Origin of the sequence: Selenomonas sp. GACV-9 (assembly GCA_900116485.1) — a bacterium.
GTDB lineage: Bacteria > Bacillota > Negativicutes > Selenomonadales > Selenomonadaceae > Selenomonas_A > Selenomonas_A ruminantium_G.
Window position 1 is genome coordinate 1 of the sequence record FPAX01000018.1, and the last position, 44298, is coordinate 44298.

43 protein-coding genes, 1 rRNA gene, 1 pseudogene and 1 other annotated feature are annotated in these 44298 nt (G+C 52.9%); of the genes and pseudogenes, 39 read left to right on the forward strand and 6 right to left on the reverse strand.

The features are described from left to right. Window positions 1-343, forward strand: a 23S ribosomal RNA gene (locus BM322_RS11420); the annotation flags it as partial. 267 nt (window positions 344-610) lie between these two features. Here BM322_RS11420 and speD read toward each other — a convergent pair. The 4 genes from speD to lgt all read right to left on the reverse strand — a co-directional run bounded on the left by speD (window position 611) and on the right by lgt (window position 4827). Continuing rightward, complete coding sequence (gene speD, locus BM322_RS11425; RefSeq protein ID WP_075430584.1) at window positions 611-1069, reverse strand: adenosylmethionine decarboxylase; 459 nt, start codon at window positions 1067-1069, stop codon at window positions 611-613. Window positions 1070-1174: 105 nt separating this feature from the next. Next, a complete protein-coding gene (locus tag BM322_RS11430; RefSeq protein WP_075430587.1) occupies window positions 1175-2512 on the reverse strand; it encodes a DHHW family protein in 1338 nt (445 codons plus the stop codon). Window positions 2513-2521: 9 nt separating this feature from the next. Continuing rightward, entirely contained in the window at window positions 2522-3916 is a 1395-nt protein-coding gene (locus BM322_RS11435) for an MBOAT family protein (RefSeq protein ID WP_075430589.1), read from the reverse strand. 128 nt (window positions 3917-4044) lie between these two features. Continuing rightward, window positions 4045-4827, reverse strand: a complete 783-nt coding sequence (gene lgt, locus BM322_RS11440) for a prolipoprotein diacylglyceryl transferase (protein WP_075430591.1) — start codon at window positions 4825-4827, stop codon at window positions 4045-4047. A 419-nt stretch (window positions 4828-5246) separates the two neighbouring features. On the opposite strand from lgt, the gene ileS reads away from it, so the two are divergent. The 20 genes and pseudogenes from ileS to BM322_RS11540 all read left to right on the forward strand — a co-directional run bounded on the left by ileS (window position 5247) and on the right by BM322_RS11540 (window position 27180). Further along, window positions 5247-8381, forward strand: coding sequence for an isoleucine--tRNA ligase (gene ileS / locus BM322_RS11445; protein WP_075430593.1), 3135 nt, complete (start codon window positions 5247-5249; stop codon window positions 8379-8381). Window positions 8382-8509: 128 nt separating this feature from the next. Next, entirely contained in the window at window positions 8510-8890 is a 381-nt protein-coding gene (locus BM322_RS11450) for a metal-sensing transcriptional repressor (RefSeq protein ID WP_177220876.1), read from the forward strand. A 24-nt stretch (window positions 8891-8914) separates the two neighbouring features. Beyond that, window positions 8915-9283, forward strand: a complete 369-nt coding sequence (locus BM322_RS11455; RefSeq protein WP_075430595.1) for an Hpt domain-containing protein — start codon at window positions 8915-8917, stop codon at window positions 9281-9283. Window positions 9284-9484: 201 nt separating this feature from the next. After that, window positions 9485-10015: an acyl-CoA thioesterase gene (locus BM322_RS11460; RefSeq protein ID WP_075430597.1), complete on the forward strand. Its 531-nt coding sequence runs from the start codon at window positions 9485-9487 to the stop codon at window positions 10013-10015. Window positions 10016-10087: 72 nt separating this feature from the next. Further along, window positions 10088-10325: a binding site (T-box leader), on the forward strand. Between the two features lie 39 nt (window positions 10326-10364). Beyond that, window positions 10365-12032: a 2-isopropylmalate synthase gene (locus BM322_RS11465; RefSeq protein ID WP_075430659.1), complete on the forward strand. Its 1668-nt coding sequence runs from the start codon at window positions 10365-10367 to the stop codon at window positions 12030-12032. A gap of 83 nt (window positions 12033-12115) precedes the next feature. Continuing rightward, the gene (locus BM322_RS11470; protein WP_075430599.1) at window positions 12116-13078 is read left to right on the forward strand and encodes an alpha/beta hydrolase; all 963 of its coding nucleotides are present in this window, start codon (window positions 12116-12118) and stop codon (window positions 13076-13078) included. 11 nt (window positions 13079-13089) lie between these two features. After that, window positions 13090-13533, forward strand: coding sequence for a D-aminoacyl-tRNA deacylase (gene dtd / locus BM322_RS11475; RefSeq protein WP_075430601.1), 444 nt, complete (start codon window positions 13090-13092; stop codon window positions 13531-13533). A gap of 2 nt (window positions 13534-13535) precedes the next feature. Beyond that, window positions 13536-14768, forward strand: a complete 1233-nt coding sequence (locus BM322_RS11480; protein WP_075430603.1) for an aminopeptidase — start codon at window positions 13536-13538, stop codon at window positions 14766-14768. A 24-nt stretch (window positions 14769-14792) separates the two neighbouring features. Beyond that, complete coding sequence (locus BM322_RS11485; RefSeq protein ID WP_075430605.1) at window positions 14793-15452, forward strand: hypothetical protein; 660 nt, start codon at window positions 14793-14795, stop codon at window positions 15450-15452. Further along, the gene (locus BM322_RS11490; protein ID WP_075430607.1) at window positions 15449-16348 is read left to right on the forward strand and encodes a YitT family protein; all 900 of its coding nucleotides are present in this window, start codon (window positions 15449-15451) and stop codon (window positions 16346-16348) included. The genes BM322_RS11485 and BM322_RS11490 overlap by 4 nt, the downstream gene beginning before the upstream one ends. Continuing rightward, a complete protein-coding gene (locus tag BM322_RS11495; protein WP_075430609.1) occupies window positions 16348-17070 on the forward strand; it encodes an MBL fold metallo-hydrolase in 723 nt (240 codons plus the stop codon). The genes BM322_RS11490 and BM322_RS11495 overlap by 1 nt, the downstream gene beginning before the upstream one ends. 39 nt (window positions 17071-17109) lie before the next feature. Next, window positions 17110-17682: a peptidylprolyl isomerase gene (locus BM322_RS11500; RefSeq protein ID WP_075430611.1), complete on the forward strand. Its 573-nt coding sequence runs from the start codon at window positions 17110-17112 to the stop codon at window positions 17680-17682. Continuing rightward, complete coding sequence (locus tag BM322_RS11505) at window positions 17682-17966, forward strand: GIY-YIG nuclease family protein (protein ID WP_075430613.1); 285 nt, start codon at window positions 17682-17684, stop codon at window positions 17964-17966. The genes BM322_RS11500 and BM322_RS11505 overlap by 1 nt, the downstream gene beginning before the upstream one ends. Before the next feature lie 30 nt (window positions 17967-17996). Continuing rightward, window positions 17997-18473, forward strand: coding sequence for a transcription elongation factor GreA (gene greA / locus BM322_RS11510; RefSeq protein ID WP_075430615.1), 477 nt, complete (start codon window positions 17997-17999; stop codon window positions 18471-18473). A gap of 33 nt (window positions 18474-18506) precedes the next feature. Further along, a complete protein-coding gene (gene lysS / locus BM322_RS11515; protein WP_075430617.1) occupies window positions 18507-20435 on the forward strand; it encodes a lysine--tRNA ligase in 1929 nt (642 codons plus the stop codon). A gap of 159 nt (window positions 20436-20594) precedes the next feature. After that, entirely contained in the window at window positions 20595-23735 is a 3141-nt protein-coding gene (locus BM322_RS11520; RefSeq protein ID WP_075430619.1) for a type I restriction endonuclease subunit R, read from the forward strand. Window positions 23736-23744: 9 nt separating this feature from the next. After that, window positions 23745-25388: a class I SAM-dependent DNA methyltransferase gene (locus BM322_RS11525; RefSeq protein ID WP_075430621.1), complete on the forward strand. Its 1644-nt coding sequence runs from the start codon at window positions 23745-23747 to the stop codon at window positions 25386-25388. Beyond that, window positions 25381-26625, forward strand: a complete 1245-nt coding sequence (locus BM322_RS11530) for a restriction endonuclease subunit S (protein WP_075430623.1) — start codon at window positions 25381-25383, stop codon at window positions 26623-26625. Before BM322_RS11525 ends, BM322_RS11530 begins: the two co-directional genes overlap by 8 nt. A gap of 100 nt (window positions 26626-26725) precedes the next feature. Beyond that, a pseudogene (locus BM322_RS11535) lies at window positions 26726-26953 on the forward strand (nucleotidyltransferase family protein); the annotation flags it as partial. Beyond that, window positions 26950-27180, forward strand: a complete 231-nt coding sequence (locus BM322_RS11540) for a hypothetical protein (RefSeq protein ID WP_075430625.1) — start codon at window positions 26950-26952, stop codon at window positions 27178-27180. The pseudogene BM322_RS11535 and the gene BM322_RS11540, both read left to right, overlap by 4 nt. Before the next feature lie 429 nt (window positions 27181-27609). On the opposite strand, the gene thiT is transcribed toward BM322_RS11540, so the two are convergent. Then, a complete protein-coding gene (thiT, locus tag BM322_RS11545; RefSeq protein WP_075430627.1) occupies window positions 27610-28137 on the reverse strand; it encodes an energy-coupled thiamine transporter ThiT in 528 nt (175 codons plus the stop codon). Window positions 28138-28311: 174 nt separating this feature from the next. Between thiT and cbiT the strand changes: the two genes are divergently transcribed. The 17 genes from cbiT (at window position 28312) to rpsI (ending at window position 42829) form a co-directional block, all read left to right on the forward strand. Beyond that, window positions 28312-28890: a precorrin-6Y C5,15-methyltransferase (decarboxylating) subunit CbiT gene (gene cbiT, locus BM322_RS11550; RefSeq protein WP_075430629.1), complete on the forward strand. Its 579-nt coding sequence runs from the start codon at window positions 28312-28314 to the stop codon at window positions 28888-28890. Window positions 28891-28925: 35 nt separating this feature from the next. Beyond that, window positions 28926-29681, forward strand: a complete 756-nt coding sequence (gene cobM, locus BM322_RS11555) for a precorrin-4 C(11)-methyltransferase (RefSeq protein WP_075430631.1) — start codon at window positions 28926-28928, stop codon at window positions 29679-29681. Beyond that, complete coding sequence (locus BM322_RS11560) at window positions 29678-30787, forward strand: cobalt-precorrin 5A hydrolase (protein WP_075430633.1); 1110 nt, start codon at window positions 29678-29680, stop codon at window positions 30785-30787. The genes cobM and BM322_RS11560 overlap by 4 nt, the downstream gene beginning before the upstream one ends. Further along, entirely contained in the window at window positions 30775-31530 is a 756-nt protein-coding gene (cobJ, locus tag BM322_RS11565) for a precorrin-3B C(17)-methyltransferase (RefSeq protein WP_075430635.1), read from the forward strand. Before BM322_RS11560 ends, cobJ begins: the two co-directional genes overlap by 13 nt. Then, complete coding sequence (gene cobK, locus BM322_RS11570) at window positions 31527-32294, forward strand: precorrin-6A reductase (RefSeq protein ID WP_075430637.1); 768 nt, start codon at window positions 31527-31529, stop codon at window positions 32292-32294. Before cobJ ends, cobK begins: the two co-directional genes overlap by 4 nt. 1 nt (window position 32295) lies before the next feature. Further along, on the forward strand, window positions 32296-32931 hold the full coding sequence (locus BM322_RS11575; RefSeq protein ID WP_075430639.1) for a precorrin-8X methylmutase: 636 nt from the start codon (window positions 32296-32298) through the stop codon (window positions 32929-32931). Window positions 32932-32934: 3 nt separating this feature from the next. After that, the gene (cobU, locus tag BM322_RS11580; protein ID WP_075430641.1) at window positions 32935-33513 is read left to right on the forward strand and encodes a bifunctional adenosylcobinamide kinase/adenosylcobinamide-phosphate guanylyltransferase; all 579 of its coding nucleotides are present in this window, start codon (window positions 32935-32937) and stop codon (window positions 33511-33513) included. A 12-nt stretch (window positions 33514-33525) separates the two neighbouring features. Next, complete coding sequence (locus tag BM322_RS11585) at window positions 33526-35061, forward strand: cobyric acid synthase (RefSeq protein ID WP_075430643.1); 1536 nt, start codon at window positions 33526-33528, stop codon at window positions 35059-35061. Next, window positions 35055-35996, forward strand: a complete 942-nt coding sequence (gene cbiB, locus BM322_RS11590; RefSeq protein WP_075430645.1) for an adenosylcobinamide-phosphate synthase CbiB — start codon at window positions 35055-35057, stop codon at window positions 35994-35996. Before BM322_RS11585 ends, cbiB begins: the two co-directional genes overlap by 7 nt. A gap of 42 nt (window positions 35997-36038) precedes the next feature. After that, the gene (gene cobS / locus BM322_RS11595; protein ID WP_075430647.1) at window positions 36039-36806 is read left to right on the forward strand and encodes an adenosylcobinamide-GDP ribazoletransferase; all 768 of its coding nucleotides are present in this window, start codon (window positions 36039-36041) and stop codon (window positions 36804-36806) included. A 30-nt stretch (window positions 36807-36836) separates the two neighbouring features. Beyond that, a complete protein-coding gene (locus BM322_RS11600; protein WP_075430649.1) occupies window positions 36837-37727 on the forward strand; it encodes a hypothetical protein in 891 nt (296 codons plus the stop codon). A gap of 34 nt (window positions 37728-37761) precedes the next feature. After that, entirely contained in the window at window positions 37762-39126 is a 1365-nt protein-coding gene (locus BM322_RS11605; RefSeq protein WP_075430660.1) for a cobyrinate a,c-diamide synthase, read from the forward strand. A gap of 11 nt (window positions 39127-39137) precedes the next feature. Further along, the gene (gene cobD / locus BM322_RS11610) at window positions 39138-40205 is read left to right on the forward strand and encodes a threonine-phosphate decarboxylase CobD (RefSeq protein ID WP_075430651.1); all 1068 of its coding nucleotides are present in this window, start codon (window positions 39138-39140) and stop codon (window positions 40203-40205) included. A 3-nt stretch (window positions 40206-40208) separates the two neighbouring features. Next, a complete protein-coding gene (locus BM322_RS11615; protein ID WP_075430653.1) occupies window positions 40209-40826 on the forward strand; it encodes a histidine phosphatase family protein in 618 nt (205 codons plus the stop codon). A 17-nt stretch (window positions 40827-40843) separates the two neighbouring features. Beyond that, entirely contained in the window at window positions 40844-41770 is a 927-nt protein-coding gene (locus tag BM322_RS11620) for an NAD-dependent epimerase/dehydratase family protein (RefSeq protein WP_075430654.1), read from the forward strand. Window positions 41771-41971: 201 nt separating this feature from the next. Further along, window positions 41972-42412 (forward strand): 50S ribosomal protein L13, encoded by a 441-nt coding sequence (gene rplM, locus BM322_RS11625; RefSeq protein WP_033170485.1) that lies wholly within the window; start codon window positions 41972-41974, stop codon window positions 42410-42412. 24 nt (window positions 42413-42436) lie between these two features. After that, a complete protein-coding gene (rpsI, locus tag BM322_RS11630; RefSeq protein WP_075430655.1) occupies window positions 42437-42829 on the forward strand; it encodes a 30S ribosomal protein S9 in 393 nt (130 codons plus the stop codon). Between the two features lie 121 nt (window positions 42830-42950). Here rpsI and BM322_RS11635 read toward each other — a convergent pair whose 3' ends face one another. Next, window positions 42951-43157 (reverse strand): hypothetical protein, encoded by a 207-nt coding sequence (locus tag BM322_RS11635; RefSeq protein ID WP_075430656.1) that lies wholly within the window; start codon window positions 43155-43157, stop codon window positions 42951-42953. A 235-nt stretch (window positions 43158-43392) separates the two neighbouring features. Between BM322_RS11635 and BM322_RS11640 the strand changes: the two genes are divergently transcribed. After that, window positions 43393-44136, forward strand: coding sequence for a Tat pathway signal sequence domain protein (locus BM322_RS11640; RefSeq protein WP_177220878.1), 744 nt, complete (start codon window positions 43393-43395; stop codon window positions 44134-44136). Window positions 44137-44298 lie beyond the last annotated feature (162 nt).

A 44298-nucleotide genomic window follows, 5' to 3' on the forward strand; every position in this document is an offset into this window, starting at 1 on the left:
CCCATTAAAGTGGTACGTGAGCTGGGTTCAGAACGTCGTGAGACAGTTCGGTCCATATCCATCGCGGGCGTAAGATACATGAGAGAGGCTGCTCCTAGTACGAGAGGACCGGAGTGGACGGACCGCCGGTGTACCAGTTGTTTCGCCAGAAGCATAGCTGGGTAGCTGCGTCCGGAAGGGATAAACGCTGAAAGCATCTAAGCGTGAAGCCCGTCTCGAGATGAAGTATCTCATAGAGTCAATCTAGTAAGACTCCTTGAAGAAGACAAGGTAGATAGGTTGGGAGTGGAAGTGCCGTAAGGCATGCAGCGGACCAATACTAATAAGTCGAGGGCTTAACTTAAGCAGCGAGTTAAGTTTGAAGGAACGAAGTGACGCGCAAACTTTTACGAGTCGCTTACTCCGAGCGAAACGCAAGTGGAGCGAGTGAGTTTCCTTTAAGCATAGCAAGCCAGTCCTAGAAAGTTCGTAACAAACACATCGCATTTCTTCTGTATAGTTTTGAGTATACATCGTTAAAGCGAGCCAAGTGGCTCGCTTTTTTTGTTTCTCTATTGTATTTTATTTTGCCCATGAAAAAAGCCTTCCCGCAGGAAGGCTGATCTTATTCTTATTGATGATTTCTGCGGGCCAGAGCACGGATGACTTTGGCGCCAGTATTGTGGATCTTGCGCAGCGGTGCAACCTTTGTGGTTATTTTCGGTTTGATTTCCTTGGCATTCCCGAAGTTGCCGCGCTTGAGGACGGTGGTCTTTGTCTTATCCGGTTTGAAGAAGTTGCGGATTTCTTTAGAGACCTGATCTGGTTCAGCGTCTTCATGACAGAGGAACACATCGAGAGCAACGTACTTCAGATCCGTATAGATATGAAGGGAAAGATGACCATCTTCGAGGAAGGCGATGAGGATGTAATGATCCTCATCAAGCTGCTTTACATCGAGCTTGACAATCTTGTGCCCACTCTGCTGCAGGGCATCTTTGAGGTTTTCCTGGATGAGTTCTATATCTGTGAGTTTATTGTTTTTGCAGTTGAATAGATCGGCCGTTAAATGACGGGCTAATATTTTCACTATTTCTTACGCTCCTTTTAATATGCTAGGATGACGATAAAACATATACATTACATTATAGTTGATTGCAGGGGATGGCGTCAAGAGGGCGCCTGTTTACCTGCCCTAACGGAAATCATAGTCGTCTTGATGAGAATTACGTTCCAACGGGTAATCCAGTTCGATGGTGTGAAGAACCAGTACGAAGTCAGGATGCGTCTCATTGATATATCTGCGGATACTCCCTTTGAACCAGCGGGGATCGATGATATCCATCTGCCTTACGCAGAGAGCCAGAAAGGGAGCCACACTGTTGGCAAAGGAGTCCTTAATCATGAGAATTTTAACATCTGCCACTTCAGGTGCAAAGTTCTCGATACGAATCAGGGAGCAATCGGCATAGTTGTAAGCCGCATAGGGATTGGAACCGTAAAAATCTTTATGCTCCAGTTCGTGCATGTCGTAGGTGATAGAAAAATCCCCATAAGTATCAATGCCCAGTCCGGGAATTTCGTAATGCAGGCAGGTGGGGAAAAGGGGATAAAGAAGCATAAAATCGTCGGGCTTAGCCAAAACGGTGGTCATCCGCTTACCCTGGCTGCCCAGGAAGTAAGCCGGATAATGTTCCTGCCGATAGCTGGCCAAAGACAGCCGGTCTTTGGGGAAAGGGATATCTCCTGCAGTTTCCAGCCATTGGGCGATATGCGTAGCTGCCCAGAGGCCGGTGGTGGGCAGCCAGTGATGGTCTGTCCGGAAGAATAACTGATGGTAAGGTGTGTCAGGAAAATCCTTGTGCATGTATGGATACAGGTCAAGGGCGGCGATACCGCGCGTCTGCAATCCCTGCAGCATTGCATCTTTTTTTTGCAGACTGAAATCCAGCTGGCCGATGAAAGTGCTATCTGTTGCCGTGTCTAGGGCAGGCGGATTGGGAACGAACAGAAATTTTGCGCCCTGCTGCTTACAAAAATCAGCTAAGGAAGCTGTTTCGTTAATGTACTCCTGAATGTCAAAGGGCAGGGTGGGGAAAAAGAGCCAGCCATCGGCCAGCATCTGTACGCTGCCGATGGTCAGCGGACGGATATTCCAGCCAATGAGCTGGTCATAGCGCCGGCCAGTTTCTACGATGTTCGTGTAACCGGGGAAATAAGTTTCGCTCCAGCTGGCAATGCGGGCCTGTTCTTCCCGTATTTTGTTTTCCTGCTGACGTATTTCTGTCAGTAAGGAGCGCTCCGGCTGTGGTTCAAGGAAAGGATAGAGACCAGCCCAGTCAATATCTTTTTCCCGAGGATGGATACGTTCGGGCAGACGCCAATTATCCCAAAGAACTAGCCTGGTCAGTGCGTTGTACCATTTACAGTGGTCAATCAGAACTACCACGGTAAACCAGCGGATAAATATCATGGCAAAAGCCAGCACTAAAAGCCCAGCGCAAAAACGCATCATATAGTCACGAATGCTCATAGCTATACCTCAAAAGTTAAAATAGATAAAGGGATTATAATTCCCCGCTACAGTAGCAATAAGGGAAAGCAGAAAGAGAATCGTAGCCAGACAAGGCTCGGCCACTGAGTGCCAACAGCGCCAGTGCGCAGCAAGCCAAGGATAGAGGGGAAGAGAAAAAGCCAGCCCCATAAGCCAGATCAGCCAGCCGTTGCTGAGAAAATGTACAGCCCGTTCATCAAAGAGCGGATTACCGGCCTGTCCCCACATCATGCTTAGATAAGACAGGCTTTGTCCAAGATCAGGAAACTGGAATATCACCCAGGCAGTAATGACAGCCAGCAACGTGTAGAGATGACCGAAAATACCAATGTGATCAGTAAAGCTGGTAAACTTTTCCAGAATCAGCAACAGGAAATAAATCAGTCCCCAAACTAAAAAGGTCCAATTGGCGCCATGCCAGAAGCCTGTCAGCGACCAAACGATAAAGAGGTTTAAGGCCAGACGTCCACGGTTGCACCGGCTGCCGCCGAGCGGAATATAGACATAGTCCCGGAACCAGGAGGACAGAGAGATATGCCAGCGGCGCCAAAATTCCGTTACACTGCGGGAAATATAGGGATAGTTGAAATTTTCCCGGAAATGGAAGCCAAACATTTGCCCCAGTCCGATGGCCATATCCGAGTAGCCGGAGAAGTCAAAGTAAATCTGAAGCGTGTAAGCGATAGCACCGAGCCAGGCTGCTGATACGGAAAGGGTCTCCTGTCCTGCTATGAAGCGGCTGTTCATAGCAATGACTGCCAGGTAATTGGCCAGCAGTACTTTTTTGGCTAAACCGTAACTGAAGCGTATCATGCCGGCGGTGAAATCCTGCCGGGTTTCCTGGCGGCTTACGATTTCCCGTTCAATGTCAGCATAACGCACAATCGGGCCGGCAATAAGCTGAGGAAACAAAGCAATGTAGAGGCCGACATGCAGCACATTCTGCTGGGCCTGAGCCTTCCCGTAATAGATATCGAGAAGATAGGAAAGAAGCTGGAAGGTAAAGAAAGAAATTCCAATGGGCAGGGCCAGCTGGATCGCAGAAAAATCTTTTTGCAGCAAAAGTCCCAGCTGAGTGGCCGCAAAGGTAAGATACTTAAAGACGAACAGCATGCTCAAATGAAAGGCGGCGCCAAGAGAAAGCCATAACTTGCGTTTCTTTGGCGTAGCTGCTGCTGTCATCCGGAGGCCAACCTGCCAGCCGGCGATGATGGAAATAAGCATCAACCAGATAAAGAAAGGCTCACCCCAGCCGTAAAAAAGAAGGCTGGCGATGAGCAATAATACATTGCGGAATTTCCGGCTTTGGCAAAATGGATTGTAGTAAAGCAGAAGTATCATTGGCAGGAATATAAACAAGAATATATTGGAAGAAAAAACCATGAAGCTTCCTCCTTCGCATATTACGTTGCATGAAAGAATCATTGGTTATGTTCTACAAAAAATAGAGAAAATCCTGCCCTGGTTTTGCAAGTGGAATCTCGTGCTGCTTTATGTTTGTGTCCAGTCTGTTAAATGGTTTGCTTGCGTGCTTTCCAGGCCAGAGCGATAAAGCATAGGAAGGCAAGCGTAAAGGCAACGAAGCTGGTGGTCTGTGCACTGGTCATGAAGGCAAGCGTCTTTTCGGCGTAATCGCCGCGGAGAAATTCAAGGCCAAAGCGAGCGGCACTGTAGAGCATGACATAGAGGGCGAAGCATTGCCCTTTGGCATGTTTGGTGCAGCGATACATGAGCAGTATGGCGAAGATGACGACGTCGAGCTGTCCCTCCCAGATCTCGGCGGGCCAGAGTGGCTGTGTGCCATAGGTATGGGCAGCCAGTGTCGTGGCAGGATAAACAATGCCAAAGGAGCTGCCAGTCGGTGCGCCGAAGGCATCACCGTTCAAGAGATTGGCACAGCGTCCCAAAGCCTGGCCGAGGATGATGGCTGGAGCTAATACGTCCATGAGATGAAGGGTGTCCAGTTTGTGATGACGGCAGTAAAGGATGCCGGCAATCACGCCGAGGGTAACGCCGCCTTGGATGGCCATGCCGCCCTGCCAGACGTTGAACAGTTCGGTCAGGTGATGGCTGTAGTAATTCCAGTCAAAAAAGAAAACGTCCCAGAGACGGGCACCGACCAAGCCGGCAATGCCACAGTATATCCCCATGTCGACAATGTGTTTTTCATAGCCGCAACGTTCCTGTTTCGCAAGGAAGTAGCCAACGCCGGTAGCCAGGATGATGGAAAGCGACAGCACAAGTCCGTAGGCGCGGACGGGGAAGTCGCCAACAAAGAAAAGATACTGATGCATATAGGCCTCCAAAAGATTCCCCAGCTGTCTGGCAGCTGGATAATTTGTCGTTGAAACACTGTTAATTATAGCTTACGCGATCAGAAAATTGAAGGATGGGATTTTGAAAAAAGAATTGAATTATGTCCTTTCGTATGGTACAATAAGTGCTGTTAACATGTAAATGCGTGGATGAAGAGAGTATGTCTTCGACGAAAGCAAAAGCGAGCCGGGGCAGGTGTGAGCCGGCAGTGAGTAGCGAGGGCAGAAAATCACTTCGGAGCAGCAGGCTGAAAGACGACGATTAGGCCGGGCCGGTATTCCCCGTTACGGAATAGCGTATGATGGTACGTGAAAAATAGGTGGTTTTAGTGTAGGTATTACAGCCTGCATCCTGTTTTGGGATGCAGGCTTTTTTCTATTATGAGGAGGAATCCGCTTTGTACAGTAAGGTAGACACCAACCTGAACTTCGTGGAACGGGAGAAGGAAGTCCTGAAGTTCTGGAAAGACAACAACATTGCCCAGAAAGCTATCGACCAGCGCGAAGGCTGCGATACGTTCACATTCTATGATGGCCCGCCGACGGCTAACGGCAAGCCCCATATCGGCCATGTCCTGACCCGCGTCATCAAGGATATGCTGCCGCGCTTCCAGTCCATGAAGGGCAAGAAGGTCCTGCGCAAAGCTGGTTGGGATACTCATGGGCTTCCGGTTGAGCTGGAGGTAGAGAAGGCTGTTGGCATCAATGGCAAGGAACAGATTGAAGAGTACGGCATCGAGCCCTTCATCAAGAAGTGCCGTGAGTCGGTCTGGAAGTACAAGGGCATGTGGGAAGAATTCTCCGATGTCGTCGGCTTCTGGGCGGATATGGACAATCCGTATATCACCTACGAGAACAACTTCATCGAGTCCGAGTGGTGGGCGCTCAAGGAAATCTGGAACAAGGGTCTCCTGTATAAGGGCTATAAGGTTGTACCGTACTGCCCGCGCTGCGGCACCCCGCTGTCGAGCCATGAGGTAGCTCAGGGCTATAAAGATGTCACTGAGCGTTCGGCGATGGTTACGTTCAAGGTAAAGGATGAGGAGAACACGTTCTTCCTCGCCTGGACGACGACGCCGTGGACGCTTCCGTCGAACCTCGCGCTCTGCGTAAATCCGGCCGTAGACTATGTGAAACTGCGCGTCAATGGCAAAGATTACATCCTCGCCGAGGCGCTGGTGGAAAAAGTATTTGAAGGCGTTGAGGGTGAGCGTGAAGTCCTTGAAAAATTCAAGGGCCAGGAGCTTGAAGGCCGCGCGTATGAGCCGCTTTATCCGTTTGCCAATGCTGCGGTTGCCAAACAGCCAGGCAAGAAGGCACATATTGTAACCTGTGATGATTATGTTACCACGGAAGATGGTACGGGTATCGTTCATCTGGCTCCGGCCTTCGGTGAAGACGATAACCGGGTCTGCCAGAAGTACAACATCGCTTTTGTCAACCTCGTCAACGGCAAGGGCGAACTGACGGAGGAGACGGATTGGGCCGGCGTATTCGTCAAGAAGGCTGATCCGATGATTCTCGAGGATTTGGAGAAGAAGGGCCTGCTCTTCAAGGCACCAGAATTCACCCATAGCTATCCGCATTGCTGGCGCTGCGATACGCCGCTGCTCTACTATGCGCGTTCGACCTGGTTCATCAAGATGACTGATGTCAAAGACGAACTCGTCGCCAACAACAACACGGTCAATTGGATCCCGAAATCCATCGGCAAGGGCCGCTTCGGCGACTGGCTCGAGCATGTCCAGGATTGGGGCCTTTCCCGTAACCGTTACTGGGGTACGCCGCTGCCGGTCTGGGAGTGCGAATGCGGTCATCAGCATACGATCGGTTCCATTGAGGAACTCAAGTCCATGTCGGACAACTGCCCGGAGGAAATCGAGCTGCATCGTCCGTTCATTGATAAAGTGACGATTAAATGCCCGCAGTGCGGCAAAGAAATGCATCGTGTATCCGAGGTTATCGACTGCTGGTTCGATTCGGGTTCCATGCCCTTTGCCCAGTGGCATTATCCGTTTGAGAACAAGGACATCTTTGAGAAGCGCTTCCCGGCTGACTTCATCTCCGAAGCTGTCGACCAGACTCGCGGCTGGTTCTACTCGCTGATGGCTATCTCGACGCTGCTGTTCCACAAAGCACCCTACAAGAATGTCATCGTTCTCGGCCATGTCCAGGATAAGGACGGCCGCAAGATGAGCAAGTCCAAGGGCAATGCCGTTGACCCGATGGATGCCCTGCGCCAGCACGGTGCCGACGCTATCCGCTGGTACTTCTATGAGAACAGTGCCCCGTGGCTGCCGAACCGCTTCCATGATGATGCGGTACAGGAAGGCCAGCGCAAATTCATGGGTACCCTCTGGAATACCTATGCTTTCTTCGTGCTTTATGCGAATATCGACCAGTTCGATGCAACGAAATACACGCTGGATTACGACAAGCTCAGCGTCATGGATAAATGGGTTCTTTCCCGTCTCAACACGATGGTCAAGGAAGTGGACAAAGACCTTTCAAGCTATCGCGTAACTGAGGCTGCCAAAGCCCTGCAGGAATTTGTGGACCAGCTCTCCAACTGGTATGTTCGTGGCAGCCGCAGCCGCTTCTGGGCTAAGGGCATGGAGCAGGATAAGATCAATGCCTATATGACGCTCTGGACGGCACTGGTCACCACGGCTAAGACGGCCGCGCCGATGGTTCCCTTCATCACGGAGTCCATCTACCGCAACCTCGTCTGCAGCATTGATGCGCAGGCACCGGAGTCCGTACATTTGGCTGACTTCCCAGTGGCAAACGACGCCTGGATTGACGAAGAGCTTGAGGCCAATATGGAACTTGTACTGGAAATCGTCGTCCTGGGCCGTGCATCCCGCAACGAGACGAATATCAAGAACCGCCAGCCGGTTGCTAACATGTTCGTCCATGCCGAGCGCGAGCTGCCGGATTTCTTCAAGAAGATTGTCGAAGATGAGCTCAACGTCAAGGCTGTGACCTTCAAGGAAGACATGGAGGAATATCTCTCCTACAGCTTCAAGCCCCAGTTCCGTGTCCTCGGACCGAAGGTTGGCAAGCAGATCGGCGAGATCAAGGCTGCCCTTGGCAAGCTCAACGGCTCTCAGGCTAAGGCCGAGCTCGACAGCACGGGGACCCTCAAATTGACGCTGTCCAGCGGCGAAGTCACGCTGACGCCGGAGGATGTTGAGGTTTCGATGGCCCAGAAAGAAGGCTTTAACTGCCAGCGTTACAACGGTGTGACGATTGCCCTGGATACGACGCTTACGGAAGAGCTGCTGGAAGAGGGCTTTGTGCGCGAGGTCATCAGCAAGGTGCAGACCATGCGCAAGGAAAACGGCTTTGAGGTCACGGACCATATCACGGTCAGCCTCAGCGGCAATGAAAAGCTTGCGAACATCGTCAAGAAGAACGAAGAGTACCTCAAGGAAATCACGCTGGCTGATACGGTTGTTTATGGCAGCCTTGCTGGTCAGGAAAAAGAATGGAATATCAATGGTGAAATGCTGACGATTGCTGTGAAGTGATCATCGGCTGATGTGGAAGGCCTTCCCAGAGGGAAGGCCTTCTTTATGGAAAACTTTTTATCGTTGGCAGGAAAAGCGGGCAGCAATAAAGAACAGTTATAGGGAGAAAAGTTAAAGGAGGTCCATACGTGCCAGAGAAAAAAGCAGAAGATAGCGTAGAACAACAGGAACATGGGCATATACATACACACGTCCTGGCAGATGGCACAACGATCAGCCATACACATGGTGCGCATGGCCATCAGCACAGCCATACGCAGACGAAGGCCGTGCTCAACCGCATGTCACGGCTCATCGGTCATCTGGAGGCCATCAAGCGCATGGTGGAAGAGGGCCGGGATTGCAGCGAGGTACTGGTGCAGCTTTCGGCGGTGCGCAGTGCGATAAATGGTGTCAGCAAGATCATCCTCAAAGATCATCTCGAGCATTGCGTTGTCGATGCCGTCAAGGAGAACGATAAAGAGGCAATCGCGCAGCTCAATAAGGCTATCGATCAATTCATGAAATAAGTGTAGGGACAGGAGGCGGAACTCATGGAACAGGTTCAGATAAAGGCGGCACTCGAGCAGGTTGGCGTGGATTATGATAAGGGATTGGAGCGCTTTATGGGAAATGTGGCGCTTTATCATAAGTTCCTGGTGAAGTTCCTTGCTGACGGCTCTTATAAGGCTTTCGTGAATGAGTTGGCCACAGAAGATCTGGGAGCGGCGGAAAAGAGCGTCCATACGCTCAAGGGCACAGCGGGCAATCTGAGTCTCATGCGGCTGTTTGCAGCGGCAGACGAGACGGTTCAGGCAATCCGTACGGGGAAGAGCCTGGATGAGATCAGGAAGCTCGCGGAACAGGTCGGTGAGTGTTATGATGAGGCCTGTCAGGCTATACGCCTGAGCATTGGCGAATAGATGCAAGCGGAGAAAGCCTCCTTCATTCTTGAGGGAGGCTTTTTGTATGGGCATTTGTGATACATGTTACGGTAAATATCCTGAAAATCCGTTATCCTAAGGTTTGTCGATTCAACAGGAAAACATTTGTGTTTTCTCTGGGAATAATGATAGAATTAAGTTGAGATTGCAAGACAGATTTCTCTTAGGAGGTTATATAATATGGCACAGAATAGAATCGTAATCAGCCAGGTTATGATGCCAAGCCAGACGAACCCGAACGGCAATGTGCATGGCGGTGAGATCATGAAGATGATGGACTCGACGGCTTATGCTGCTGCCCGCAGATATGCTCGCTCCAATGTAGTCACGGCACGTGTGGATGAGTTGGAATTCCATCTGCCGATCCTGATCGGTGACCTTGTGACCTGTACGGCGGAGATCGTATTTGTCGGCCATAGTTCCATGGAAGTGGCAGTCAATGTCGATGTCGAGGATCTCGATCAGGAGGGTAAGCCCCAGCGTGCCCTTACGGCTTATTTCACGATGGTCGCCTTGGATCGCAATTCGCGTCCAAAACCGGTGCCGCCCCTCATTCTCGACACCGAGGAGGCTAAGCGGGCCTTTGAAGAGGGTCGTGAGCGGTATGAGGCGCATAAAGAGCGGAAAAGAGTCCAGCGTGAGAAGGAAAAAGCGAGACTTGCGGCGAAGAATTCCCTCAGAGAGCCGGAAGACAATCCGCATAAGAAATAAAAATAGTTTACAGTTTTACAGATAAAAGCTTGCAAAATGTATTTTAATGTGATATTGTAGTATGCAACACAGGGAAATGCATAGCAGAGGAATAGTACGTATCGGAAAACTCCCAGGGAGTTGTCGGTTGGTGCAAGACAACAGTGGAACGATAGGGAACTCGCCTTGAAGCAGCCCGCTGAAAGCCTGAGGGCAAGTAAACCGGGACGGAGCCTGACCGTTAACGCAGGAGGACTTGATGGAGTCTGTATGAGGTGCCAATAGGCACGAATCAGAGTGGTAACACGTAAGCTAGCCTTTCGTCTCTTGGAGATGAAGGGCTTTTATTTTTAGGAGGGATTCGCAGATGATGAATTATCAGAAGTACAGCAAAGGTTATTTCATGCCGCCAGAGATTGACCTGGAATGGGCGAAGAAGGACGCGCCAGACCATGCGCCAATCTGGTGCAGCGTGGATATGCGTGATGGCAATCAGGCCCTTATCACGCCGATGAACCTTGAGGAAAAGCTGGAATTCTATAAGATGCTCATCAAAGTCGGATTCAAGGAAATCGAGGTGGGCTTCCCAGCAGCCTCTGAGACTGAGTACGAGTTCCTGCGCCGTCTGGTGGAGGATGACCTGATTCCTGATGATGTGACGATCCAGGTACTGACCCAGGCCCGGGAGCATATCATCCGCAAGACCTTTGAGGCTCTCAAGGGCGTCAAGAATGCCATTGTCCATGTCTACAACTCCACGTCGGTCGCTCAGCGCCAGCAGGTCTTCCGCAAGTCGAAGGAGGAGATCAAGCAGATGGCCGTCGATGGCGCTAAACTCCTCAAACAGCTGACCGAAGAGGCCGGTGCTGACTATCGCTTCGAGTATTCGCCCGAGTCTTTTACGGGAACGGAGCCTGAGTATGCCCTTGAGGTCTGCAATGCGGTGCTTGATGTCTGGCAGCCCACGGCTGACCGCAAGGCCATCATCAATCTGCCGGTAACGGTCGAGATGAGCATGCCCCATGTCTATGCCATGCAGGTGGCCTATATGAATAAGCACCTCAAATACCGTGAGAATGTGGTGCTGTCGCTGCATCCGCACAATGATCGCGGCTGTGGTGTCGCCGATACTGAGATGGGCCTTTTGGCTGGTGCAGACCGTGTCGAGGGCACCTTGTTCGGCAACGGTGAGCGCACGGGCAACGTGGATATCGTGACGGTGGGCATGAACATGTTTGCCCTGGGCGTCGATCCGGAGCTTGACTTCTCCCATATGTCTGAGCTGGTCGATACCTATGAGAGCCTTACCCGCATGCAGGTAAGCTATCGTCAGCCCTATGCCGGCAAGCTGGTCTTTGCCGCTTTCTCGGGCTCGCATCAGGATGCGATTGCCAAGGGCATGAAGTGGAAGGAAGAGAAGAATCCGGACAAGTGGACGCTGCCGTATCTCTATATCGATCCGAAGGACGTGGGCCGCGAGTACGATGGCGATGTCATCCGCATCAACAGCCAGTCCGGCAAGGGCGGCGTCGGTTTCATCATGGAGCAGAAATACGGGATCGAAATGCCGAAGAAGATGCGCGAGGACTTTGGCTACTGCGTCAAGGGCGTCTCGGATCACAAGCATAAGGAACTCATGCCGGATGAGATTTTCCAGATTTTCCAGAACGAGTACGTCAATGTCATGACGCCCTATGAGCTCGACGACTTCCTGCTCAAGAAAGAGCCGGACGGTACGCGCTCGGGTACGGTGGATCTCAAGATCGATGGCAAGAAGGTCACGTTCCTGGCCCGCGGCAATGGCCGTCTCGATGCGGTATCGAATGCCCTGCAGCAGAATCTCAACATCTCGTATAAGGATCTGACCTACAGCGAGCATGCGCTGGAGGTCGGGCAGAATTCCCGGGCTATGGCTTATATCGGCATCACGGCGGACAATGGTCATATCACCTGGGGCGCCGGCATGGATACCGATATCATCACGGCTTCGTTCCATGCGCTGATCAGCGCCATCAATCGCATGAAAGCGGGAAAATAAAATTTTAAAAGTATTCTTCAGCAAAAGATGATATAATGGAATCGCATTTTTCTAGGCAACTAGGCAGTATAAAGGGTGATTCCATGAAGAAGACTATTCTATCCTGTCTCCTGACGGCAGTCATCACCTTGACAGCCGCCACGACGATTTTCGTCATGGGGACAGGATATTTTATTGGCAATTATGTTGTGCATTTTGGCCTCGAGCGTGGAACTGAGGAGAATCCGCAGGAACCGCCGCGTGCCTATGCGCTGTTGATGCCGCCTGAGGCAAGGCAGTTCAATAAACCAGAGTATGAGAATGAAGAATGGGACTTGCAAGCAGCAGACGGCCTGCTGCTCAAGGCTACGCATTTCTCGCCTGAAGAGGACAGCGACCGTTGGGTGATTGTGGCCCATGGCTATGGCTGCACCCAGCAGAATTCGTGGTATATTGCGGAAAACTACCTGCTGATGGGCTACCATGTACTGACCCCAGATCTGCGGGCCTCAGGCAGCAGCGAGGGCAAATATCTGACCATGGGCTATAGAGAAGGCGAAGACATTGCTGCCTGGGCGCGGCTGATTGCTGAGCGTCATCCCAAGGCAAGGATTGTCCTGCATGGCGTGTCGATGGGCGCGGCCACGGTGCTGATTGCTGCTGCCCGTGATGACCTGCCGCCGCAGACGGTGGCCTGTATCGAGGACTGCGGGTATACGAGCGCCTTTGAGCTGCTGGTCCATCAGCTGACGGTTTCCTTCAATTTGCCGGCCTTTCCGGCGATGAACCTTTTGGATTGGCGCTGCCAAAAGGTAGCGGGCTTCAGCCTGCATGATGCCGAGCCCGTAGCAGCGGTGCGCCGGTCAAAACTGCCGATCCTGTTCATTCATGGCACGAAGGATACTTTAGTGCCGGTGGATATGGCCGAGAAATTGTTCAAAGAGGCAAGAGTGCCGGAGAAGAAACTGCTGCTGATCGACGGTGCTATCCATGCGGCGTCCTCACAGAAGGATCAGGAGCGTTATTTCCAGACGGTTCGCGACTTTGTCCAGCCGTATATGTATTGAGGAGGAACTATATGAAGGCGGTAGTTACCCGGGTAAGATCCGCGGCGGTAACGATTGAGGGAAAAGTAAACGGGAAAATCGGCCAGGGGTTCCTGGTGCTATTGGGCATCGGCCCGGAGGATGATGCGGACAAATGCGCGCATCTGGCCGAGAAGATTGCCAATGTGCGCGTGTTTTCCGATGAAGCCGGTAAGATGAATCTCAGCATCGACCAGGTGGGCGGCTCGTTTTTGGTCATCTCACAGTTCACGCTCTACGCTGATCTCAAGAAACGGCGGCCGGGATTCAGTCATGCGGCGAAGCCTGATTTGGCCGAGCCGCTCTATGAGCAGTTCATGCAGGAGCTGCGGGATAAGGGCTTTGTGGTGGAGCATGGGGAGTTCGGCGCGGATATGCAGGTGGAATCGGTCAACGATGGCCCGGTAACCCTATTGTTTGATACAGAGGAAGTGTGAGCATGAATAAAGAGTTGTTACAGAAATATGCGCAGCTTGTCGTGAAGGTGGGCGTCAATCTGCAACAGGAGCAGATCCTCGTCATCAATTCGCCCATCGAGTGTGCGGATTTTGCCCGCACGATAGCCGAGGAGGCCTTTGCCGCAGGTGCCCATGATGTCGTGGTAAGCTGGGGCGATGAGCTGCTGGCGCATATCCGCTATGCGGGGGGCAAGAAGGAGCTGTTCACGGAGTTTCCCGAGTGGCGGCGCAAGTTCTATACGGATTATGCCGAGCAGGGCGCGGCGTTCGTATCCATCTCGGCCCGTGATCCAGAAATCTTCAAGGATATCGATCCGGAAAAGCTCAAGCTCTCCCAGCAGGCGGCAGGGGCGGCGCTCTTAGAGTATCGTGCGCGCCTTATGAATAACCGCAATACCTGGTGCGTGGTCTCCGTGCCGACCAGGAGCTGGGCCCAGAAGGTCTTCCCCGCTGTGTCCGCTGATGAGGCAGTGGCAAAGCTGTGGCAGGCAATCTTTACGACGGTCCGCATCGAAGCGGGTGTCGATACGGTAGCCGCTTGGCAGGAGCATATCGCTTTCTTGCAGAAGGCCGCAAAGTTCATGAATGATAATGCCTTCGTATCCCTGCACTATACGAATGGCATCGGTACGGACCTAACGGTGGAGCTGCCCGAGGGGCATATCTGGGCTGGCGGAGCCGAGAATTCGGAGCTTGGCGTGCAGTTTGCGGCCAATATGCCGACGGAGGAAGTCTACACGCTGCCAAGGCGTGAGGGCGTGAACGGCACCGTAGCCGCCTCCAAGCCGCTGAACTTCAACGGAAATCTGATTGAAGGGTTCAAGCTGACCTTCAAGGATGGCAAGGTCGTGGATTACTCGGCAGAAAAAGGCGAGGAAATCCTCAAGGGGCTGCTCGAAACGGATGAAGGTGCGTGCTACTTAGGCGAAGTGGCGCTGGTGCCGTACGATTCGCCAATCTCGCAGAGCGGTATCCTGTTCTACAATACGCTGTTTGATGAGAATGCCTCGTGCCATCTGGCCCTGGGCAAGGCCTATCCGACCTGCATCGAGGGCGGCGAGGATATGGACAGCGTGACGCTCTTGCAGCATGGCGTCAATGACTCGCTGCTCCATGAGGATTTCATGATCGGTACACGGGATCTGGATATTGTCGGCACGACGAGGGATGGCCGTCAGGTACAGGTATTCAAGAACGGCAATTTTGCCTTTTGAATGTCAAGATGGAGGAAAATGATAATGAAAAATGAGCTTGTGCGCTCATCTATGCGCATACTGTTGGTGCTGCTGGCTGCTGTGGTCATGCTGGCCCAGCCGGAGGCGGAGGCGGCAAAGCCCGTAGCGGCGGATTTTGCCTGCCGTCAGGTGGCCCTGGGGGCCGACGAGGCGGCGGTCGAGAAGGTATTCGGCAAGCCTGTTTATGACCGTACGGTCCGCATCCAGGATATCCTGGTCAAGGAATGCGACTATGCCGATGATTACACGATCGGCTATGCCGTGGCGACTGGTGAGGTCATCGATATCATCGTCAAGAACAAGAAATACGAGGCACGTAATGGCATCCGCTATGGCGCCACGTCCGCGCTGATACAGAAGACTTTTGGCAAGCAGAAAGCGCAGAACATCAGTGGCAATAAGTTCTATATCTACGATAATCCGAAAAATAGATTCCAGCATATCATGCTGCAGGTGGATATGGACAATGGTTCCTTGAAGGTCATGCGCATTACGGCGCTGCCGATGGATGATGATGAGATCGAGGCGCTGATGCAGGCGCGTCCCGAGCTCTTCAACGAGCCTGAGGATAAGAGTATTTCGCTGAAGCTCGAAGAAAAAGAGATTGATGTATCTGATCTGCCGGCTGATAAACCGGTTAAGCTGGGAGGTTTGACGGAATGATTCAGCTGCGGATGCTGGAGCACCGCCTGCTGCGTTATGCAGGCATCACGCTGGGCTGTCTGATTGCCAGCTGCTCCATCAATCTGTTCCTGGTACCGTCGCACTTGCTGACAGGCGGCGCGACGGGCATTGCCATCATCGTTTACTATCTGGCGCAGCTGCCTATCGGTCTGCAGACCTTTGCCTATAACCTGCCGCTGCTGGCGGCGGCCTGGAAGACCTTGGGCCGTGGCTACACCTTTGATGTCATCATCGGCACGGCGATATTCTCGTTCTGCCTGGACTTCACGCGCTTCCTCAACGCCTATGCGCCGGTCAACGACATCATGCTGGCGGCAATCTTCGGCGGTGTGTTCAATGGCATTGGTTATGGCATCGTATTTCGTATGAATGGCAGCACCGGTGGCTTTGACATCATCGGTGCCATCGTCAAGAAGTATTATTCGCTCAACATGGGCGGCGTCATCTTCGGCTTCAACTGTGTGATCATGCTGGTGGCGGCCTTCTTGTTCGGCGTCGCACCGGCGATGTTCACGCTTATCTGCATGTATATGAATGCGATGGTCACCGATAAGGTCATCGCTGGTTTCAACAGCCGCAAGGCGGTGCTGATTGTCTCGAATCAATCGGAGCATATTGCGGAGGCCATCATGGAGGTGGGCCGCGGCGTCACGTTCCTGCATGGCCAGGGCGCTTTCACGCGCCGTGAGCGCAATGTCGTCTTCGTCGTCGTGACGCTTACCCAGGTGGCAAAAATCAAGATGATTGCCAATGCCATCGACAGCGATGCGTTCATGATCATCATGTCGGCCAACGAGGTCATGGGGCGCGGGTTCAGCTCCCCGGGAATACGGGCCGGCAATGTCATCAAGCGATATGAAGGGAAGGGTACTTAATGGATATTGCAGTCACGTATCTCTTGAACAGCGGATTTCTCGTGGAAATCGGCCGTACGCTGCTCGTCTTTGATGATTTCGAGGATCAGCAGGATATCGTGGGGCAGGCAATCCGTGTGGGCGGCCATGATGCGGTGTATATCTTTGCTTCCCATGCCCATTTCGATCATTTCGACGAGCATATCCTGCGCTATCAGCAGGATACTGCCCGCTATGTATTCGGCTATGACATAAGGCGGACGAAGCGCGGCCGGATGTTCCCGCAGGAAAAGGTCACCTATATGCGTCCCTATGAGGAATGGGAAGACGGCTGCCTCAAGGTGGAGTCCTATGATTCTACCGATGTCGGTGTGGCCTTCCGGGTCACGGAAAAGGCCACGGGCAAGAGCATCTTCCATGCGGGAGACTTCAACTGGTGGGACTGGACTGGCGAGACGGCGGAGAACCGCAAGCTGGCGGAAAATGCCTTCCGCAAGCAGCTGAAGAAGCTCGAAGGCATGCAGGCGGCACTGGCATTCTTCCCAGTCGATGGCCGCCTCGGTCCGATGCAGGACAAGGGCGCCCGGGAGTTTGTCCGCGTGACGGATATCGATGCGCTCATCACGATGCATGACCTCACCGAGTCTGGCTGGCAGCCGGCAGCGGACTTTTTCCCCGTAGGGCGCAGCTTTCCCGTCTGGTCGCCGCAGTATCCGGGGGAACAGCGGACGTTCCCCGTCTGAAGGATTTGTGGTTGAAATGGCAGGAGGTTATAAGGTAAAATGAAGAAGATATTGATTATGCTGCTCGCAGGCATCATGATGCTGACTGGCGGATGCCTAGCAGTGGGCAGTGCAGACAATGGAGGAAATAAGAAAGTGGCTAATCGCATTGCAGTAATCCAGACGAATAAGGGAACAATCGAGATTGAGCTGTTCGAGGACAAGACGCCGATCACGACGAAGAATTTCATCGATCTGGCACAGAAGGGCTTCTATGATGGCATCATTTTCCATCGCGTCATCGATGGGTTCATGATCCAGGGCGGCGATCCGACTGGCCTTGGTACGGGCGGCCCAGGCTACACGATCGAGGATGAGTTCCGCGATGATTTGACGTTTGATGGCGAGGGCATCCTGGCGATGGCCAATACGGGCATGCCACATACGGGCGGCAGCCAGTTCTTCATTACGCTGGCCAAGACGCCGTGGCTCAACAATCATCATACGATTTTCGGCAAGGTCGTAAAGGGCATGGATGTTGTCCGCGACATCGGCCATACGCAGACTGGCTTCCAGGATCGTCCGGTCCATGACGTCGTGATGGAGAAAGTCACCATCAAAGAAGCAGAATAATGGCTGCTGCCTACACCTATATCCTTGTATGTGGGGACGGCAGCCTCTATACCGGTTGGACGAATGACCTGGAAAAACGGGTAAAGACGCACAATGCCGGGCAGGGCGCGAAGTATACGCGCTCGCGCCTGCCTGTGCGTCTTGTCTATTTCGAGGCCTTTGCGGACAAACGCGAGGCGCAGAGCCGTGAGTATCAGATAAAGAAGCTTACGCGTGCACAGAAGCTGGCGCTCATTGACAAGGGTTCAAAAAATAATTATAATGAATTAGTTACCATAGAATAATCATATGAATTTGCAAAGGGGCGTTTCTACATGGCAGATAAAAAGGTCATGCTGACCGAAGACGGCTATAATAAACTGGTGGAAAAAGTAAACTATCTCAAGAGCGTACGCCGCATTGAGATTGCCGAGCGCCTGAAGGCAGCAATTGCCCTCGGTGACCTTTCGGAGAACTCCGAGTACGATGATGCGAAAAACGAGCAGGCCTTCCTCGAGGGTGAGATCCAGGAACTCGAGGCTAAGATCCGCAACTCGGACATCATCAAAGCTGGCAGCGGCGATGTCGTCCAGATGGGCTCGAAGGTTGTCGTCCTCGATGTGGAATTCGCCGAGGATGGTCCGCAGACGTTCATGATTGTCGGTTCGACGGAGGCTGATCCGGACGAGGGCAAGATTTCCAATGAGAGCCCGCTCGGTCAGGCGCTTCTGGGTCAGAAGGTCGGCACGACGGTTGACGTGCATGCGCCGGCTGGCATCATCCAGTACAAGATTGAAGAAATCAAAGGCTAAGAATCGCAGGAATAGATAGGAGAATTCGCTTTTATGGCAGAGAATAAGGAAAATCAGCAGGGCCAGGAGCAGGATCTCAACGAGATGCTCAAGGTCCGCCGCGAGAAGATGGAAGCGTTCAAGGAAATCGGTGTAGCTCCGTTCGGCCATCGCTATGAGGTCACGGACTATGCTGCCGACATCAAGGCAGAGCACGATGGACTTGAAGGCGACGAAGAGGGCCCGGAAGTCTATATCGCCGGCCGCCTTATGGCTATCCGTGGCCATGGCAAGGCTTCGTTCTGCACGCTCAACGACCGCACGGGTAACATCCAGGTCTACTTCAAGGTCGACGTGCTCGGCGAGGAGAAGTACAAGCAGCAGTTCCGCAAGCTCGATATCGGCGATATCGTCGGCATCCGTGGTGTCGTGTTCAAGACGCATCGCGGCGAGGTCACGGTACGTGTTGAAGACTTCGATCTGCTGAGCAAATCCCTGCGTCCGCTGCCGGAGAAATTCCATGGCCTGCAGGACGTCGATATCCGCTATCGCCAGCGCTATCTCGATCTCATCATGAACCAGGACGTCCGCGATACGTTCCGCAAGCGCACGCAGATCATCCGCGCTGTCCGCGAGTACCTCGATGCGCGTGATTATCTTGAGGTGGAGACGCCGGTCCTGTCGACGATTGCCGGTGGTGCAGCGGCCCGTCCGTTCATCACCCATCACAACACGCTGGGCATTGACCTCTACCTGCGCATTGCCACGGAGCTCAACCTCAAGCGCTTGATCGTCGGCGGCCTTGACCGTGTCTATGAGATCGGCCGCATCTTCCGCAACGAGGGCATGGACGTCCGTCACAATCCGGAGTTCACGTCCATCGAGTTCTATCAGGCCTTTGCTGACTATCAGGACATGATGGACCTGACTGAGGGCATCGTGGCCAATGCCGCAGAGAAAGTCCTCGGCACGACGGTCATCAACTACCAGGGCGTCGATATCGACCTTTCGAAGGTAAAACGCATCAGCATGAACGATGCGGTAAAAGAGGCTACGGGCAAAGACTTCATGGCTTGCGAGACGGTCGAAGAGGCCCGCAAGCTGGCGGATGAAATCGGTGTGCCGTACGAACAGCGTCACGGCATCGGCGGCATCCTCAACGCTGCTTTCGAGGAGAAGGTGGAAGAGACGCTCATGCAGCCGACCTTTATCACGGGCCATCCGACGGAGATCTCGCCGCTGGCAAAACGCAACGCTGACGACCCGCGCATCACGGACCGTTTCGAGTTCTTCATCTACGGCCGCGAGCTGGCCAATGGCTTCACGGAGCTCAACGACCCGATCGACCAGAAGGGCCGTTTCGAGGATCAGCTCAAGCAGCGTGAAGCTGGCGACGATGAAGCCCATGGCATGGACGAAGACTTCGTCACGGCCCTGGAGTACGGCCTGCCGCCGACGGGCGGTGTCGGCATCGGCATCGACCGTCTTGTCATGCTGCTGACCGATGCTGCTTCGATTCGCGATGTCCTGCTGTTCCCGACGATGAAACCGCTGGGGATGCCGGCACCGCTGGCTGAGGCTCCGGCAACGGTTGCCCCGGAGAAAATCGACTTCTCGAAAGTCGAAGTCGAGCCACTCTACGAGGATATGGTCGACTTCGATACGTTCTGCAAATGCGATTTCCGCGCGGTGAAGGTCAAAGACTGCGTTGCTGTCAAGAAGAGCAAGAAGCTCCTGCAGTTCACCCTTGATGATGGCACGGGTACGGATCGCACGATTCTTTCCGGCATCCATGCCTTCTACGAGCCGGAACAGCTCATCGGCAAGACGCTCATGGCCATCGTCAACCTGCCGCCGCGTGCCATGATGGGCATCGAGTCCTGTGGCATGCTGATTTCCGCCGTCCACACGGAGGAAGGCGAGGAGAAACTGCACCTGCTGCAGCTTGACCCGCATATCCCGGCTGGCGCAAAGATGTGCTAACTGGTCAAAATTGACATTTGACAATTGACAAATGACCGGTCAAATCTGATTTATGATTTGACCGGTCATTTTTGCTAGGAACCCCCTTGAGGAACGGTCAGGATATGGAGAGTATGCTATAATAAAAATATCCAGATTCGCGAAAAGGACGTGACAATCATGGCAAGAGTATTCTCGGAAGATTCGCGCGTAAAGATTCCGGCGCTGCTGCATTTTACCCGTCTGGGCTACCGGTATCGGCGGTTGAAAGATATTCGTGCACAGTTGGACTTTGAAACGAATATTGACAGACAGATGCTTCGTGAGGCTATGAACAGGTTGAATCCGTCTTTGCTTGCCGAGCCGTTGACCGATGAAGAGTTTCAGGTTATTTTAGCGGAACTTACGGACAGCTTGGCTGGTGATGACCTCGGAAAAGCATTCTTTGTGAAATTGCAGCAGGGAATAGTCTGCCGTGGGGAGACTATGCGGCTTATTGATTTTGACCAGTCGGCGGAAAATGACTGGTCAGTAGTAACGGAGCTGCCCTGCTTGGTTGACCGGTCAAGTGAGACGGGGAGCTTTCGTCCGGATATCACGGTATTTATCAATGGTCTGCCCTTGGCATTCTGCGAGGTGAAGATTCCGAATAACCTCAAGGGAATGCAGGCAGAGTATGAGCGCATGAACAAGCGCACGAGCAATGTGAAGTATCGCCGGTTCCTCAATATCACACAGCTTATGGTATTTTCCAATAACATGGAGTATGACGATACAGAAGTTGTGCCGATTTCGGGAGCTTTTTATGCGACGAATGGGCGTGGACATTTATTCTTCAGTCACTTTCGCGAAGAAGATAAAGCTATCTATGATGGTGTAGCGGCACTGGAACCAGAGGTTGAGTCGCTGGTCTTGCAGGATACGAATATGGCAATCCTCAAGGGACGCTCGGATTATGTGCTCAATTGCAATCCAATGACACCGACTAATCGGATATTGACTTCGTTATTCATTAAGGAACGCTTCCTTTGGCTGCTGCATTATGGGATTACCTATGTTGAGAAGGTAAATGACAAAGGTGTTGTAGAGCTGGCTAAGCACTTGATGCGTTATCAGCAATTCTTTGGTGCTGGGGCGATTGCGCGTAAAGTGGAACAATTGCGGCAAGGAGACAGCGGGGGTTCTGCTGATATTTGCTGCATCGATGGAGGCAACAATCTGGAGCTTGCGGCAGAACTGCCGCATTATGGCAGCAACAATAGCGGGAAGAAACGTCAGGCGCGTGGGGGTGTGATTTGGCATACCCAGGGAAGCGGCAAGACGGAACTGGCTTTTTATAATGTCCATATCCTGTCAGACTTTTATGCAGCGCATCGCATGGTTGCCAAGTTCTATTTCATTGTTGACCGGCTGGACCTCATGCAACAGGCGGCAGATGAATTCCGCGCCCGTGGCTTGAATGTCGTGGAAATCGGTACGCGTGCTGAGTTCACGGAAAATATACAGAGTACCAGTGAACAGACACTTACTGGTGGTCTGGTCATGAATGTAGTCAACATCCAGAAGTTTGGCGACGATGCCGTAACGAAAGAGCCTGACTACAATGTGAATATCCAGCGTGTCTATTTTATCGATGAAGTTCATCGTGATTATCGTGCGGATGGTTCGTTCTTGGCGCGGCTCGTAAATTCTGATCGCAGGGCAATCATGTTTGGGCTTACAGGAACGCCGCTTATCGGCAAAGTGCGGACGAAGGATCTCTTCGGTGACTATATCCATAAATACTATTACAATCAGTCTATTGCTGATGGTTATACGTTGCGGCTTATCCGTGAGGGCATCAAGACGGAGTATCGGCTGCAGCTGAATGCGGTGTTGGATAAGCTCAGCGAGGAAGTCAGAAAAGGGCTTATCCAGAAGAAGGATTTGACCTGTCATGAGAATTATGTGAACCCATTGGTCGACTATATCGAAGAAGATTTCACTGGCTCGCGGCTGCTGTTAGGGGATGGTACCATCGGCGCGATGGTGGTGGCAGATTCCAGCCAGCAGGCGCAGGCAATCTATGAGGAGCTGAGCAAGCGTGGCACGTTCCGTGCGGCACTGGTGCTTTCGACCATCGGCGAGACGAAGGAAGAACTCAGGGAGAAAAGGGATGCCTTCAAGCGGGGCGAGGTCGATATCCTTGTAGTATTCAATATGCTGTTGACAGGCTTTGATGCTCCGCGCTTGAAGAAACTCTATCTCGGCCGCGTCATACGCGACCACGGTCTGCTCCAATGCCTGACCCGTGTCAATCGTCCTTATCATCAGCTGCGTTACGGCTATGTGGTGGACTTTGCTGATATTCGGGCAGCCTTTGACAAGACGAATCAGGCGTATCTGGCCGAGCTGCAGGGTGAGCTTGGCGATGACTTCGAGCAGTTCTCCAGCATCTTCAAGACGCCAGAGGAAATCAATGAAGATTTGCGGCAAATACATGATAAGCTCTTTTCCTTTGATACCGATAATCTGGAGAACTTCCAGCGGCAGATTTCCACCATCGAGAATAAGGATGAAGTGATGGAACTGCGCCGTGCCTTGGCGCTATACAAGGAACTCTACAATCTCGCGCAGTTGTTTGGCTATGAGGAGCTGGTGGCAAGTCTTGATCGTGACAAGATACGCACGTTGTATCAATTGACGGAACAACGCTTGCAATTGCTGCGGGACAAGGAGGCTCTACAAGCCCCAGAGGACATTGATAGTCTGGTAGAGCTGGCAACGCAGGATCTCCAGTTTTCTTTCCGCAAGATAAGTGAGGGAGAACTTTCCTTAGCAGATGCTTTTGCCAGCAAGAGACGGCAGACGATTGGTGAGTTCGGACGCAACCAGGATAAGAAAGACCCTGAATTTCTGAAGCTTTGGGAGGAACTGCGGCGGATTCTCGAAGGGCACGATATCCAAGAGATGACGCTGGAGGAAATGCAGGCACAGGATAAGCAGCTAGAAATCCTGCGCCAGAAAATGCATGACCTCAATGCGGCAAACAGCAGGCTGACTGAACGCTATAGCGGCGACCAGCGCTACATGCGGCTGCACAAGAATCTGTTGCGTGACGGTCTTATCGCGTCGCCGAGCCTCTTGTATGATTTCCTGCAGGATATGAAGTCTTTTATCGACGACAGCCTGCTGCATAAGGATACGATACTTGCGAATGAGAATTTCTTTGTCCAGACTTTGTGGCGGGAAATCAAGCAGGAACTGAGCGGCAAACTGCCGCTGAATGCTGGAATCGTGAAGGCTATCGGCAATGAAATCAAAAACGAATACATCCAGTAAGGAGAATATATGCAATTACAATCTGAAAAACAAATCATCTACAGTCTTATAGATGACCTCAAAGCCATTTGCTCGAACTATGGTCTGGGCAACAGCGGCAATGAGTATAAAATCATCACGGAGACATTCCTTTATAAATTCCTCAATGATAAATTCCTTGCTGGCATCAAAGAGCTGCCAGATTTTACGGGCAAGTCGACGAAAGAGTGTGAACAGCAGCTATCTGACATGTCAGAAGACGACTTCGAGTTCCTGATGATGGACTTAGACCCGCGCGTTGCGCGTATCCGGCCTGAAGATTCTATCAGCAGCCTGTTCTCGCGCAAGGGAGAGGAAGGGTTCCATACTACCTTTGATAATGCCTTGCTCCATATCGCCGAAGGGAACAAAGAAGTATTCTCCGTGGCCGCAGGTGCACAGAATCGTGTGCGGCTCTTTGATACTCTGTCAAATCTCGTCACGGAAGTCGAGCGGCAGGACGATTTCTGCCGGGCCATCATCAATAAACTCAATGCTCAGAGCTTCGATGCTGTTTTCCAGCAGAAGTACGATTTCTATGCGGATATCTTTGAGTATCTTATCAAGGATTATAACAAGGACAGCGGCCAGTATGCCGAGTATTATACGCCCCATTCCATCGCCCAGATTATCGCTAGAATCATTGCCCCGGAGGGCGCACAGAATGTCAGCATCTATGACCCTGCCGCTGGTTCGGGAACGCTGGTACTGACCCTGGCTGAACAGATTGGCGAGGAGAACTGTACCGTCTACACCCAGGACATCAGTCAGAAATCCAACGAAGTCCTGCGGCTGAACCTTATCCTCAACAATCTCGTCGATAGCCTGCCTCATGTCATTCAGGATGATACCTTGGTTCGTCCCCGCCATCTGGCCGATGACGGCAAGAGCATCGAGAAGTTTGACTACATCGTCAGCAATCCGCCCTTCAATACCGACTTCAGCGAAACCCGCGACCAGCTGGCAGGCGAAGGCTACCAAAAGCGATTCTTTGCCGGCGTCCCCAATGTGCCCAAGAAGAAAAAAGAAAGCATGGCCATCTATCAGATGTTTCTGCAGCATATCATTGTCAGCATGAAAGAGGGGAAGGGCAAAGCCGCCATTGTCGTGCCCACAGGCTTCCTGACCGCCGCCACGGGCATTCCTTACAAGATTCGTCAGCACATCGTCAAGAAAAAACTCCTGCGCGGTGTGGTTTCCATGCCCAGCAATATCTTCGCCAACACGGGCACTAATGTCTCCGTGGTATTCCTCGATGCCGCTGGTACAGAGGACGAAAAAGTCCTGCTGGTTGACGCGTCAAATATGGGTGAAAAAGTCAAGCTCGAAGGAACCAAGAACCAGCGCACCTATCTGAGCAAAGAAGAGATGGAGCAAATCGTCACCACCATGAACGAGCGCCAGGAAATCGACGATTTCAGCGTCCTTGTCAGCCTCAAGGACATTGAGCAGAAGAAATGCTCCTTCTCCGCAGGGCAGTATTTTAAGGTCAAGATTGAATACGTTGACCTGACCACGGAAGAATTCCAACAGAAAATGGCTGATTATGAACAGCAGCTTAAAACATACTTCGATGAAGGGCATAAGCTCGAAGAAGAAATCCTTAAAGGACTGGGAGAGTTGAAGTATGAGTAAAACTCCAATACGTGAATACTTAGACGGATATGGTGATGGCATTCATGGAACGCCAATATATGCAGATGATGGAGAATATTATTTTATTAATGGTAATAATATCAAGGATGGCAAGATTATCGTTGATGATAATACTCTGAAAATATCTAAGCAAGAGTATGAAAAAATTAAAAGACCTTTGAGTGATAATAGTCTATTGATTTCAATAAATGGAACATTAGGAAATATTGGCGTTTACAAGGGGGAGAAAATAGCATTAGGGAAAAGTGCTTGCTATTTGAATGTAAAGGATATTTGTAATAAATATTTTGTGAAATATTTATTGAGTACGAAAGAATTTCAAAAGTATATTATGCTGGTTGCACATGGTTCAACGATTAAGAATTTAGCACCCAGTCAAATCGCTGATTATGTACCAGAATTGCCAGATGATATAAATGCAGATAAAGTAGCATCACTGTTGAAGAGTATAGATGATAAAATAGAAAACAATGTACAAATAAACAAGAGTTTAGAATTCATGGCCAAGACTCTCTACGACTACTGGTTCGTCCAATTCGATTTTCCCGATGTCAACGGCCGCCCCTACAAAACCAGCGGTGGCAAGATGGTATGGAATGAAGAACTAGGCAGAGAGATTCCAGCAGGGTGGGAAACTGGACAGGTGAGTGATTTAGGTGATGTAGTTGCTGGGGGAACACCTAGTACAGAACATCCAGAGTATTTTATACTTGATGGAATAGCTTGGATTACTCCGAAGGATATGTCCTTATTGGATGGCAAGTATATTTTCCATGGAGCAACGGACATATCAGAAGAAGGCTTGAAAAACAGTTCCGCTAAACTGATGCCAGCAGGTTCGGTGGTATACACAACTAGAGCACCTATTGGTTATGTTGCTGTGGCTGGAAATGATGTTTGTACAAATCAGGGATTCAAGTCTGTGGTGCCGAAAGAACATATAGGGACTGAGTTTGTGTATTACACATTGAAGTCACTAGAAGAGCACTTCAAAAATGTTGGAAATGGCTCTACCTTTAGTGAGGTATCTAAAGAAACTTTTTCAACAGTTCCTATATGTATCCCACCGCAAGAGATAATCAGGGAATTTAGGACTCTTGTCAATAAATGGAGTCATATGCAAAAGAAGACGCAGTTGGAAAATAGAAAACTCATTGATTTGCGAGATTTTCTTCTCCCGATGCTAATGAACGGTCAAGTCACATTCTGTTCATAGTGTTGATTAGAAAGGAGTGAGCACAATGTCAGTATCAATATTTACCATTGAGAATATAACAGCCTTGGTTAAACCTTTGGCTTAAAAGTATCAGGTCAAGGAAGTATATTTGTTTGGTTCCTATGCCCGTGGCGAAGCTGATGAAAACAGTGACTTGGATTTCCTGGTTATCGGCGGCGAGGGCTTTAAGCTTACACAGATATTTGCCTTTGGTGAAGAACTGCGCGAAATCCTCAACAAGCGAGTGGATGTCTTTGAAATCAACGAAATCAATCAGAATAGTGAATTCTACAAAACGATTATGAGAGAAAAGGTTTTGGTAGCATGAAATATTCAGATGAAGGGCGAATAAAGCAAGGAATCATAACAAGAAATAGTATTTGCTATCGTGATGCATTTAAAGAAGCATATAAAAAAGGAGTTAAGATAGGAATTAGAAAAAGCGCGCTTGGTATGCTGAAACAAAAGTTGCCACTTGATGTAATCCAGGAAGTGACAGAGCTTCCTTTAGAAACAATCAAGAAGCTTGCGGAAGAAAATGATATCCCTATTTGACATGAACCATCTGAAGTCAGTCATTGATTGCGATAAGGGTTGACAAGTCAACTGGCTGAGAAGTACAATAGAAATAGAAAAAGACCACCGAAAGACGGATTCATTCCCTCGCTCGATGGTTATATCTAAGTGTTTTAGAAATAACCGCCCGGCTGGTAACTTGGCGGTTTATTTCTTTTTCAAAGACAAGATAATCAGGAGTATCAGCAGAAGCTGAAGCGTCGTCTGATCCATGTCAGAGACCTCGCTTTCAAAGGATTTCGACCTTTCTGCGAGGGGAAACGAATCGCCTACCGTATCGGTGGTCTGTGGCAGACAGGTAATCTGCCACAGATATTATAGCGTGGATATAGTTGTGGAACAAATGATGTTTTGTAGACAAGACAACCCCGAAGGGCTCGATGTATGTGTGAGCCTTTCGGGGTTGTTTTATTTTGCTGTGCTGAATTCTGCCGTCAGGCGTTTGAGCGGCAGCAGTCTTAAGATCAGGCAGCAGATGACAAAGTCGGGGACTAGCGTCGTGGCGTTGTAGGTGGCGGAGTAGAGGATCGGTGACATGCCTTCGGGGGCATAAGCGGCGAAGAAGATGACACCGGAAAGGAAATGGCAGAGGAATTTCATGGTGAAGGCGGCTGTGACGCCGAGGTAGAGATGGCCGCGGAACAAGGTGACGATGGCCATGACCATGTAGGGCAGAGGATAATCGAGCAGTACCTGGACCGGATGATAGATGAAGGGATTGAGCAGCAGGCCGATGATGCCGCAGATGAAGCCAGCCAGCAAGGTGATCTTGCAGCCATAGGTGCGGGCGAGCAGGATCAGCGGGACCATGGTGCCGAGGCTTATCTCGCCGCCTTGCGGCAATTGGAATAAATGAATCTGTGCCAGGACAATCGTGATGGCGGACATCATGGCTGCCTGAACAAGCATATGCGTGGAAAATTTGACATGGTTCATGATAGCACACTCCTTAGAAGAATATCTTTCATTATACTGCAAAGGGGAGTGCCCTACAATGCTTTGTCATATATTGTGTCATGACGGCAACAAACATTGAGGTTTTCTATGTAATTTGGTATGATAGATACGTATTGTTATAAGATAAATCAGAATGATGCAGGAGGCTTGGCGATGGATTATTTGGGCATTGATGATGAGGCCTTTATCCGCGATAAGGTGCCGATGACGAAACAGGAAATACGAATCCTCAGTTTGGTTAAGGCGAGAATCAAGCCCGATGCAGTCATTTATGACATTGGCGCTGGCACGGGCTCGCTGTCGATTGAGGCGGCCCGTTTGGCGCCGCAGGGAACGGTGTATGCTTTGGAGCGCAATCCTGCTGGGGTGAATCTCATACGTGCCAATGCGGCAAATTTTGCCGTAGGCAATATCAAGGTCATAGAGACTGAGGCCCCGGCAGGCATGGAGCAGCTGCCAGCTGCCGATACCGTGCTTATTGGTGGCAGCGGCAGTCATCTGGCGGATATTCTCGCCGTGGTGACGCCGAAGCTCAAGGCAGAAGGCCGCATCGTGCTCAACTGCATCACGGTGCAGACGCTGATGCAGTGCGTCGAGTATATGCGCAGTCATGATGATGTCTACGCATATGAGGCGATACAGGTGCAGGTCAGCCGCCTGCAGCAGGTCGGGCCGTATGATATGGCTAAGGCGGAAAATCCGATCTACATCGTGACTTGCTGGAAAAAATAACAGGAACAGATTCTTAAGGGAAGAGGGAATTAGATATGGTACATATCGTTGGTGCAGGTCCTGGCGATCCAGAACTTATCACAGTCAAAGGGCAGCGTTTGTTAAGTGAGGCGGATGTGGTCATCTATGCCGGGTCGCTTGTAAATCCGGCGCTGCTCAAGCTTTGCAAGGAAGGGGCAGAAATCCACAATTCGGCATCGATGACCCTTGATGATGTGGTAGAAGTCATCGTGAAGGCTGAGAGCAAGGGGCAGACGACGGTGCGCCTGCATACGGGTGACCCTTCGGTTTATGGCGCGATTCAGGAGCAGATGGATGCCTTTGACAAGAAGGGCATCGCCTACGATGTGATTCCGGGAGTCAGCAGCTGCTTTGCTACGGCGGCAGCTCTCAAGCAGGAGTATACCCTGCCAGGTATCTCCCAGACGGTCATCATCACGCGCAACGAGGGCCGCACGCCGGTGCCGGAGGCTGAGAAACTGCGCAGTCTGGCCCAGCATCAGTCGACCATGTGCATCTATCTGTCGATCGCGATGCTCGACAAGGTCGTCGACGAGCTCATCGCTGGCGGCTATACGCCGGATACGCCGATTGCCATTGTCCAGCGGGCTTCGTGGCCGGAAGAGAAGATCGTGCGCGGGACGCTGGCAACCATCGTCAAGGATATCGAGGGCAAGAACATCGACCGCACGGCTATGATTGTCGTGAGCCGCTGCCTCGGTGCAAGTTATGAGCTCTCAAGACTCTATGCGCCGGAGTTTTCCCATATGTTCCGTGAGGCCAGCAAATGAGATTAGCCGCTTTTGCCTTGACACCCAAGGCCTATGAATTAGCTAAGACGTTCCAGCGCAGCCTGGATAATCCGATGACGGTATATGTGTCGGAGAAAGTGGTGCCGGTAGTGGCCAGGCCTGCAGCGGAGATAAAGACCTTTGCAAAGCTTGCCGATGTCGTTGCTCCGGCCTTTGCTGCTTACGATGGACTGGTGTTTATCATGGCAGCAGGGATCGTGGTGCGGACGATTGCGCCCTTCTTGCAGGACAAGCTGAAAGACCCGGCTATTGTCGTCTTTGATGAGCGCGGCCAGCATGGCATCAGCCTGCTTTCCGGGCATATTGGCGGCGCCAATGTGCTGACACAGCAACTTTGCCAGGCCGTGGGCGCAGCGCCGGTCATCACGACGGCAACGGACGTCAATCAGTGCCAGGCTCCCGATGCCCTGGCAGCCAAGCTGTGCCTGCGCCCCTGGCCGAAGGTGCGCATCCGTACTCTCAACACGGCTGTGCTGGAGGGACAGCCGGTGCACTGGCGCATCGATAAGACGTTGCCGCACAGCGTATTCTACAAGCGGCAGCTGGAGCAGGCTGGCCAGACGGCTGAGCTGTGCGTGACCAGTCAATGCCTGCAGTTCACGGCGGAAGAGAAAGATGAGCATTGGGTTGTCATCATATCGGAGCCTGATCTTCCCGCTTTGCCGGATTTGCCAGCCAATGTGCTGTGCTTGACTCCGCGCCGCCTTATCGCAGGTGTCGGCTGCCGCCGGGGCACGCCGGCAGCTCTTGTCATGGGGGCGCTTGATATGGCCTGCCGCATGATTGGCCGTGACCGCTCCTTTATCGATGGGTTGGCCAGTACGGTGGTGAAGAGTCATGAGGCTGGCATCGTGTTTGCGGCCGACAGTCTGGCGCGGCCAATTCATTTCTACGATCATGAGGAAATGCAGGCAATGATTGACAAGTATCAGCTGGAGGAGTCTGATTTTGTCAAGGAGAATATCGGCATCGGCAATGTCTGCGAGGCAGCAGCCTATTGTTGTGTCGGCGAGCAGGGCGGGCGTTTGGCGCTGCGCAAGACGAAATTCGAGAAAGTGACGGTAGCATTAGTATGGGAAAAATAACAGTAATCGGCATTGGCCCGGGGAGTCTGGAGGACATGACGCCGCGGGCACGCAAAGCCATTGAGGCCGCTGAGGTCGTGGCTGGCTATAATACGTATATCAAGCTTATCGAGCCGCTGCTGGCGGAGAAAAAGGTAATCGGCACGGCGATGATGCAAGAAATCGAGCGCTGCCGTATGGCTGTCGACGAGGCAGCTGCGGGCCGCGATACCGTGGTCGTATCGAGCGGTGACTCGGGAGTCTATGGCATGGCGGGCTTGGTGCTGGAGCTTGTCTTGCAGCGCGAGGGCGCAGAGCGGCCGGAGTTTGGCGGCATCATTGCCGGCGTTTCGGCGGTCAATGCGGCAGCGTCGGTGCTCGGCGCGCCGCTCATGCATGACTTTGCTGTCATCAGCCTGTCAAATCTTTTGACACCTTGGGAGCTTATCTGCAAGCGCGTCGAGATGGCGGCACAGGGCGATTTCGTTACAGCGCTCTACAATCCGAAGAGCAAGAAACGCGTGCAGAACATCGAGGAAGTGCGCGAGATCATGCTGAAGCATCGCGATCCGAAGACGCCGGTCGGCATTGTCACGGCAGCCAGCCGCGACAAGGAGACGAAGGTCATCTCGACGCTGGCAGATTTCACGAAAGAGGACATCAACATGTTCTCGATGGTCATCATCGGCAATAGCCAGACCTATGTCAAGGAAGACTGGATGATCACGCCGCGGGGCTATGAGAACAAGGAGAACGGCCTATGATCTTTGTCGCCGCTGGTACCCAGGATGGCCGGGAGCTGTCGAAGTACCTGCTGGAACATGGCTATGATGTGGCGGCGTCGGTGGTCAGCCATTATGGCGAGCAGCTGCTGGCTGACTGCCGCGGGCGCAGCCTTATCATCAACGACAAGCCGCTGGACAAGGAGGGGCTGGAGTCTTACCTTACTGGGCATCGGATCCGCTTGCTGGTGGATGCCAGCCATCCCTATGCGGTCAATGTTTCGGCCAATGCCATGGAGGCCTGTCAGGCACTGGGGATTCCCTATGTACGTTATGAGCGGGATTTGACGGCTGTCCACTATGATCAGGTCACAGTCGTGCACAGCTATGAAGAGGCCGCTGCTGCTGCGGCTCGTTTGGGAAAACGCATCTTCCTGACCACGGGCAGCCGCAATCTGGCTAAGTTCACTACAGCGGAGGAATTGCAGGATCGCGAGCTCGTGGCGCGCGTGCTGCCGACGGCGGAGGTCATCAGCTTGTGCGAGAGCCTGGGCCTTACGCCAGGACAGATCGTTGCCATGCAGGGGCCGTTTTCCAAGCAGCTCAATAAGGAATTGTTCCAGAAATATCAGGCAGATGTCATAGTGACGAAGAATAGCGGGACTATCGGCGGGACAGATACGAAGTTTGCGGCCGCGGAAGAGCTTGACCTGCCAGTAGTTGTCATTGACCGTCCTGTCATGGCCTATGGCAATGTTGGCAGAACCTATGAAGATATCTTACGATTCGTAGAGGAGCATTATTAAGATGGACTTTATCAAACAGCCAATGGAAATCGAAACACGCAGCATGGAGATCATCACCCCCCATTTGCAGGGGCTGAACCTTGACGAGAAGGCGACGAAGGTCTACCGCCGTATCATCCATGCGGCAGGCGATGTGGAGTATGCGCCAATCATCCGCGTAGGGGATGGCGCCATCGATGCGGCTATCGCGGCGCTCAAGGGCGGCTGTGATATCTATACCGATGTGGAGATGGTCCGCACGGGCATCAACAAGCGCAAGCTGGCCTCCTTTGGCGGACAGGTCCATTGCCTGATCGCAGATGAGCAGGTGGCGGCTGCAGCCAAGGCTGAGGGCATCACGCGCTCGATGGCCGCCATGCGCGCGTTCGGCAAGCGACTCGATGGCAGCATCGTAGCCATCGGCAATGCGCCAACGGCACTATTCGAGGTGCTGCGCCTCATCAGGGAGGAGGGCATCCGTCCGGCCTGTGTGGTGGGCATTCCCGTTGGCTTTGTCGGCGCAGCTGATTCGAAGCAGGAGCTGGCAGAAAATGGCATCGTGCCGTACATCACTGTGGCTGGTACCAAGGGCGGCAGCCCCATTGCGGCAGCTGCGGTCAATGCCATGATGTATTTCATAAATAACGACAGAGGCTGAATCATGAGTGAGACAGAAACAGGCAGAATCGTATTGGTGACTGGTGGTGCCCGTTCGGGCAAGTCGACCTTTGCTGAGAATCTCGCGGCAAAAAGCGGGGCAAGGGTTGCCTATATTGCTACGGCCCAGGTTTACGATGAGGAGATGCGGTTCCGGGTCAGCCTGCATCAAAAGCGGCGTCCGGGTAATTGGCAGACTTACGAGGCTCCCTTTGACGCCGGGAATGCGATACAGGCGGCCAGTGAGAAAAACGAGGTCCTGTTGTTTGACTGCATCACGCTCTATCTTAGCAACTTGCTTTGCAGCCTGCCTGAGGGAGAGCTGGCAGATCAGGACAGGATATATGCGCTGACAAGTCAAAAGATAGGTGAACTGGTCAGTGCTGCTCAAATGGCTGCGGCTAGCGGGCGGACGGTCATTTTTGTCACGAATGAGGTAGGGGCAGGCATCGTTCCTGAAAACAAGCTCAGCCGCATTTACCGCGATATCAGCGGGCTGGCCAATCAGCAGCTGGCGCGGGCAGCGTCTGACGTATTTGCAGTCATAGCAGGCATTCCAGTAAACATCAAAGCATTAGCGTAAGGAGGAACCCTCATGTCGAACGCGATCATGCTCATGGGAACGAGCTCCCATGTTGGTAAAAGCATCATAACCACGGCTCTTTGCCGCATTTTCCATCAGCAGGGGCGCAAGGTCGTCCCGTTCAAGGCACAGAATATGGCTTTGAATTCTTATGTGACAAGAGACGGCAAGGAGATGGGGCGGGCGCAGGTGGCCCAGGCCGAGGCGGCAGGCCTTGAGCCCATGGTCGACATGAATCCGGTCCTTTTGAAACCGACGGGCAACAGTTGCTCCCAGGTCGTCCTGAACGGCGAGCCCATCGGCAACATGAGTGCGCGGGAGTATCATAAGGGTTACAGTCTTAAGGCCTTTGATGCTGTAAAAGCTGCTCTGGGCCGCTTGCAGGCTGGTTTCGACACGCTGGTGATAGAGGGGGCGGGCAGTCCTGCTGAAGTCAATCTCAAGGCCAATGATATCGTCAATATGCGCGTGGCTAAGTATCTTGATGCTCCGGTGCTGCTGATTGCCGATATCGATCGCGGCGGCGCGCTGGCGTCGCTGGTCGGTACCTTGGAACTTCTCGATGAGGAGGAGCGGGCCCTTGTTAAAGGGCTGGTCATCAACAAGTTCCGTGGCGATGTGAGCCTCCTGACACCAGCCGTTGATTTTCTTGAGCAGAAAACGGGCAAGCCGGTGCTTGGCATCGTGCCGCATATCGATGCACTGGGCATCGACGATGAGGACTCGGTATCCCTGGAGGAAAAGCAGGCTGTGTCCCAGGATGCGCCCATAAGCATCGCGGTCATCCAGACGCCGAAACTTTCGAACTTCACGGATTTTGACAGTCTGGCCGCTGAGCCGGATGTATCCCTCTACTATGTGAAGTCCGTCGAAGAGCTCGGGGAGCCGGATCTCATCTTGCTGCCGGGGTCGAAGAACACCACGGAGGATCTGCTCTATTTGCGGGAGTCGGGCATCGAGGCGGCTATCCGTCAGAAGGTGGAGCAGGGAACACCGCTTTGGGGCATTTGTGGCGGCTATCAGATGCTGGGCCGCGCCATCCATGATCCCCTGCATACAGAGTCTGCCCATGACAGTGTCACAGGGATGGGGTATCTGGCTATGGAGACGACCTTTGCTGCGTCTAAGCTCACGACTCAGGTGACTGCCGATTGTGTCAAGCTGCCATTCCTGGGCAGGACGCTGATGGCAGAGGATATGCCTGGCTATGAGATCCATATGGGCAAGACCGAGTTTGGCGAAGGTGTCCAGCATCCCTTCCATATCACGGCCAAGGCTGATACAGCCTTTGATGGCTGGGACGGAGCCTATGCTGTGGCCGGACAAGGCGAAGTCGTGGGCACGTACATCCATGGCATCTTCGACCATGACGGATTCCGCCGCCAGCTCATCAATGCCCTGCGGGAGCGCAAGGGGCTGGCCGGACTTTCCGTCCAGCGCAACGTGCGGATGGAGAAGGAAAAGGCCTACAATCATCTGGCTGATGTGGTGCGGCAGAGCCTCGATATGGAAAAGCTGGCCCAGATCATGGGAGAGACGACATGCTGACAGCAATCCTGGCTTTTTTCATCGATACGGTCATCGGCGATCCCAACAGCCGCTGGCATCCCGTCGTGCTGATGGGGAAGCTCATCGGCGGCCTGGAGCGGCTGTTTTATCGGCCTGAGGATAGCGACGGCAAGAAATATGCGATGGGGGCTATGCTCGTCCTTATCACGCTGCTGGTGACCTATGAGGCGGCTGCGGCAATCATGATGCTTTCCTACCATATCCCTTGGGAATGGGGCAAGATCGTTGTGGGGGCGTTGCTGCTCTCGTTCACGATTTCGCCTAAGAGCCTTGCTAAGGCCGGCAAGGGCATTTATGCACTGCTGATTCTTGGCGAAATCGAGGAGGCCCGCAAGAAGGTGGGCTGGATCGTCGGCCGTGATACGGAGGAGCTTACCGATGCCGAAATCGCCCGGGCGACGGTGGAGACCATCGCGGAGAACACGGTGGATGGCATCATAGCGCCGCTGTTCTTCTTCGTGCTCGGCGGTGTGCCCTTGGCTGTGCTTTACCGTGCGGCCAATACGATGGATTCGATGATTGGCTACAAGAACGATAAGTATCTCTATTTTGGACGGGCGGCGGCCAAGCTCGACGATGTGCTGAACTACATTCCCGCCCGCATCACGGGGATGCTGTTCATCTTCGCGGCCTGCCTGCTGGGCTTTGATTACAAGAACGCCTATGATATGATGCTGCGGGACGCGGCCAAGCATCCGAGCCCGAATGGCGGCTATGCCGAGGCGACGGTGGCCGGTGCCCTGCATATCCGCCTGGGCGGCATCAATTCGTATTTCGGCAAGAAGTCGCTGCGTGCGTATATGGGCGAGGCCATCGAGCTGACTGCGCCCAAGCATATCATGGAATGCATCCGCATGATGTACACCGTGACTGTGATGTTTATCATTATTACCTATGCGATGTTTGGGTTATGATAGGAGTGATAAATATCACTAACATCTAGGAGGTCATTATCCATGAAATCATTCATCACTGCTTTGCAATTCCTGACGCGTATCCACGTGAAGAACCAGCCAGATCTGACCATCGAGGACTTCGGCCGCAGTACGAAGTTCTTCCCGCTGGTCGGTGCGATCCTCGGTCTTATCTATCTGCTGGCGACCTGGTGCCTGATCGCTGTGTTCGGCTGGGCGAATTTTGTCACGACGATCCTGGTCCTGCTGCCGGTCCTCGTGACGGGCGGGCTGCTGCTCGATGGCTATATGGATACGGCCGATGGTGTCTTTTCGGCCCGCGACCGCGAGCGCAAGCTCGAGATCATGAAGGACAGTCGCGTGGGCTCCTTTGGCGTCATCGCCCTGGTGGCCCTCATGATGGTCAACTGGACGGTGCTGCGCGATATCAAGCTCGTGCTCATCATGACGGCCTTGTTCATCATGCCGATCATCGGCCGCATGGCCATGGTCATGGTCATCGCCTTCTTCCCCTATGCCCGCAAGGAAGGCATGGGCAAGGCCTTTGCGGATATGGCCGATAAGGAGACGGTCGCCATTGCGGGCATCACGACGATCCTGTTCGTCGTGCCCTGGGGCCAGGCAGCTATTGCGGCGCTGGTGGCGGGGCTGGGCTTTGCCTGGCTGCTGGGGGCCTGGCTGACGAGCAAGCTCGGCGGCCTGACCGGCGACACCTATGGGGCAATCGAGACCTTGACCGAGACCATGGTGCTCGTGGTATTCTTAGTGACTTCCTGGATTCCGGGCGGTCTGCACATTTTATGGCGCTGAGGACAGCGCCCGTTTAGGAGCGTTGTATGTATGGAAATCACTGTCCGTGTTCCCGGATCCTGCGGCGAGCTGCTGCAGGGTGAGCTGCAGGGCGAGCCATTTCTCGTCACCTGTCCAATCGGCTGTTATACGACAGTCCGCGTTTCTGATGCCTTTACGGGCATTCATGGGTTGGGGCGCAAATCGCTGATGGCTCTCGAAAAGACACTGACGAGTCTTGGCAAGGAGGAACTGCCCTGGGGAATCCAGCTGACTTCTGACTTGCCCCGGGGCAAGGGCATGGCCTCGTCAAGTGCTGACATTGCCGCGACGGTGGCGGCGGTGGCGCTGGCCTTTGGCTATGAGCCCTATCTTGACGAAATCATGCGGCTGGCTGTGGAGATAGAGCCCACGGATGGTGTTTTCTGTCCTGGTGTCGTGCGCATCAATCATATGGATGGAAGGATGCTGGCAGGCTATAGAGGCCTGCCGGCTTTTCGTATTTCTGTTTACGATACGGGGGGCGAGGTCGATACGCTGCTCTATCATGCGAATATGGAAGACTCCGTGGCAGAAGAAAAATCCCTGGCGGCGCTCACGCAGTTTGAGCTGGGGGTGAAGACGCACGATGCGGATTTGATTGCAGCGGCAGCAACGGCTAGTGCGCTGGCCCATCAGCAGCTGCTGCCGAAAGAGGGACTGGAAGATTTCCTGGCGGCTAGCCGCAGGTTCGGCGCCCTGGGCATCAATGTGGCCCATAGCGGCACGGTAATCGGAGTCCTTTGGCCTGCGGACTGGACCGATAGGCAGCTGCAGCAGGCAGAGGCAGAACTTAGTGGGAAATTCCCGAGTCTTACGCATCTCTTGCAGTCGCGTTTGCAAAGCGGCGGCATCTGGGTAGATAAGGGCACGGCAGGGAATTTCAGCGAATGGTTCAGATAGGAGGAGAGCGCGAATGTCTCAGGAACGCAAGAAGATGAAGATGTCAAGGCCGCGGCTGGTCATAGCCGCGACGCAGTCGGGCTCAGGCAAGACGACAATCGTCACGGGGCTGCTGGCGGCACTATGTGAGCGCGGGCTTACCGTGCAGTCCTTCAAGGTGGGCCCTGACTATATCGATCCTGGGTATCATGCGCTGGCAAGCGGCCGCCCGGCGCATAACCTCGATACTTGGCTGACACCGGAGCAGCTTGTTCCTGCCTTGTTTGCGGCAGAATCTGAGGGCGTAGACCTTGCTGTCGTCGAGGGTGTCATGGGCCTTTACGACGGGGGCCGCCGCGGCGTGAGCTCGACGGCGGCTATTGCCAAGCTGCTTGATGCGCCGGTACTGCTTGTCATCGATGCCAAGTCGATGGGCGCTTCGGCGGCAGCCATTGCCCAGGGATTCCGCGACTATGATCCGTCGGTAAGACTGGCGGGAGTTATCCTGAACCGGCTCGGGTCAGAGACGCATGAGGTGATGATCCGCGAGGCGATGGAAGCCATCGGCATCAAGGTTTATGGTGCTATGCGCCGCAATGACGAGCTCAAGATGCCGGAGCGTCATCTGGGATTGCTGCCGGTACAGGAAAACGAAGAGCGCCAGGTGGTGCAGAAAATGGGGCAGACAATCGGCCGTCAGCTTGATATCGAGGCCATAATGGCTCTGGCAAGGCAGGCTGGGCCATTGATGGTGGAGGAAATGGCCGCCGTTTCGCCGGTGGGACGATGCCGTATCGGCGTAGCCCGCGATGAGGCTTTTTCTTTTTATTATCCGAGCAGCTTGCAAGTGCTGGAACGGCTGGGGGCTGAGCTGGTGCCTTTCAGCCCGCTGCATGATGAGAAGCTGCCTGACGTGGACGGGCTGCTGATTGGCGGCGGGTTTCCTGAGATATTTGCTCAGGATCTGGCGGCCAATACGGCGATGCGGACGGCCATCCGCCAGCAGGCGGAGGCTGGTATGCCAATCTATGCCGAGTGTGGCGGCTACATGTATCTGATGGCGGGGCTGCAGGATTTTGCTGGCAGCCGCTATCCGATGGCCGGTGTGTTTGCCGGCGATGCGGTCATGACGAAGAAGCTGCAGATGGTTGGCTACGTGACTGCTAAGCTGAAATGTGATACGATACTAGGAGAAAAGGGAATGGCCATACAGGGCCATGAATTCCACTTTTCCTTGGAGCAGGATGCAAAGCGTCCCCTGCGGCCCTTTGACTTTACCAAGCTGCGCAACGGTGTTGTGTACGATGCCGGACAGCAGTATAAGCAGGCCCTGGGCAGCTATCTGCACCTGCATTTTGCCGGCTGCCCGACGGCGGCTGAGTCCTTTGTTCGCCATTGTGTGAAATGGCGCCGGCGGTAAGAGGTGGCAATATGGAAAAATTTGAGCATGGCGGCAATATATATCATGCGAATGGAGCAGGGGAAGGTTGGCTGGATTTTTCGGCTAACATCAATCCGGCTGGCTTGTCGCCAGCAGTGCGTGCGGCAATCGCAGCCTCGGTGGACGATGTGATACACTACCCTGACCCTGCGGCGGCAGAACTCAAGGCGGCTTTGTCTAAGCGGTACAATGTAGCAGAGGAAAATCTCGTCCTGGGAAATGGCGCGGCAGAATTGTTCTACCTGTTCTTGCAGACTGTCCGGCCGCGGCGCGTGCTGCTGCCGGTGCCGTCATTCAGCGAGTATGAGCGGGCGGCGGTGGCGGCCCGCTGCAAGGTGAACTGCTTTGCGCTCAGTGCGGAAAACGAGTTTCGCATCGATTGGGAAGAGTTCATGGCGGCATTGACGGTGACGGACTGCATCATCCTTGGCAATCCCAACAATCCTACGGGAACATTGCTGACGCGCAACGAGCTGGTAAAGCTGCTGGAGGTAATCAAGGAGGGCCCGCAGTGGCTGGTGGTTGACGAGTCATTCTTGGACTTCCTGCTGTTTGACAGCCGTTATACGGTTCGTGATCTGGTAGAAGAGTATCCGCATCTATTTGTCGTGCAGTCCCTGACGAAGTTCTACGCCCTGCCGGGGCTGCGCCTTGGTTTTGGCACGGCGGCGCCGGAGCTGGCGGGCCGGCTCAACGCGGGCAAGGATGTCTGGAACGTGAACCTCTTGGCACAGAAGGCTGGGGTGGCCGCGTTAGCGGATCTTGACTATCAGCAGCAGAGCCGCCAGCAGCTCATCGACGAGATGCAGCGCTTCTATGAACGCATCAATGGCTGCAGGGGGATTCGGGCGTTCAAGCCCAGCGTGAACTTCATGTTGCTGGATGTTTCGGGAACGGGGCTTACCAGCAGCGAATTTACGGCCAGACTGCGGGGGCGGGGAATCCTCGTGCGCGATTGTGCTAACTACACAGGCATAGAGGACGATTGCTATGTGCGCATCGCCATCCGCAAGCCAGAGGAAAATGACCGCCTGCTTGCCCTATTGGAGGAATTTTGATTCATGGTAAAAGTTGTTTTTGTCCGTCATGGACAGACGGAATGGAATGTAAGTGGACGCTATCAAGGCCAGTCGGATGTGGCCTTGTCGGCGGCAGGAATTGAGCAGGCAGAAAAGCTGGCCGTGAAGTTTCCGGTGGCGCACCTTGATGCAATCTATGCCAGCGACCTCGTGCGGGCTCGCGTCACAGCAGAGACGGTTGCCAAGAAGTTCGGCTTGCCTGTAAAGCTTGAGCCAGCCTTCCGGGAGCTGAGCTTTGGCGATTGGGAAGGATTGACCTATGAAGAGATCACGGCCTCCTGGCCAGATGCCATGCGCAACTTCCTTGCGCATCCCGATATCCTGGAAATCCCGAATGGCGAATCGTTCCCGGCAGTGCAGCAGCGGGCCATGAAACGGCTTGAGGAACTTCTGGCACAGCATGAGGGACAGACCATCATGATTGCCGCGCATGGGGCGGTACTGCGGACGATGCTTAGTGCGGCTTTGCACATGCCGCTGCAATATCTTTGGAGCATCCGCCAGTTCAACACGGCGGTCAATATCGTACGTTATGATGAAGATGGCAACCCGACGGTGGAGTTATTGAATAGTACGGCCCATCTCGATGAGCTCAGATAAAGGAAGAAGGTTAGGATATGAAAGTTTTAGTGACAGGCGGAGCTGGATTCATCGGTTCACATCTGGTGCGGCAGCTGCTGGAGCAGGGACATGAGGTGACGGTGCTTGATAACGTCAGCACCGGCGATTGGGGCCATGTGCCAGCAGGCTGTGAGGAATGGGAGATGGACATCCGCTCCCAGGAAATCATTCCGCGCATCATGAAAGCTCGTTTTGATGCTATCGTGCATCTGGCAGCGCAGACGATGGTCAATATCTCGATCGATGATCCGGCATTTGATGCGATGCAGAACGTCGTGGGCACTGTAAACGTGCTGGAGGCGGCCCGCAAGAGCGATGTTGGCCGTGTCATCTTCGCGTCGACGGCAGCTGGCTATGGCGACGTGCCTGAGAAAGACTTGCCGATAAAGGAGCAGCAGGAGCTGCAGCCAATGTCCTTCTATGGCCTCAGCAAGGTGACGGTCGAGAAGTATCTGGCCATGTACAAAGAGGTCTTTGGCCTTGATTATGTCGTCCTGCGCTTTGCCAATGTCTATGGCGAGCGTCAGGGCGATACGGGCGAGGGCGGTGTCATCAGCATTTTCGCGAAGAAGGTTGCTGCTGGCAGCGGCATCACGATTTACGGCGATGGTGAGCAGACACGTGATTTCATCTATGCAGGCGATATCGCAGCAGGTATCTGCGCAGCTTTGAAGACGGATAAGGTCAATGCTGTCTATAATCTCAGTACCTGTACGGAAACCAGCCTGAAAGAGCTCGTGAAGATCATGGAGGACATCACTTGGAAGAAGGTAGACGTGTCTTATGGTGCGGCACGTACTGGCGATATTCGCCGTTCGGTGCTGGATAATAGCAATGCCATCAAGAATCTCGGCTGGAAACCGAAGACAAGCCTCAACAAGGGCCTCAAGAATACCATCGGCTATTTCAAAGGCGAGAAGTGATACTTATCCACAGAAACTCTGTGGATGATCCGAGGTTTTTTACGGAGAAAATGTAAAAAATCCCTTGACTTGTTGCGCTTTTATGAGTAGAATATTTCTATGTGATGTTACGGACTCAGGCATCCATTAGCCCCGGAAGCCGTTTTCGAGAGCGTCATATACCGATAAAATAAGAATTGAAATTATTAGGGGGGAAATCGCATGAAGACAACGTTTATGGCAAATGCATCCAATATCGAGCGCAAATGGTATGTTGTAGACGCTGAAGGCCAGACTGTCGGCCGCCTCGCAGCTGAAGTCGCAAAAGTTCTTCGCGGTAAAAATAAACCGACCTTTACTCCGCACGTTGATACGGGTGATTACGTCATCGTCATCAATGCAGAGAAAGTAAAATTCACGGGTAAGAAACTGACGGACAAGACCTACTTCCGTCATTCCGGTTACCAGGGTGGCACGACGTTCACGTCCGCTGGCCTGATGCTCGAGAAGTTCCCGGAGCGCGTCCTGGAGCACGCTATCAAAGGCATGCTGCCGCACAACCGCCTCGGTGCTCAGATGTACCGCAAGCTCAGCGTTTACGCTGGCAGCGAGCATCCGCATGCAGCTCAGAAGCCGGAAAAGCTTGAGCTGAACATTCGCTAATCTGGAAAGGGAGGAACATTCTACATGGCACAAGTAAGCTACTACGGCACTGGCCGCAGAAAATCTTCCGTTGCCCGTGTTCGTCTGGTTCCAGGCGAAGGCAAAGTTACGATCAACGGTCGTAGCATGGAGGAGTATTTTGGTCTGAAGACTCTCGAACTCATCGTTCGTCAGCCGCTCAACCTTACGGAAACTGTTGACAAGTATGACGTCATTGCAAACGTTGCAGGTGGCGGTGTAACTGGTCAGGCAGGCGCTATCCGTCACGGTATCACCCGTGCACTGATGGAGATGGACGCTGAGCTTCGCCCGGCCCTCAAGAAGGCTGGTTTCGTAACGCGTGACCCGCGTGAGAAAGAGCGCCGTAAATACGGTCTCAAGAAAGCTCGTAAGGCTTCCCAGTTCTCGAAACGTTAATCCGTTTACAAAAGAACATTACAATCCGCAGTTTCGGCTGCGGATTTTTTTTATCTGGAAATCAAGGCAATAAAAGAACCGGCAAGCAATGCTCGCCGGTTCTTTTATTGCTAATCGCGTATTACTTTTTCAGCGCCTCTTTGAGGATTTCCGTCAAGGCTTTCTGCGAGATGCGCATCATGTCACCAAGCAGTGCGTTGTACAGATCGCCGCCGTCCGTCACGCCACGGCCATTCTCCGTGATGAAGAACTTCTTCGGATGTTCCTCTGCCTTGTAAGCCTCGTCAAGTTTCTCCTGGACCAGTTTCTCAATTTCCTGTTCTGTCATTAAAGACACCTCTTTCCTAAAATCTAACTATATTATACGACATTGTGTGACATTTTTCCTTGTTTTTTCTAAAAATAAATGAAAGTAATATTTTCAGATGCTTTCCATTGAATTTGAATCGCAATTTAATTGACACTTAAAACTAATTTAAATACGGCCCCGTATACTAAGAGCATAGAAAGCAACCAAGCAAGGTGCTTTATCAGGAAGAGAGTATAGAAAGGTGATGGATAATATGAAAAGCATGAAGAAAAAGTTACTGGCAGGTATGGTAGCAGGTGCAGTCCTTACGGGAATCGGCCTCAATGCGACGGAGGTAAAAGCAGCAGAGAATATGGATAGACCGGCACCGGCGACGATGCATAAGGCAGGCCAGAGACCACAGCATCCGCCCGTTCAGATGAGCGCTGATGAGGCTGCTAAAAATATCCATGAGACCTTCGGTGTCGACGAGTCTGAGGTCAAGGCGGCAATCAATGAGCACAAGGATTTCCAGGATATCGGTCAGGCAGCTATGCTGTCCAAGATCAGCGGCAAATCCTTCAAGGATGTGCTGGCTATGAAGACGGAAAGCAACAACTGGCCGGAAGTCGGCAAGAGCCTGGGCGTTACCCATGAGCAGATCGAAGAGCAGATGATTACGATGCAGGCTGCTAAGATTGAGCAGAAAGCCGGTGTCGCTAAGGATACGGCCATCTCGCTGCTGAAGAATGGCTACCATGCACGTGATATCGAGTGCGCAGGTCTGCTGGCTAAGGCAGCAGGCAAAGATGTGCAGGCTGTGCTGGATATGAAGAAGATTAATAACAGCTGGATGGATGTCGCATCCGAGCTCGGTGTTGATAAGAGCGTGCTCATACCGGCAAAAGGTCCACGTCCGGGGCATGGCCCGCAGGGCGGCCCGCCGGCTGAGGGGATGGGAGCTCCGCAGGGGGCACCAGAAGGTGCACCGCAGGGCGAGGCCCAGCCAGCAGAATAATTGCATACAGGGAAGTCCGCTGACTCTAGTTGAGTCGGCGGACTTTTTGTTTTACGACAAATTGCAGTTTGTCGGTTGGTTCGTGAGGAATGGAATCCCGATAGTACGCAGCTCGGGGTTCACGGGGTAGTACTTTTTCTGTTTCCGCTGAATGGACCGTAC

Bases quoted from the DNA above. Each gene is read 5' to 3' on its own strand.
- BM322_RS11430 (WP_075430587.1), bottom strand. From the start codon at position 2,512: ATGAGCATTCGTGACTATATGATGCGTTTTTGCGCTGGGCTTTTAGTG.
- BM322_RS11435 (WP_075430589.1), bottom strand. From the start codon at position 3,916: ATGGTTTTTTCTTCCAATATATTCTTGTTTATATTCCTGCCAATGATA.
- lgt (WP_075430591.1), bottom strand. From the start codon at position 4,827: ATGCATCAGTATCTTTTCTTTGTTGGCGACTTCCCCGTCCGCGCCTAC.
- BM322_RS11455 (WP_075430595.1), top strand. From the start codon at position 8,915: ATGGAACAGGTTCAGATAAAGGCGGCACTCGAGCAGGTTGGCGTGGAT.
- BM322_RS11460 (WP_075430597.1), top strand. From the start codon at position 9,485: ATGGCACAGAATAGAATCGTAATCAGCCAGGTTATGATGCCAAGCCAG.
- BM322_RS11465 (WP_075430659.1), top strand. From the start codon at position 10,365: ATGAATTATCAGAAGTACAGCAAAGGTTATTTCATGCCGCCAGAGATT.
- BM322_RS11470 (WP_075430599.1), top strand. From the start codon at position 12,116: ATGAAGAAGACTATTCTATCCTGTCTCCTGACGGCAGTCATCACCTTG.
- dtd (WP_075430601.1), top strand. From the start codon at position 13,090: ATGAAGGCGGTAGTTACCCGGGTAAGATCCGCGGCGGTAACGATTGAG.
- BM322_RS11480 (WP_075430603.1), top strand. From the start codon at position 13,536: ATGAATAAAGAGTTGTTACAGAAATATGCGCAGCTTGTCGTGAAGGTG.
- BM322_RS11485 (WP_075430605.1), top strand. From the start codon at position 14,793: ATGAAAAATGAGCTTGTGCGCTCATCTATGCGCATACTGTTGGTGCTG.
- BM322_RS11490 (WP_075430607.1), top strand. From the start codon at position 15,449: ATGATTCAGCTGCGGATGCTGGAGCACCGCCTGCTGCGTTATGCAGGC.
- BM322_RS11495 (WP_075430609.1), top strand. From the start codon at position 16,348: ATGGATATTGCAGTCACGTATCTCTTGAACAGCGGATTTCTCGTGGAA.
- BM322_RS11500 (WP_075430611.1), top strand. From the start codon at position 17,110: ATGAAGAAGATATTGATTATGCTGCTCGCAGGCATCATGATGCTGACT.
- BM322_RS11505 (WP_075430613.1), top strand. From the start codon at position 17,682: ATGGCTGCTGCCTACACCTATATCCTTGTATGTGGGGACGGCAGCCTC.
- greA (WP_075430615.1), top strand. From the start codon at position 17,997: ATGGCAGATAAAAAGGTCATGCTGACCGAAGACGGCTATAATAAACTG.
- lysS (WP_075430617.1), top strand. From the start codon at position 18,507: ATGGCAGAGAATAAGGAAAATCAGCAGGGCCAGGAGCAGGATCTCAAC.
- BM322_RS11520 (WP_075430619.1), top strand. From the start codon at position 20,595: ATGGCAAGAGTATTCTCGGAAGATTCGCGCGTAAAGATTCCGGCGCTG.
- BM322_RS11525 (WP_075430621.1), top strand. From the start codon at position 23,745: ATGCAATTACAATCTGAAAAACAAATCATCTACAGTCTTATAGATGAC.
- BM322_RS11530 (WP_075430623.1), top strand. From the start codon at position 25,381: ATGAGTAAAACTCCAATACGTGAATACTTAGACGGATATGGTGATGGC.
- BM322_RS11540 (WP_075430625.1), top strand. From the start codon at position 26,950: ATGAAATATTCAGATGAAGGGCGAATAAAGCAAGGAATCATAACAAGA.
- thiT (WP_075430627.1), bottom strand. From the start codon at position 28,137: ATGAACCATGTCAAATTTTCCACGCATATGCTTGTTCAGGCAGCCATG.
- cbiT (WP_075430629.1), top strand. From the start codon at position 28,312: ATGGATTATTTGGGCATTGATGATGAGGCCTTTATCCGCGATAAGGTG.
- cobM (WP_075430631.1), top strand. From the start codon at position 28,926: ATGGTACATATCGTTGGTGCAGGTCCTGGCGATCCAGAACTTATCACA.
- BM322_RS11560 (WP_075430633.1), top strand. From the start codon at position 29,678: ATGAGATTAGCCGCTTTTGCCTTGACACCCAAGGCCTATGAATTAGCT.
- cobJ (WP_075430635.1), top strand. From the start codon at position 30,775: ATGGGAAAAATAACAGTAATCGGCATTGGCCCGGGGAGTCTGGAGGAC.
- cobK (WP_075430637.1), top strand. From the start codon at position 31,527: ATGATCTTTGTCGCCGCTGGTACCCAGGATGGCCGGGAGCTGTCGAAG.
- BM322_RS11575 (WP_075430639.1), top strand. From the start codon at position 32,296: ATGGACTTTATCAAACAGCCAATGGAAATCGAAACACGCAGCATGGAG.
- cobU (WP_075430641.1), top strand. From the start codon at position 32,935: ATGAGTGAGACAGAAACAGGCAGAATCGTATTGGTGACTGGTGGTGCC.
- BM322_RS11585 (WP_075430643.1), top strand. From the start codon at position 33,526: ATGTCGAACGCGATCATGCTCATGGGAACGAGCTCCCATGTTGGTAAA.
- cbiB (WP_075430645.1), top strand. From the start codon at position 35,055: ATGCTGACAGCAATCCTGGCTTTTTTCATCGATACGGTCATCGGCGAT.
- cobS (WP_075430647.1), top strand. From the start codon at position 36,039: ATGAAATCATTCATCACTGCTTTGCAATTCCTGACGCGTATCCACGTG.
- BM322_RS11600 (WP_075430649.1), top strand. From the start codon at position 36,837: ATGGAAATCACTGTCCGTGTTCCCGGATCCTGCGGCGAGCTGCTGCAG.
- BM322_RS11605 (WP_075430660.1), top strand. From the start codon at position 37,762: ATGAAGATGTCAAGGCCGCGGCTGGTCATAGCCGCGACGCAGTCGGGC.
- cobD (WP_075430651.1), top strand. From the start codon at position 39,138: ATGGAAAAATTTGAGCATGGCGGCAATATATATCATGCGAATGGAGCA.
- BM322_RS11615 (WP_075430653.1), top strand. From the start codon at position 40,209: ATGGTAAAAGTTGTTTTTGTCCGTCATGGACAGACGGAATGGAATGTA.
- BM322_RS11620 (WP_075430654.1), top strand. From the start codon at position 40,844: ATGAAAGTTTTAGTGACAGGCGGAGCTGGATTCATCGGTTCACATCTG.
- rplM (WP_033170485.1), top strand. From the start codon at position 41,972: ATGAAGACAACGTTTATGGCAAATGCATCCAATATCGAGCGCAAATGG.
- rpsI (WP_075430655.1), top strand. From the start codon at position 42,437: ATGGCACAAGTAAGCTACTACGGCACTGGCCGCAGAAAATCTTCCGTT.
- BM322_RS11635 (WP_075430656.1), bottom strand. From the start codon at position 43,157: ATGACAGAACAGGAAATTGAGAAACTGGTCCAGGAGAAACTTGACGAG.
- BM322_RS11640 (WP_177220878.1), top strand. From the start codon at position 43,393: ATGAAAAGCATGAAGAAAAAGTTACTGGCAGGTATGGTAGCAGGTGCA.